This window comes from Streptomyces sp. SD31, from assembly GCF_052068475.1.
GTDB lineage: Bacteria > Actinomycetota > Actinomycetes > Streptomycetales > Streptomycetaceae > Streptomyces.
Genome location: NZ_JBQHCX010000022.1, coordinates 113,070 through 168,340 on the forward strand (window position 1 = coordinate 113,070; position 55,271 = coordinate 168,340).

Here is a 55,271-nt window from a genome sequence, read left to right on the forward strand (position 1 = left end):
CGTCACCTACATCGAGAGCACGCCCGAGAAGGTCTGGGACGCGCTCACCGACGCGGACCTGACCGCCGCCTACTGGGGCCACGGCAACATCTCGGACTGGCGGCCCGGATCCCGCTGGGAACACGTGCGTACGGACGGCTCCGGCATCGCCGACGTCGTCGGCACCGTCGTGGAGAGCGAGCGCCCGAGCCGCCTGGTCACCACCTGGGCGGCGCCGGACGAGGAGGGTCAGGAGGACAAGTACTCCCGGGTCACCTTCGACATCCAGCAGCACGCCGAGATCGTCCGCCTCACCGTGACCCACGAGGACCTCCCGGACGAGAGTGCCCGCGCCGATGTGTCGTCCGGCTGGCCTGCGGTGCTGTCCAACCTCAAGTCGCTCCTGGAGACCGGCCATGTGCTGCCGCAGGAGCCGTGGCTGATGCCGGCTCGTTGAACGAGGCCGGTTCCCGGGGGTGGGGGAGAGGGCGAGAGAAGGCCGGTCCGCGGGCGCGGACCGGCCGACATGGCGTCCTCTCCGGTGAGGCCTTACGGCCTCGTGGTGGTGCTCTTGGCCGCCGTACCGGCGCAGATCAGCCCCAGTATCACGGCCAGCGCGCCGATGATGATGTTGTTGACGACGACCCCTGCGTCCGGGCTGTCGCCGACGATCCACGGCGCGATGATCATCCAGGCGCCTATCGCGCTGCAGGCCCAGCTGAGGCCGTACATACGCTCCGGGGCCCGGGTGAACCCGAGGGCCAGCAGGCCGATCGCGATGCCCACGATCAGGTTGTGGGTCACGAGCGGAGGCTGGCTGGTCGTGTAGTGGAGTATCCAGGGGGACACCGCACAGTACAGACCGAGCAGGAACACCGGTCCGTCCACGAGCGCCACGTCACGACCGCCGAGCACGCGGTCGTAGCGTTCCCGCATTTCGGGTGCGTCGGGGTGGGTGGTTATGTCACCTCTGGTGGGCTGCACGTTGGCCATGACTCGTCTCCTTTGACTTGCAGGCCTGACCGCGTCTGGTGCGGTATGCGGTTAGCGCCGCCTAGTTCATTCTGCACTTATTTCTTCTTTATGTGTAGGGTTCGTCGGGTTCATGACGATGTGGGCGCGGTCGCCGTCCGCAAAACTCTCCGGTGCCGGCCTGCGGGGTGTCGATCCGAGGGCGGGCCGTTCGTGTAGGAGGTGAGAGAGCGCCGCAGAGGGATGCTCCGAGGTCAAGGAGGCCGTCATGAAGTACTACCTGCTCAGCGTGATGCAGCCCGTAGGTGACGAGCTGCCCCCGCCGGAGGTGCTCGCCGAGATCGGAAAGGACCTCGACGCCTTCCACCAAGAGCTGAGGCAGGTCGGCGCCTGGGTCTTCGCCGGGGGACTGCACGGACCGGAGTCGTCCACGGTGCTGCGGCCCCGCGACGGCGACGTCCTGATCACCGACGGACCGTACGCTGAGGGCAAGGAGATGCTCGGCGGGATCTGCCTGATCAAGGCGCCCGATCTGGACGCGGCCCTGGGGTGGGGGCGGAAGGCGGCGCTGGCGACCACGCTTCCCATCGAGGTGCGGCCGTTCATGGGCGAGGCCGAGGACTGATGACGGCCCCGGACATCGAGGACGTCTTCCGTGCCGAGTCCGGACGCCTTCACCACGGCCGTGCGGCGCTGGCCGCAGACCGGTGTACCGCCGAGCCCGGCCGGGTGGATCATCACGACCGCCCGGAACCGGGCGATCGACCGGCTGCGCCGCGAGGCCCGGCGGGACGAACGGCACGCCGAGGCCGCCCTGCTGCACGCCCCCGACGCACCGCCCGAGGAGGGCCCCGTGCGCGACGAACGGCTCCGGCTCATCTTCACCTGCTGCCACCCCGCCCTCGCCCCCCAGGCCCGGGTCGCCCTCACCCTGCGCCGCCTCGGGGGACTCACCACCGCCCGCATCGCCCGCGCCTTTCTGGTCCCCGAGGCGACCATGGCCCAGCGCCTGGTGCGCGCCAAGGCGAAGATCCGCGACGCGCGCATCCCGTATCGCGTGCCCCGTGACGCCGACCTCCCGGACCGGCTGAACGGCGTCCTCGCCGTCGTCTACCTGATCTTCAACGAGGGGTACGGCGGCTCGCCCGAGCTGTGCGCGGAAGCCGTACGCCTGGGCCGGCTGCTGTCCGAGCTGATGCCGGACGAGCCGGAGGTCACCGGCCTGCTCGCGCTGATGCTCCTCGTCGAGTCCCGTCGGGCCGCGCGGGAGGACGCCGACGGAGCGCTCGTGCCGCTGCCCGAACAGGACCGGGATCGCTGGGACCGGGACCTCGTCGCGGAGGGACAGGCCCTCGTACGGCGGTGCCTGCGCCGGAACCAGCCGGGGCCGTACCAGATCCAGGCCGCCATTCAGGCCGTGCACAGCGACGCGCCCGCCGCCGAGGCCACGGACTGGGGGCAGGTTCTCCAGCTGTACGACCAGCTGATGGCACGTGCCCCCAGTCCCGTCGTCGCCCTGAACCGGGCGGTGGCCGTTGCCGAGGTCGAGGGTGCGCGCGTGGCCCTCGACCTCGTGGACGGCCTCGACCTGCACGGCTACCACGTCTTCCACGCGGTCCGCGCCGACCTGCTCCGGCGCCTGGGCCGGGACACGGAGGCGGTGAGGGCGTACGACGCCGCGCTCACCCTCACCGGGAGCCCGGCAGAGCATGCCTGGCTCGAACGCAGACGCCGCGACCTCACACGCTGAGCGCCTCCCGCACCGCCACCTCTGCCCCCACGCCGCCCTCACCGGAGGACGTGACCCGCCCGGCCTCCAGGACGTAGTACCGCTGCGCCGCCCGCATCGCGAAACCGACGTGCTGCTCGACCAGCAGCACCGACAGCCCGCCCCGCATGGCCAGCGTGAGGATCGTCTCCTCGATCTCGGCGACCACCGACGGCTGGATGCCCTCGGTCGGCTCGTCGAGGAGCAGCAGCCGAGGATCCGTCACCAGGGCGCGGGCGATGGCGAGTTGCTGCCGCTGGCCGCCGGAGAGCAGACCCGCGCGGCGGTTGGACAGGGCCCGCAGCGCCGGGAACAGGTCCAGCGCCTCGGCGACCGCCTCCTTGCCCCGCCTGCGCCCGTCCGCGACGAGCTGGAGGTTCTCGGCGGTGGTCAGGTGCGGGAAGGACTGCTGGCCCTGCGGGACGTACGCCATCCCGCGCGCGACCCGTTCGTGCGGCTTGCGGCGGGTGATGTCCTCGCCGTCCAGGCGGATCGTGCCACTGGTCGGCGTGAGCAGTCCCACGGCGGCCCGCAGCAGCGTGCTCTTGCCCGCGCCGTTGTGCCCGAGCACGGCCGCCACGCCGTCCTTGGGCACCTCGACGGTGATGCCGTGCAGGACGGAGCTGCGGTGGTAGCCGACGCGTACGTCGTCGATCTGGAGCATCACGCCTCCTGTACGGCCACGTCGGCGGCGGCCTCGGCGGCCGCGTGCCCGAGGTACACCTCCTGCACCTTCGGATCCGCCTGCACTTCGGCGACGGTGCCCTCGCTGAGCACCTTGCCCGCGTGCAGCACGCTGACGCTGCGGGCGAAGGACCGCATGAAGTCCATGTCGTGCTCGATGACGACCACGGTCCGCTCCTCGCTGATGCGTTGCAGCAGTTCCCCGGTCGCCTGGCGCTCGTCGTGGCTCATCCCGGCCACCGGTTCGTCGAGCAGCAGCAGCCGCACGTCCTGCACGAGCAGCATGCCGATCTCCAGCCACTGCTTCTGACCGTGCGCGAGCGTCCCGGCGGGGGAGTCGGCGAGCTCGGTGAGCCCGACCGTCTCCAAGGCCCTCGCGACCGGCTCGGGGACGTCCTTGCGCCGCCGCAGCATGGTCCACAGGCTCCGGCCCGCGCCCGCCGCGATGTCCAGGTTCTGAAGGACCGTCAACTCTTCGAAGACGGTGGCGGTCTGGAACGTCCGCCCGATGCCCGACCGCGCGATCCTGTGCACGCTCCGCCCGAGCAGCTCCTCGCCGCCGAACCGCACCGAGCCCTCCGCCCGCACCAGTCCGGTCACGGCGTCGACGAGGGTCGTCTTGCCCGCGCCGTTGGGCCCGATGAGGAACCGCAGATCGCCCGGGCGGACATCGAGGTCCACTCCGTCGACGGCGGTGAACCCGTCGAAGGACACGCGCAGTCGGCGTATCTCCAGCCCGCTCATGCTGCCTCTCCTACGGGGATGACGGCCGCCTTCTTCTCCGCCGCGGCCCTGCGTCGCCGTACGGCCCCCGCCAGCGAGGCGAGGCCGCCGGGCAGGAAGGCGAGCGCCACGATGAACAGCAGCCCCTGGAAGTACGTCCAGGCCGCGGGGAACTCCTCCGACAGCGCGGTCTTCGCCCAGGCCACCGCGACCGCGCCGAGCACGGCCCCGACCAGGCTGGCGCGGCCGCCCACCGCCGCGCCGATGACGAACTCGATCGACGGCACGATGCCGATCAGCGCCGGCGAGATGATGCCGACCGCCGGCACGAACAGCGCGCCCGCGAGGCCCGCCATGCCGGCCGCCACCACGTACGCGACGAGCTTGACGTTCGCCGGGTCGTAGCCGAGGAAGCGCACCCGCTCCTCGGAGTCCCGTACGGCGACGAGGAGTTCGCCGTAGCGGCTGTGGATCAACTGGCGCGCCAGGGCGATGAGCAGCAGCAGGGCGGCGGCGATGATGAAGTACACCATCCGCTGGTTGACCGGGTCGTCGAGGTCGTAGCCGAAGAAGCCCTGGATGTCGGTGAGTCCGTTGGTGCCGCCGGTCGTGGCCTGCTGGCCGATCAGCCAGATGGCGAAGGCCGCTGCAAGGGCCTGGCTGAGGATCGCGAAGTACGCGCCCTTGACCCGGCGCCGGAAGATGAAGGAGCCGAGCAGCGCGGCCACGGTCATCGGCAGGAGCACGGTCGCCGCGAGGGCGAACAGCGGATTCGCGAACGGCTGCCACCACCAGGGGAGTGCGGTGGCGGTGCCGTACAGCTGCATGAAGTCGGGCAGGTTGCCGGGCCCCGCGTCGGCGATCTTCAGGTGCATCGCCATGGCGTAGCCGCCGAGCCCGAAGAACACGCCCTGGCCGAGCGTCAGCAGACCGCCGCGGCCCCAGGCCAGACAGACACCGACCGCGACCATCGCGATGCACAGGTACTTGGCGAGCAGCCCGAGGCGGAAGTCGGACAGCACCAGCGGGGCGAGGGCGAACAGCAGGAGGGCCGACCCGGCGAAACCGGCCGCGACCCGGGCCGAGGGGCCCTTGAGCAGGTTCAGCAGGTTCATACGAGACTCCTCGTACGCAGCGTGTACAGCCCCTGGGGCCGCCACTGGAGGAACGCGACGATGCCGACGAGCACCAGCACCTTGGCGACGCTGACGGTGGTGGAGTACTCCAGCACCGACTGGAGCACGCCCAGCACGAAGGCGACGATGACCGTGCCCTTGAGCTGTCCGATGCCGCCGACCACGATCACCAGGAAGGCGTCGATGATGACGTTGGTGCCCATCGTCGGCCCGATCGGACCGACCAGCGTCAGGGCGACCCCGGCCACGCCCGCGAGCCCGGAGCCGATGAAGAAGGCCGTACGGTCCACGGTCGAGGTCGAGATGCCGGACACCTCCGCGAGGTCGCGGTTCTGCACCACGGCCCGGATCCGGCGGCCCAGCGGCGTCAGCCGCAGAGTGAGGGAGAGGGCGACGACCGCCGCGACCGCCAACCCGAGAATGAACAGGCGGCTGTTGGCCACGGTGAGCGGGTCGTCGCCGCCGATGAGGGTGATGTTCCCAGTGAGGACGTCGGGCGCGCGGGTCTGCACGTTCGGCGCGCCGAAAATATCCCGGGCGAGTTGCTGGAGCATCAGGGAGACGCCCCAGGTGACGAGCAGTGTGTCAAGTGGCCGTAGATACAGGCGCCGTATCAGCAGCCATTCGAGAAGTGCGCCCAGGGCGCCCGAGACAAGAAATGCGATGGGAAGAGCGGCCAGAAGTGAAATTCCGGCGCTGGAAATGGACTTCTGCAGGACATACGTCGTGTAGGCGCCGGCCATGATGAACTCGCCGTGGGCCATGTTGATGACGTTCATCTGGCCGAAGGTGAGCGAGAGACCGAGGGCGATGAGCAGCAGAACGGCACCGATGCTGATGCCGGTGAAGGTCTGACCGAGGATCACGGTCATACGGCGGCTCCGGGGAGGCGGGGGAGCGGGGGCCCGGCGGGCGTGCCGGGCCCCGCGAGGCAGCGAGCGGTCAGGACAGGCCGGAGGCCCAGGAGTAGCCCTTGAGGTAGGGGTCCGGCTTGATGGGCTGGCCGGAGTCCCACACCTGCTCGATCAGACCGTCGGGGCCGACCTTGCCGATCCGGGCCGTCTTGTAGATGTGCTGCGAGGCACCGTCGATCGTGACCTTGCCCTCGGGCGCGTCGAAGGTGATGCCGTCCGAGGCCGCCTTCACCTTCTCCGGGTCGAAGGACTTCGCCTTCTCGACCATCGCCTTCCACAGGTAGACCGAGACGTACGCGGCCTCCATCGGGTCACTGGTCGGCTTGTCCTGGCCGTACTTGGCCTTGTACGCCTTCACGAACTTCTCGTTCGCGGCGCCCGGCGTGGTCTGGTAGTAGTTCCAGGCCGTCAGCTGCCCGTTCAGGTACTGCGTGCCGATCGACTTGACCTCCTCCTCGGCGATCGACACCGAGACGACCGGCATGCTCTTCGCGGTCAGGCCCGCCGACTTGTACTCCTTGAAGAAGGCCACGTTCGAGTCGCCGTTGAGGGTGTTGAAGACCGCGTCCGCCTTGGACGCCTTCACCTTGTTGGCGATCGTGCTGAACTCCGTCGACCCCAGCGGCGCGTAGTCCTCGCCGAGGATCGTCATGCCGTTGGCCTTGGCGTACGCCCGGATCTCCTTGTTGGCGGTGCGCGGGAAGACGTAGTCGCTGCCGACCAGGTAGAGCTTCTTCAGGCCCTGGCTCTTGAGGTAGTCGAGGGCCGGGACGATCTGCTGGTTGGTGGTCGCGCCCGTGTAGAAGATGTACGGCGACTCCTCCAGGCCCTCGTACTGCACCGGGTAGAAGAGCAGCGACTTGTTCTTCTCGAACACCGGCTTGACGGCCTTGCGGCTGGCGGAGGTCCAGCAGCCGAAGGTGGCCGCGACGCCGTCCTCCTTGATGAGCTTGGTCGCCTTCTCGGCGAACGTCGGCCAGTCGGAGGCGCCGTCCTCGCTGATCGGCTTGATCTTCTTGCCGAGCACACCGCCGGAGGCGTTGATCTCGTCGATGGCGAGCGTCAGCGAATTGCGTACGGTGACCTCGCTGATCGCCATCGTGCCGGACAGCGAGTTGAGCAGACCGACCTTGACCGTGTCACCGCTGACGTCGATCTTCGCGGCCTTGTCGGACGAACCCGCCGCGTCGGTCTTCGCGCCGCACGCCGAGAGCGCGACGACGGCGGCGAGCGCCGCGGTGCCGGCCAGGAACCGGCGCCGGTGTGTGTGGGGAAGGCTGGACAATTGAACCTCCTTGTCCCCATGACGAGGACACCTGAAAAGCAAGGAAGGAATCAGCAGCCCTTCAGGGTCCCTGAAGTGCGGTCCACAGCCTCAAGTCACCCTGTTTCCACGGTGTTTCGAGTTACTTTCCCGGCTGTATCTTCCGGCTCGCCGCAGGCAACGAAACGGGAAACAAAAAAGCCTCGGGACGAATTCCACAACGGAATTCACACTTCGCCCGAGGCATTCTAGATACTTCCTGCGGGAAGTATCTGGGCGTGGTGAGGTGCATGTCAAGAGTGGGCGCAGTCACGAGTGAGCGCAGTCAAGGGTGTGCGCCGTCGAGGGTGAGCTGGGTGAGCACGTCGAAGTCCACGCCGTCCGCCTGCGCGAGGTAGATGCGCTGCTTGACATGGCTGTCCCTGAGTCGCAGCAAGCCGCGCGGTCCTTCGTACGACACCGACTCGGCGCTCGCGCCGATCGCCGTCACGTCCAGCGTCCCGGCCCGGGCGATGAGCGCGGCGAGCAACAGCACGCCCTCGTAACACGATTCACCGAGACTCCCGGGTGCCGGCGCCTCGATGCCGTACCGCCCGGCGTAGCGGCCGTGGAAGTCCAGGGTGTCCTGGTTGGCGAGCGAGGCGAAGAAGCCGGCGGTGCTGTAGAGACCGGCGGTCGCCGTGGGACCGCTGGCCATCAGCATGTTCTCGTCCATGAGCGTGCTCAGCCGCAGGCACCGTTGGTCGAGGCCGGCCGCGGCGAACGCCCGGTTGAAGCGGACGGCGTCGTTGCCCACCAGGAGCATCAGCACGGCGTCCGCCTCGGACCGCTCGATCCGGCGCAGCACTCTGTCGAAGTCATGGGTGCCGAGCGGCAGATACGCCTGCCCGCAGATGCCGCCCCCCGACTCGTGCGCATACGCCCGCGCCGCCTGTGCGGTGCGGCGCGGCCACACATAGTCGTTGCCGACGACGAACCATCGCCGCACCTTGCGCTCGCCCGCCAACAGGCGCATCGCGGGCCGCAGTTGGTCGTCCGGTGTCTCGCTGGTAAGGAAGACACCCGTGGTGTGCTCCCCGCCCTCGTACAGCGCCGTGTACACATACGGCACCCGGTGCGCGATGCGCGGGGCCAGTGCCTGGCGCACCGAGGAGATGTGCCAGCCGGTGACACCCTGAACGACGCCCAGGTCCACCAGCGCCTCGATGCGGTCGGCGATCTCATGGGGGTCGGCGCCGCCGTCCACCGGCAGCAGCCGCAGCTCCTTGCCGAGCACGCCGCCCGCCTGGTTGACCTCCTCGGCGGCGAGCTGGGCGCACAGTTCGCAGGTCGGGCCGAAGATGCCGGCGGCGCCCTGCATGGGGAACACGAGAGCGACGCTGAGCACGGAGGCGTCGACGGTGAACCAGTCGAGCGGATGGGGGTCGAGCTGGAACATGCGGTCATGATTCCGGGTCCGCACGGTGAACTCCAGTCCGTCTCGTGGGCCGGTCGGTGGGGAAGTGGTGGGTAGCCGACGACGGTCTGTGGAGACCTGGACGACGCGGCCGACCCATGGGGGTGAAGCGGCACTTGTACGATTGACGGCACCCCGGGACCCAGGGAGCAGGATGCCTACCCCACCTCCGCGTCAGCCGCAGGATCTGACGCAGTTGCTGACGCGCGCCGAACGACTGGCCGCGCGCCGGTTGCAGAGCGTGCTCGACGAGGACGGCTGCTCGCTCGACGCCTGGCGGGTGCTCTCCCTGCTCTCCGACGGCGCCGGCCACCACATGTCGGCGGTGGCCGAAGCGGCCTTCCTGCCGCCGGCGACGCTCACCAAGCTGGTCGACCACCTCGTCGACCAGAACCTCGTCTACCGCCGCGTCGACCCGCTGGACCGGCGCCGCATCCTCGCCCACCTCACCCCGCGCGGCGAGACCTACTGGCGGCGGCTCAGCCGCGAGGTCCGCGCGGGCCTGCCGGTGCTGAGCGAAGGTGACGAGGAGCTGCTGCGGGGCCTGCTCGCGCGGCTGGTCGAGACGCTGGAGCAAGCGGCGGTGGAGAGCCCGACCTGACCCGGCACATCAACTCTCTCGCACAGCTACCGGAGTTGGTTGGTCCGGACCATTGACTGGTTCATACCAAAGCGGTTGAGTGTGTCCCCACACCCCCCCACCACGGCCGCCCCCACGCCGTGGCCGACCTGGTCGGCGCGTGCGCGCAAGGCTCTGCTTCGCCCTGCCCTTGTCCGGGTGCGGCCGTGCTCCGCAAAGGAGTTGATCCTGTGTCGAGGCGCCGCATAACCGCACTGCTGTCCTCACTCGCCCTGGGAAGCGCCGCGCTGCTGCTCCAGCCGGCCCCGAGCGCGTCCGCCGCCGGGTTCGTCGTCAGCGAGTCGCAGTTCAACCAGATGTTCCCGAACCGGAATTCGTTCTACACGTACAGCGGCCTCACCGCCGCCCTCAGCGCCTACCCCGGCTTCGCCAACACCGGCAGCGACACGGTGAAGAAGCAGGAGGCGGCCGCCTTCCTCGCCAACGTCAACCACGAGACCGGCGGCCTGGTCCACATCGTCGAGCAGAACCAGGCCAACTACCCGCACTACTGCGACCGGAGCCGGCCGTACGGCTGCCCGGCAGGCCAGGCCGCCTACTACGGACGCGGCCCCATCCAGCTCAGCTGGAACTTCAACTACAAGGCCGCGGGCGACGCCCTCGGCATCGACCTGCTGGGCAACCCCTGGCGGGTGCAGAACGAGGCGGCCGTCGCCTGGAAGACCGGCCTGTGGTACTGGAACACCCAGAACGGCCCCGGCACCATGACCCCCCACAACGCCATGGTCAACCAGGCCGGCTTCGGCCAGACGATCCGCTCCATCAACGGCTCCCTGGAGTGCGACGGCAAGAACCCGGCGCAGGTACAGAGCCGCGTCAGCGCCTACCAGCGGTTCACACAGATCCTCGGGGTCTCCCCGGGCGGCAACCTGTACTGCTGACCCCCGGTGCCCAATTCGTGCCCGAGGCGTGTGCGAGACTCCGCCCATGACCTCCGAAACGATCATCGCGGATGCCGCGGGCACCTGGAAGCTCGGCGACCTGTCCGTGAGCCGCGTCGGCTTCGGCGCGATGCGGCTGACGGGCAGTGCCGCCTTCCATCACGGGACGCCGAGCGACCGGGAGCGCTCGATCGCCGTACTGCGCAAGGCGGTCGAGCTCGGCGTCACCCACATCGACACGGCCGCCTTCTACTTCTCCGCCCTCCGCTCGGCCAACGAACTGATCAACACCGCGCTGGCGCCGTACCCCGACGACCTGGTCATCGCCGCGAAGGTCGGCCCCTACCGCGACTACCACGGCGAGTGGGGCACCTCGGCCCGCCCCGACCAGCTGCGCGGCCACGTCGAGGAGAACCTGCGCCAGCTCGGCCGCGACCACCTGGACGTCGTATACCTGCGCCGCATGCGTCAGGACTCCATCGCCGAGCACTTCGGCGCGCTGTCCGAACTGCGCGACGCGGGCCTCGTACGGCACCTCGGCATCTCCGCCGTGGAGCCACGGCACCTCGCCGAGGCCCAGGCCATCGCGCCCGTGGTGAGCGTGCAGAACCGGTACGCGCTCGACCGGCCCGACCCCGAGGCCGACGAACTCCTGCGCCTGTGCGGCGAGCAGGGCATCGCCTTCGTGCCGTTCTACGCCGTGGCCGGCGACACCGGGGAGCGGGGCGCGACCGCCGCCCATGACGACGAGGTACTCGCCGTGGCGCGGGCGCACGGCGCGAGCCCCGCCCAGGTACGCATCGCCTGGACCCTGCACCAGGGCCCGCACGTCCTCGCCATCCCCGGCACCGGCAACCCCGACCACCTGGCCGAGAATGTGGCCGCGGGCGCGCTCCGACTCACCGACGACGAGCTGGCCCGGCTCAACTCCGCGCGGCAGCAGACCGGTTGAGCCGGAGCCATGGGGACACTGCTCGTCCGCTCAGCCCGCGTACCCGGTCACCGGATAGTGGTCCGAGAGGTTCGTGTACGTGTAGTCCGTACCCCAGCTCGTCACCGTCCAGGGCGCGCTCTGCTCCTTGACGACCTCGTTCTTCCAGACCGCGGGACGGGCGTGCCCCGCGCGGTGAAGGACGTAGTCCAGGTCCTCGCGCGGGTCGTCGGGGTAGCGGTCGCGGGCGATGGAGTTGTCCTGCGTGTCGAAGGAGTACGGGTGCCCGGTGCGCGCGTCGGCCCCGACCAGAGCGCCGTCGGCGAGCATGGAGGCGTACTCGGCGGTGCGCGAGTCGACGTTCAAGTCCCCGGCGACCAGGACCTGTTCACCCGCGGGGATGTTCTTGGCGTCCAGGAACGCGTCGATCGCCTTGAACTGCCGGCTGCGCATCGCGGCGGCCTCACCGGCCTCACAGCCCGGGTCGGTCGACTGGGCGTGCGTGCCCACGACGTGCACCTTGGCGCCGTTCACGTTCAACACCACATAAGCGAAGCCCTTGTTGGACCACCAGTCCGCCCCGCACGCGTCCTTGTACACGTACTGCTCCTTGCGCAGCACCGGCCACTTGCTGAGGATCGTGACCCCACCGTCCTCGGGCGTCGTCGCCGAGTACGCGCCGCCCGTCGCGTCCCAGCCGTCCTTGCTCCGCCCCACCACCGGCGTCTGGTACGGATACGCGCCCGCCACGGCGGACTTCAGCGCATCGGACGACGAGTTGTCGAAGGCCTCCTGCACCACCACGACGTCGTTCCCGCGGAAGAAGGACGCCTTCGCGATCTCCGCCGCCCGGTGGTCCTGGCCCCAGTTCGGGTAAAGGGTCCGACTGAAGAGGAAGGCGTTGTACGACAGCACCCGCAGCGCAGGGGTCTGGTCTGCGGCCGTCGCGGCGGGAGCGGCGCCCGCGAGCCCGGCGGTGGCGAGCGTGAGGGCGAGCACGGCTGCGCCCGGGGTGCGGCGCGGTGCGAAGAGCGTCACTGGATCTCCCTGAGGGTGAGGGGCTGAGTGGCGCCGCACATCAAACCACCGGCGATTACTCCCAGGTAACTCCCGTGCGTGAAAAGAATGTCGGACAGCGGTACGCCCGGCTCAGACCACCCACACCCCGTCCCGCATGAGATACCGTCCGCGCATCTCGTGCTCCCCGTTCCGCGCCTGCACCAGGCGCGGACGCACCCGGAAGTAGACGTACGCGGCCTCGTCCGCCCGGGGATCCCAGCCCGTCTTCGCGAGGAACGCCTCGGCCGCCGCGGCCGGCACCTCGTCGGCGGCGTGCAACTCCGCCTCGCCGTCGACGAGGACGACGTCCAAGGTGTCCCCGAGCGCCAGCCGGGCGCGCCCGCCGTCGCGCAGATTGCGTCCGGTCGGGGTGGCCGGCCGGGTCGCGAGCCACAGGGACTCGCCGTGCCACACGAACCAGAGCGGAACCAGGCACGGCAGCCCGTCGGGGCCGGCCGTGGCCACCCAGATGTCCATCTCCTTCTCCAGGCGGGCCAGGAGATCGCGCTTGCGCTGCTCGGGGGCACGGGGCGGCTTGGTGATCTTCATGGCCGGGACGGTACCGGGGGGAGGGGGCGATGCGGATCGGGCCCGGGGCCCGCCTCGATTCGGGCCTCGGTCCTAGGTCTCCGGGCCGGACGGAGGGACCGTCCCGCGGGTGACTGGCGTCCGCGACGTTTTACGTATAACCTCTCCCGTCAATCGCACCTCCCGGAAGGCCCCGATGAGACGCATCGCCCTGGTCACCCTCGTCGTCGACGACTACGACGAGGCGATCCGCCACTACACCGAAGCCCTCGGCTTCCGGCTCGTCGAGGACACCCCGCGCCCGGACGGCTCCCGCTGGGTCGTCGTCCAGCCCGGCGACGAGGGCACCTGTCTGCTGCTGGCCCGGGCCAAGGGGGACCAGCAGCGCGCCCGGATCGGTGACCAGACCGGTGGGCGAGTCGGGTTCTTCCTGCACACCGACGACTTCGCTCGCGACCACACCCGTATGCTCGCCGCGGGCGTGACCTTCCTGGAGGAGCCCCGGCACGAGCCGTACGGCTCCGTCGCCGTCTTCCGGGACCTCTACGGCAACCGCTGGGACCTGCTCCAGCCCGCCGACTGAACCGTCACCCTCTCCTCCCGCCGCTCCGAACCACCTCGCTGAAGCCCAAGGAAAGACCCGCCATGACTGCTACGCGCGTAGACGCCGAAGTGATCCGCCGCCTCCCCAAGGCCGTCCTGCACGACCACCTCGACGGCGGCCTGCGCCCCGCCACCGTGGTGGAGCTCGCGGAGACGGTCGGCCACACCCTGCCCACCACCGACCCGGACGAGCTCGCCGCCTGGTACTACGAGGCCGCGAACTCCGGCGACCTGGTCCGCTACATCGCCACCTTCGAGCACACCCTCGCCGTCATGCAGACCCGCGAGGGCCTGCTGCGCACCGCCGAGGAGTACGTCCTCGACCTGGCCGCCGACGGTGTCGTCTACGGCGAGGTGCGCTACGCCCCCGAGCTGAACACCAGGGGCGGGCTGACGATGAGCGAGGTCGTCGAGACTGTCCAGGAGGGCCTCGCCGCCGGTATGGCGAAGGCCGCGGCCGCGGGTACTCCGGTGCGGGTCGGCACGCTGCTGTGCGGGATGCGGATGTTCGACCGCGTGCGCGAGGCCGCCGACCTCGCCGTGGCCTTCCGTGACGCGGGCGTGGTGGGCTTCGACATCGCCGGTGCCGAGGACGGCTTCCCGCCCGCCGACCACCTCGCCGCCTTCGAGTACCTGCGCCGCGAGAGCGTCCCGTTCACCATCCACGCCGGCGAGGCGCACGGCCTGCCCAGCATCCACCAGGCCCTCCAGGTGTGCGGCGCCCAGCGCATCGGTCACGGCGTGCGCATCACCGACGACATGGTCGACGGCAAGCTCGGCCGCCTGGCCGGCTGGGTGCGCGACCGCCGTATCGCCCTGGAGATGTGCCCGACCTCCAACCTCCAGACCGGCGCCGCCACCTCCATCGCCGAGCACCCGATCACCGCGCTCAAGGACCTCGGCTTCCGCGTCACCCTCAACACCGACAACCGTCTGGTCTCGGGTACGACGATGACCCGCGAGATGTCCCTGCTGGTCGAGCAGGCCGGCTGGACCGTCGAGGACCTGCGCACGGTGACGGTGAACGCCCTGAAGAGCGCGTTCATCCCCTTCGACGAGCGCAAGGCCCTCATCGAGGACGTCGTCCTGCCGGGGTACGCGGCCGCGCTGTGAAGCGGCTCGCGGGCTATGGGCTCTTCAGCAGCCCGCGGACATAGGCGGCCTGTCCGACGTGCTGCAGATCGTCGGACAGGACGCTGACCAGCCGTACGCCCAGACTGACCGGCGGGTCCCAGCGCTCGTCCACGATGCGCTCCAGATCCTTGGCGGCCACCTCCCGCAGGGCCCCGAGGGTCTGGGCGTGCACGGCGTCGTAGTAGCGGGTCAGCAGGTCACCGGAGTCGACCCGCACCTTGGCGACCTTCGCGGGGGTGTGCCCGTAGCCGGTGTCATGGCGTGGCAGGTCGAGGCCGAACGTCTTCTGGAAGTCCTGGGTCAGCCACACCTGGTCGAGGTCGAAGGCATCGGCGATGTGGTCGTCCTGGACCCGGGTGAGATGCCAGATGAGCCAGGCGACGGAGTTGGCGTCGGCGGAGGGGCGGGCGTGGAGGTCGTCGGGGCCGAGGCCCTCGACGGCGGCGTGGACTTCTTCCTGGATGCGGTTGTATCCGTCGATGAGGATGTCCTTGGCATGCATGGCTCCACCATCGCGCACCCGTCCGTCACGCGCCTTCCGTCTCCAGCAGTGCCATCAGGGCCCGCGCCGCCGGGCTGGTGGCCTGCGGCGGCGGAAGCAGGGCGACCGTCTCGTAGACGTTCTCGTCGGCGACCTTCACGGGCAACGCGGTCAGTGACCGCCGCTTGTGCCGGAAGTGGCGCGGTACGACGGCCACGCCGAGGTCCTCGTCCACCAGGTCCAGGAGGCTGTGCACGTCGTTGACCTCCAGGGAGACGCTCCGCCGTACCCCGGCGGCGGCGAAGACCGCGTCGGTGGTGCGGCGCGGCCCCCAGTCCGGGTGGAAGTCGACGAAGACCTCCCCGCCCAGCTCCTCCGGAGTGACCGCCGCCCCGGCGGCCGCGAGCCGGTGGCTCGGATGGCACAGGACGGTCATCGGTTCGCCGGTCAGCGGTACGACCCGCAGCTGGTCGGTGTCCTCCTGCGCGGCCCGTACGGCGAAGGCCATGTCGAGGCGCCCGGCCGCGACCTCCTCCGCGAGTGCGCCCGAACCGGCCTGACGCAGACAGATCTCCACGTCCGGATGCTGCCGCCGGAAGGCCGCGAGCAGCCCCGCCACATGCACCCCGGCTATGCACTGCTCCGACCCGAGCGCCAGCATCCCGCGCAGCACGCCCTGCACCGCGGCCACCGCCTCATGGGCCGCCCGCACCTGCGCCAGGATCCGCTCCGCCTCGCCCAGCAGCGCCCGCCCGGCCGGGGTGAGCGTCACCCGGCGGGTCGTCCGCACGAACAGCGGCGTCTGCAACTCCCGTTCCAGTGCCCGGATCGATGCCGACAGGCCCGACTGGGACACCATCAGGCGTTCGGCCGCCCGGGTGAAGTGCTGGTCCTCGGCGACCGCCACGAAGTGCTGGAGATGGCGCAGTTCCATGATTGAGCAGCGTAACCGCTGAATCCCATCGGATTTACCTGTTGGACCACTGCCCGCAGGTCACGACAGAGTGGAGGGCGACTGGAATACCGGTCGAGCACCGGTTCTGCGGAACCGTCCACACGTGTGCCAACCCCTCTGGAGTCGCGTTGTACACCGCACACACCGACCGCTACGCGAACATGCCCTACCGGCGCACCGGGCGCAGCGGCCTCAAGCTCCCCGCGCTGTCCCTCGGACTGTGGCACAACTTCGGTCCGGACCGCCCCGTCGAGACCCAGCGAGCCATCCTGCGTCGCGCCTTCGACCTCGGCGTCACCCACTTCGACCTGGCCAACAACTACGGCCCGCCGCCCGGGGCCGCCGAGTCGGCGTTGGGCGAGGCGCTGAAGACGGACTTCGCGCCGTACCGGGACGAGCTGGTCATCTCGACCAAGGCCGGCTATCACATGTGGCCCGGCCCGTACGGCGAGTGGGGCTCGCGCAAGTACCTGCTGTCGTCGCTCGACCAGAGCCTGAAGCGGATGGGCCTGGACTACGTCGACATCTTCTACTCGCACCGCCCCGACCCGGACACTCCGCTGGAGGAGACGATGGGCGCCCTGCACTCGGCGGTGCAGCAGGGCAAGGCGCTGTACGCCGGCGTCTCCAACTACTCGCCCGAGCAGACCCGTGAGGCCGCCCGCATTCTCGACGAGCTGGGCACCCCGCTCCTCATCCACCAGCCGCGCTACTCGATGCTGGCCCGCGGCCCGGAGGAGTCGGGTCTGCTGGACACGCTGGACGAGCTCCAGGTCGGCTCCATCGTCTTCTCCCCGCTGGAGCAGGGCGTGCTGACCGCCCGCTACCTGGACGGCATCCCGGAGGACTCGCGGGCCGCGAGCGACAGCCCGTTCCTGAACTCGGACAGGCTCACCGAGGACCTGGTGGGTCAGCTGCGCGCCCTCGACGACATCGCCAAGTCCCGCGGCCAGACCCTGGCCCAGATGGCGCTGGCCTGGGTGCTGCGCGGCGGCCGGGTGACCTCGGCGCTCGTCGGCGCGAGCAGTGCGCAGCAGATCGAGGACAGCGTCGCCGCCGCCCGTAACCTCGACTTCGACGCGGAGGAGCTGGCCCGGATCGACGCGGTGATCAAGGGCTGAGCCGTTCCGTCAGGTGAACGGTCACCCGGTCGCCCTCCTGTTTCCCGATGGCCTTGCGTACGTCGGCCTTCACGGGGAGCTTGTGGGTGCCGTCTCCGAGAGCCATGAACGAACTCTGGAACGGATGTCCGTCGACGGTCCCGCGGATCTTGACCAGCCCGCGGGTACCGAAGAAGTCGGCGGACTCCGGCCAGACGACATAGGTCCAGCCGCCCTTGCTGGGGCTCTTGAGCAGGACGGCGGTGAATTCCGCGTCCAATTTCCCGCTCGTGGCCATGTTCCCGCTCGTGGTCATGGTGTCCTCCATCGCGGCGGTCTGTGACGTCCTCGTCCTTCACTGCTACTGGTCAGACCGCCGCGAGGCACGGAACTCATCGCTCACGTCTCATCGCTCACGTCCGAGCGGGCACCCGGTCGAGGAATCCCAGGACGGACATGATCCGTCCCTCGGCGTCCAGTGTGATCACATCGGACCCGGCCACCGGCGCCGACCCGTCGTCCTCCCGTACCAGCTCCCAGGAGAAGCGCGCCGTGTCGTGATGGCCGTCGACGGAGCCGGTGAGCCGGAAGACGAAGCCGGGGAAGCGTGCTTGCGCCGCCGCGACGACAGCCACGATCCCCTCGTGTCCGCGGACGTCGGCGAGGGGGTCGGTGTAGCCGCCCTGCGGGGTCCACGCGGTGGCGACCGCCCGGGCCCGCTCACTGGGCTCGCGGGCGTTCCATGCCTCGAAGTAGCGGGCCACGGCGATGTCGTAGCGGTCGGTGGACGCGGGCATGGCGATCAGCCTCCAACGAGGTCGTCCATGAGGTCGTCATTGCTGGTCGGAACCCGGATGCCGGTCACGGCGACCCGGTACCGCAACGATGCCCGCCCGGTGCGGAAAGCTCGATTACTCCCGAGGTAATGCCCGGTCGTTTCCCCGAGGTTGACGTGTACCCGCCGTATTTCGGCCAACACCGGCGGTGAATATGCCAGGAGACTGGCCGGAAAGTCGTGGTGACAGTGTTTCAGTAGTCAACATACTCGACTACGAGGGTTCCTCACATGGGGCGACGGCACCCTTACACACCGCTCACGAGCCGCACGGGAAGCGAGGTCCGCCGAGAGGCGAACACGGCAACACGGGGGAGGCTACGTGCACGACGAGTTCCTGTGCCATGTCACCGCATACGGCGTATGCGGCGGACGGCGCATCGGTGTACCCCTGGGGACCTACAGGGCGCCCACCCTGGCCCTCGCCCTGTGGTGGTTACGCGACCGGGCTTCCTGGATCGCCGAGCGATTAGACCCGCAGCCCGACGCCGAGCACTTCCCGCCGGGCGCGCTCGTCCCGGTCGGCGACACCGTGCCCGACGTGCCGGCCGTACTGCGCACCTGGTGCGGTGACGTCGGCCAACAGGAGCTGGTCGCCGACGAGTTGGCGGCCGGGCGACTGGTGAGGCTCGCGGTGAGCGACGACACCACCGAGTACGAACTGCTCGCCGAGTCGGTGGACGCGCTGCGCATGCAGCGGACCATCCCGGCGCTGTTCGTGTCCATCGCATGAAGCCGCACAGCGGCGATCCCCTTCTTGAGCACTGGGCCGGCGCGTGGCCCACCGTGCCCCACGACGGCGGCCCGCTCACCCGCACCGCCCCCACTCCGTCGAGCGGGCGTCACCCTTCCCGGCGCGCCGCGATCTCGCCCCGGTGCCGCACCCGCCGCGCCGACAGCCCGCCGACGAACCCGGCGACCAGCCCCCACAGCAGCGCCAGACCGAACGCGCTCCACACCTCGGGCCTCAGGACCAGCTCACCGCCCAGATCGCCGCCCAGGTCGCCGATGCCCAGGACCGACAGGCCGTAGTGCGCGGAGATCCGGCCGACGAGGCAGATCATCAGGACCGTCAGCGCGAGAGCGACCGCCATGTGGACGGCGTGCTGCCAGGCGCGCGTCCGGGCAGCTGAACGTCTCGCCATCACGAACGCGACGGCCGGCAGCAGGGCCGCGTCGACGGCGACGAGCCACCACACCCGGCTGTCGTACTCGGCGAGCGTGCCCAGATTGAGCGCGGCGTCGTCCCGCCCGCGCAGCACCTCGTCGAGGACATGCGGCATGGGCAGCCCGAACGGCCCCTCCACCCGGCCGTTCCATGTCGCGCCGAGCCCGATCGTGAGGGCGAGCCACATCAGGTTCGGCATCCCGAGCAGGATCACCGCGAGCGTCTCGACCGCGTGCCCGTGTGTCGCCGCGACGACCAGACCGACGACGACACCCAGCCCGACCCACGCCAGCAGCAGCACCACCATGGCGTACGCGGCCGGTCGTACCGACTCCTGGAAGCGCAGCAGCCGGCCCGGCAGCGGAGCCCCGCGCGCGACCAGCAGAGCCACTACCAGCACGCCCGCCAGCCACAGCAGACCGAAGAACACGGTCGCCGGGACGTCCGTGGTGAAGCCGACCTCCGGTGAGATGCCGAACAGGTCACCGAGGTCGCCCAGGACGTCTTCCCCGAGGTCGCCGAGGGAGAGGGAGAAGGTCTGGCGGGCGGCGTAGGCCAGCGCCACCAGCCCGGCCAGCCACAGTACGGCGATCCTGGCGGCCCATCCGGCCAGCTCCCCGGCGCCGGTGACCGCCCGGTGCCGCAGCGGCCGCAGGAAACCGGCGGCCAGGACGAGGGCTCCGACGAGCGTGACGGACAGTGGGATCATGGTCAGCCCGGCGTCGGACTCGGCCAGCCCACCGGCGTTCCCGGAGAGCTCGACCGTGCCGCCGACCGCAGTGACCACGGTCGCGGCGACGACCCGCGGGAAGGCGTTGTCCGGAAGCTCCGCGGCCCCGGCCGCCCACAGCCCCAGCGATGCGACCACCCCCATCGAGACGAGCCCGGCCAGCACCGTGGCGAGGGCCCGCACCCAGCCGTGGCCGGCCACGGCCGGACGAGTGGGGGTCGGCACGCTCACCCTGCCCACGCTAAGCAGCACCGCGGCGGCGCGCCCTCCGGGAGGTCCGTCCGCGTCGGCCTGCGGGACGAGTGGCTCTCCCGCCGGCGGAGCCCCCTCCGTCGCTGTGACGTACAGCGCCACCTGCAGGGAGACTGCGCGGCTCCGCACTGGGTACGAGGACTGGTGCAGCAGCGTCCGGCCAGTCCGGCTTCCGAGAGAGAAACGCATGATCGAGCACGTGGACGGGGCAGTGATTCCGACTGGTTTCGACGTGCCCGTGGAACCGCTTCGGCGGGCGGCGCACTACAGCGGTGAACCGGGATGCATCGCCGAGGCGCGGTCCTTCGCCGCGCGGTTCCTGGGCCGGCTCAGGACCGAGTGGTGCGCCACGATCGGCGAGCCCGCCCAGGACAAGGTGCTCCTGGTGGTCAGCGAACTGGTCACCAACGCCGACCGGCACAGCAACGGCCCGTACATCCTGGACCTGGAGGGCACGGACGACGCGGTGATGATCTGCGTGTACGACAGCAGCTCCGCCCTGCCCCGCCGCTACCCCAAGGACCCGGAACGGGTCGGCCGACACGGCCTGGAGATAGTGCACGCGCTCGCGGCGGAGGTCACCGTGGAAAAGGTGCCGGTCGGCAAGCGGGTGCGGGCACTGCTGCGACTGACCGACGAGTGACGGACCGGCCGAACACCGTCGCCGCAGGGGTGAGTTGGCCCTGCCCGGCCCCACCGTCCCCGCCCGGCGATTCTCCCCAGAGCAGAACGCTGATCCCTTCCCACGAGCGCCGGGGAATCTAGTCTGAACAGGTGAGCAACCAACCGCCGAACGAAGCCCGCGTCATCCCGCTGCGCCCGCCTGCCGCGCGCCCGGCCGCCGCTCCGTCACAGCAGGGGGAGGCCAAGGAACCCCTGTGGCGTGACCTGGTCGGCGATGTCCTGCGCCGCGAGCGCCTGACCCAGGAGCGCACACTCAAGGACGTGGCCGACGCGGCCCGGATCTCCATGCCGTATCTCTCGGAGGTGGAGCGGGGCCGCAAGGAGGCCTCCTCGGAGGTCCTCGCGGCCGCCGCCCACGCCCTCGGACTCGGCCTCGGCGACCTGCTGTCGCGTGCGCAGGGCGAACTCGTCCGGATCACCAGCCGCCGGGTGCCCACCGCCGGCCGCAGCAGGGCCGGTGCGCCGTACGACGGGATGTGCCTGGCGGCGTGAGGACGCGCCGGCGCCCTCAGACCCGCACGAGGCGCCGGCTCACCACCTCGTCTGCCAGCCCGTACGCCACCGCTTCCTGTGCGGTGAACACCTTGTCGCGGTCCATGTCCGCACGCAGCGTCGCGATGTCGTGGTGCGTGTGCCGGGCCAGCACCTCCTCGACCTGCGAGCGGATCCGGACCATCTCCTTGGCCTGCAGGGCGAGATCGGACACCACGCCCCGGCTGCCGCCGCTGGCGGGCTGACCGAGCAGCACGCGCGCGTGCTCCAGCACGAACCGCCGGCCCGGATCCCCTCCGGCCAGCAGTACGGCCGCCGTGGACGCCGCCTGGCCGACGCAGAACGTGGAGATCGGCGCCTGCACGTACGTCATCGTGTCGTAGATCGCCATGAGCGAAGTGAACGATCCGCCGGGGGAGTTGATGTAGATCGCGACCTCGCTCTCCGGCGACGCCGACTCCAGATGGAGCAGTTGCGCGATGACGACGTTGGCGACGCCGTCGTCGATCTCCGTGCCGAGGAAGATGATCCGCTCCGACAGCAGCCGGCTGAACACGTCGTAGGACCGCTCGCCCTGCGGGGTGCGCTCGACGACGTTCGGAATCGTGTAGGTCCCCATGTCACAGCCCCATCCGTCGTCGGGAGGAAGCCGGGCGGACGTCCGTGAGGGACTCCACCACCCGGTCCACCATGCCGTACTCCCTGGCCTCCTCGGCCGTGAACCAGCGGTCGCGGTCGCCGTCCCGGGAGATGGTCTCCGCGCTCTGGCCGGTGTGTTCCGCGGTGATCCGCTCGATGGTCTTCTTGGTGAACTCCAGGTTCTCCGCCTGGATCTCGATGTCCGCGGTCGTGCCGCCGATGCCCGCCGACGGCTGGTGCATCATGATCCGCGCGTTCGGCAGCGCGTAGCGCTTGCCTTCGGTGCCGACGCTCAGCAGGAACTGGCCCATGCTGGCCGCGAAGCCCATGGCGAGCGTCGAGACGTCGTTCGGGATCAGCCGCATCGTGTCGTAGATGGCGAGCCCCGCGTGCACCGAGCCGCCGGGGCTGTTGATGTACAGGGCGATGTCGGTGCGCGGGTCCTCCGCGGAGAGGATCAGCAACTGGGCGCAGATGCGGTTCGCGGAGACCTCGTCGACCTGGGTGCCCAGCAGGACGATGCGCTGCGCCAGCAGCTGGGACGCGAGCTGGTCGTCGAAGCGGGTGGGAGGGGTGTCGCCCTCCTCCGCCCGCGGAGCGAGTGTGGTGAGTGGTGTCATCGGTTCTCCTCGTCGTGGCGTGGATGCCGTCGACTCCACTGTTGACCGCGGACGAGGCCGGAACGAGGTTTCTCTGCCCGCGGCAGATTCGCCACGGGCAGAGCATGGGCAGAGCGCCGGGTCAGCCCTTCTCGCGCAACTGCCGGAAGAACGCCCGTACGTCGTCCACCAGCAGGTCGGGCTCCTCCATCGCCGCGAAGTGCCCGCCCCGGTCGAGCTCCGTCCAGCGCACGATGTTCTCCGTGCGCTCCGCCTTGTGGCGCAGCGGGATCTGCGGATCGCCGGGGAAGGAGGCCACCGCGGTCGGGGCGGTCGAGGGCTCGTGCGGAGCGGCGATCCGGTCGCCCGTGGCGTGGGCCCGCTCGTAGTAGACGCGGGCGGACGAACCGGCCGTACCCGTCAGCCAGTACAGCATCACGTTCGTGAGCATCAGATCCCGGTCGACGGCCTCCTCCGGCAGCTGCTCGGAGTCCGTCCACTCCTGGAACTTCTCCACGATCCAGGCGAGTTGACCGACCGGCGAGTCCGTGAGCGCGTACGACAGGGTCTGCGGCCGGGTGGACTGCTGATGGAAGTAGCCCGTGCCGTCGCGGAACCACTCGGCCCACCGGCGCCACGAGGTGAGCGTGCGCTCCCGCTCCCGCGGGCTGAGCGCCTCCAACTCCTCGGGCGTCGGCTCGGTGGCCGCCTGCGCGCCGGGCAGCAGGTTGAGATGGATGCCGATGGCCCGGTCGGGGTGGACGCGGCCCAGCTCGCGGGAGATGCCCGCGCCCCAGTCGCCGCCCTGGGCGCCGAACCGGTCGTAGCCGAGGCGGGTCATCAGCTCCACCCACGCGTCGGCGATCCGGCGCGCCTCCCAGCCGGTCTCCCGGGTGGGCCCGGAGAACCCGAAGCCGGGGATGCTCGGCAGCACGACGTGGAAGGCGTCGGCGGGGTCACCGCCGTGCGCGGCCGGGTTCGTCAATGGGCCGACGATGTCGAGGAACTCGACGATCGAGCCCGGCCAGCCGTGCGTGACGATCAGCGGGGTGGCATCGGGCTCGGGGGAGCGGACATGGGCGAAGTGCACATGCGCGCCGTCGATCTCGGTCGTGAACTGCGGCCACTCGTTCAGCCGTGCCTCTGCGGCCCTCCAGTCGTATGCGTGCCGCCAGTACCGCACCAGCTCGCGCAGATACTCCGACGGAACCCCGTACGCCCATCCCACCCCGGGAAGTTCGTCGGGCCATCGGGTGGCGTCGAGGCGGCGGTGGAGATCGTCCAGGTCGCTCTGCGGTATGGCGATACGGAAGGGATGGATGCCGCTGTCGGTGGGCGAAGACGTCATGAACGGGATGCTAGTGCCGAAGGGTGTAGCGGCCATCTGGATTAACCGGCCACGCGACCGATGAGTTCCGGCGCGAGGATCGGTCGACACAGATGACAGCGTCCCGCACGCCCAGGAGGTACTGATGGCAACCGACGGATTCACCACGTGTCTCTGGTTCGACGGCCAGGCCGAGGAGGCCGCCCATTTCTACGTCTCGGTCTTCAAGAACTCCAGCGTGGGCAAGGTCGCGTACTACCCCGAGGGAGCGATGCAGCCCGCGGGCAGCGTGATGACGGTCGAGTTCACGGCCAACGGCCACAAGTTCCTCGGGCTCAACGGCGGTCCTCAGTTCAAGTTCACCGAGGCGACCTCCTTCATGATCTTCTGCGAGAACCAGGAGGAGATCGACTACTACTGGGCCAAGCTCACCGAGAACGGCGGCGAGCCCGGCCCGTGCGGCTGGCTCAAGGACAGGTACGGCGTGTCCTGGCAGGTCGTCCCGGACCGGCTCCAGGAGATGATCACCGACCCGGACCCGGCGAAGACGGCCCGCGTGACCGAGGCGTTCATGGCGATGAGCAAGTTCGACATCGCCGCCCTGGACAAGGCATACGCGGGCGAGTGAGCCCGGGCCTACAGGTTCTCGCGGATCGCCCGAGTGATCGCCAGGGCGATCCGCAGGATCCCGGGGGAGCGGACCGGGCACGGCTTCGGTTTCGAGGTCGTGGGCGCCAGACAGAAGTGCAGGTAGTCGTCGTCGCGGTGCAGCGCCGTCCGGTCGCGGCCCGGCTGAGTGCAGTACTCGGCGTGTTCGCGCTCGTAGGCCGTGCACGGCAGGTACTGGACCCAGGAGTAGCGTGCCCCGGCCGCACTCACCGCCTTGCCCGCGTCGGCGACCAGGTCGCCCGAGGCGGCGGCCCGCTCCTCGTAGAGGGCGTTGACGCGCCGGACCCGGTCGGGGGTGATCGGGTCCGGGCCCTGCGCGACCCAGACGATCCGCGCGTCCCCGGCGGCCGCGATCTGGTCGGCGAGCCGCTTGATGTCGGCCGCGTACCGCTTGAAGTACTTCTCGGGGGAGGCGTCGTAGGTGATCCCGTCCATGCACGGTGTGTAGCCCCACGCGTTGCCCCAGAACTGAAGCACCACGAAGTCCGGCCGCAGCCTGCGTACCAGGGCGGCCGCCTTGTCCGCGACCGGGACGAGGGACCGCTTGCCCGTGCCCTCCACGTAGTCGCACACCGTGGTGCCCGAGTACGGGGCGCTCGTGTACGTCGCCCGCAGTTCGCGGCGCAGCTCCTGCCCGAGCACCTGCTGCGCCTCCATCGCGAGCGAGTCGCCCAGATACAGCACGGAGGGCGCCTTCGCGGCGGGCGCCGTGGCAGAGGTGCCGGGCGAGGCGGGCGCCCGCTGGTGGGTGGTGGCCGACGCCTGAGGCACCTCGGGCGGCGCGGCGGCCTCCGGCTCGGACGCCGGGTCCCCGCACGCCCCGAGGAGCACGGCGGCCAGCAGCACCCCGACGACCCACGGCTTGCGCATACGGCAACTCCCGCCCCGGACACCGAAAAACGGCTCCCCAGGCAAGCACAGCGGGGCCCACGGGGGAAGACCCGCGTCGGCCACGGAATGCCCATGACCGACGCGGTCCCGACGGTCGTTCAGAACCCCCGCTCAGAACCGTCGTTCAGATACGGTCCGCCGCGATCAGCAGGTACTGGAAACTGCCGTTCCTGTACGCGTCCAGGAACGTGTCCTCGATGCCCGTCACCAGGTGCTCGGCCTCGCGGCGCAGCTCCCAGTAGGGGATGGTCGCCTCGGTGAGGTCCTCCACATGGACCGGAACCAGCCGGTTGCGGGCCATGGCCCGGAAGTACGCCGAGCGTGGGTGGATGTCGCAGATGTAGTGGGCGTTGATGAGCGACACCTCGCGGGAGGCACGCCCGTAGGTGTCGTTGTAGCAGCCGGTGATCACCACATAGCGGCCGCCGCGGCGCAGCAGCCGGGCGTGCTCGGCGAACAGCAGGTCCAGCTCGACGTACATCGTGGACTCGTTGTTCCATGACGCCGCGAACGCCCCGGACGGCAGTCCGGTGTCGAGCATGTTGCGGCAGTGGTAGCGGACCCGGTCGTCGATGTCCCGCTTGCGGGCCTGCTCGTTCGCGAACTGGGCCTGCTTGGCGGAGAGCGTGACGCCGTCCGCCTGGCAGCCGTACCGCAGATGCGCCACCACACTGCCGCCGCCGCGTCCGCAGCCCGCGTCGAAGACACGGTCGGCGGGCGTCAGCGGGCCCAGGTGGGTGGCGAGCAGTTCGGCCTGGGCGTGTTCCAGCCGGTGCAGTTCGGCGGTGATGCGCTCGCGGCGCAGCCCCGGATCGGGTTCGTCGAGCACGGAGCGGTCGGCGGCGCCGATGCCGTAGTGGTGGTGGTACAGGTCGTCGATCTTTCCGAGTTCGAGGTTGACCGGGTTCTCCTCGGCGTTCCAGTAGTCCGCGACGCGGGTCTGGTACGTGGACTGGGACGGCACCGGGGCGGTGGTGGTGCCGGCTTCGGGGGCGATGGTCAACGGTGACTCCTCGTGCCGTTGTGTCTGACGTTCTGTCATGCGATCGCGCTCTACCAGTAGTTGGGCAGGTGATAGCGGTGGCTGTTGGTGGCGTGCCACTCGTGGTTGCCGGCCACCCAGTCGGACAGGCCTCGGGTGTAGCGCTCGACGAGGGGCGAGGTGGCGGACAGCAGGGCGGACTCCTCCTCGAAGGCCTCCATGATCCGGTTGTGGATCTCGACGGCCTTCAGATAGGCGGCCTTGAGCCCGCACCGCTCGTTGGCCGCGATGACCTGCGGCAGGTTGAGGTGGGTCGGGTCGCTCGCCAGCTCCTTGGTGAAGGAGTACAGGTCGTTGACGATCGTGGTCGCGTTGCAGGCGAGCGCCGTGATCCGCTGGATCTCGGGCCGGGCGTAGACCGCCTCGGGCAGTTCGTAGCCGTCCACGGCGTCCACGATCGACAGACACGGACGGAAGTTGTTGAACTGCCGCATGACCAGGTACTCCCAGACGCGCGGCACATACCGGGTCTCCGCCCAGGCGGCCTCGGCCAGATAGCCCAGGTGCAGTCGGGCGATGTCGTGCACGAAACGGTCGGTCTGGCTGGGCGTGGCGAAGCCGGCGTAGTCCGCGAGGGCGAAGTGGTACGAGCGCAGCGGACCGTCGGCCCGCACGCCCTCCCGCCACTCCTCCTCCAGCTCGGGAATGCCGTGGTACGGGTCGATCGCCGACTGGGCCATGATCAGCCGGCCCCCGAGGCCCCGGCGCGCCCCGCCCCGGCCCTCGTCCTCCTCGCAGTAGCAGGAGTCGACGACGTTCTCGGCGAGCAGCAGCTCACCGGCGACCGTCAGCCGTTCCAGATCGGCCGCCTCCGGATGCTGGAGCACCACGGCCCGCCCGAACTGGAACCCCGAGAAGTCCCCCTTCCACGCCTCGGGGAACAGGTCAAGCCGCCGAGCCCAGGCCTCCAGCCTGCGGTCGACCTCCGCGGCCTTCCCGGGGTCGGCGGGCGCGACCTGCCGGTACCGCAGCCCCGGAATCGCCCCGCCGCGGCGGGTGCGCAGCGTGCTCGCCACCTTCGGTGGGCCCGGCAGGGAGAAGGCGGACGTGCTCATGACGTGCTCCACGCGGTCACTCGGCCGTCCGGCCGATCTGGGCGTTCTCGAGGATTCCGACCGCGTCGGGCACGAGGATCGCCAGCGAGTAGTAGGCGGTGACGAGATAGCGGATGATCGAGTTGGTGCCGATTCCCATGAACCGCACGTTCAGACCGGGCTGGTACTCCTCGGGGATCCCGGTCTGGTACAGCCCGATGGCCCCCTGGTCACCCTCTCCGGTGCGCAGCGCGATGATGCTGCTGGTGTGCTGCGGGCTGATCGGGATCTTGTTGCAGGGGAAGATCGGGACACCGCGCCAGGCGGGGATCTCGTGGCCCTCGACGCTCGCCGTGCCGGGCACCAGGCCGCGCCGGTTGCACTGCCGGAAGAACGCCGCGATCGCCTTCGGATGGGCGATGAACAGCTTGGTCTTGCGGCGCATCGACAGCAGCTCGTCCATGTCGTCCGGGGTCGGCGGCCCGGTGAAGGTGCTGATGCGCTGCCCGTAGTCGGCGTTGTGCAGCAGCCCGAACTCCCGGTTGTTGACCAGCTCCCACTCCTGGCGCTCGCGGATCTCCTCGATGGTCAGCCTCAGCTGCTGCTCGGTCTGGTCCATCGGGTTGTTGTAGAGGTCGGCGACCCGGGTGTGGACGCGCAGCACGGTCTGGGTGAGGGACAACTCGTACTCGCGCGGGGCGAGTTCGTAGTCGACGTAGCCGCCGTTGATGGTCGGCTCACCGATGTGGCCGGCCTGCACCGGGACGTCTGCCTCGCCCTTGCGGTTCATCGGCAGCCGCTGCCGCTCGGCGAAGGCCTCCAGGTGCGCCGCGAGGGACGGCACCCGGTCGGTGAACTCCTCGACCACGGTCCAGGGGAGCACCAGCAGCACACCGGCGGTCTCCGCCCGCACCGAGCTCAGCCACAGCGGGTCGTGCCGGCCGATGGCCTCGTCGCCGATCTGGTCGCCGTCGGTGACGACGCCGAGGATCTCCTCCTCGCCGTACTTGCCTTCCGTGAAGCGGGTGAACCGGCCGTGCACGACGAGGTAGGCCTCCGTGACGGGTTGCCCGGCCTCGACGAGCACCTGGCCGGCGCGGACCTCGCGGACCCGGAAACGGGTGGCGACCTCCCTGAGGACGTCGGTGTCGGAGTAGCCGCGCAGTACCGGCAGTTCGGTGAGTGTCTCGGGGATGACCTTGATGTCGTCGGCACCGTTCTGCTCGAACTGCACCCGGCCGCGGCCGATGCGCAGCTGCAGACGCCGGTTGACCCGGTAGGTGCCGCCCTTGACGTCCACCCAGGGCAGCATCCGCAGCAGCCAGCGCGAGCTGATGGCCTGCATCTGGGGTTCGGACTTGGTGGTCGTGGCGAGCTGCCGGGCCGCCTGGGTACTGAGGCTGGTGAGCTGACCGTCGGACTGGGGTTCGGGATCGGGTTCGTCGATGACGGGACCGGTGGCGCTATCCGGTGTGGACACATTCCCTCCCGGGAGATGAGCGGGCTGGCCATGCGCGGTACCAGCCAACAGCCGGGGAGGCGGCCGGGTCAGGGCGTGAACGGGGCGACTTCAGGCCCTGGAGGTACAAACCTGCCGTACGAGGCAGTGGGCACACCGTGAGTGATCACGCTCCCCTCCCGTGCCCCCGCACGCGGCGACGGAACGCTCAGAGCAGGTCGTTCACCAGCACCGCCGCCCCGTCGAACCGCCCGGCCTTGAGATCCACGAGTGCCTGGTCGGCCCGCGACAGCGGATATGTGTGCGTCGTGGCGTGCACACCGTGCTCGGCGGCGAGCGCCAGGAACTCCCGGCCGTCCTGACGCGTGTTGGAGGTGACGCTGCGCAGCTGCTTCTCGTAGAAGAGCTCGCTCGTGTAGCGCAGCGCCGGGACGTCGCTGAGGTGGATGCCGGCGATCGCCAGCGTGCCGCCCCGGTCGAGGGCCCGCAGCGCGACGGGGACCAGGTCGCCGACCGGCGCGAACAGGATCGCGCTGTCCAGCGGCTCCGGCGGCATCTCGTACGCGTCGCGCGCCGTGGCGGCGCCCAGGTCGAGCGCCAGCTTGCGCGCGGCCGCGCCCCGCGTCAGCACGTGCACGGTGGCGCCCTCGGCCAGCGCCACCTGCGCGCACAGATGGGCGCTGCCTCCGAAGCCGTACAGCCCGAGCCGCCCGCCCGGAGGCAGGGCCGCCCGCCGCAGCGCGCGGTAGCCGATGATCCCGGCGCACAGCAGCGGTGCGGACGTCACATCGTCGAGGCCGCCGGGCAGCCGGTAGGCGTACGTGGCCGGTACGGTCGTGTACGGCGCGTAACCGCCGTCGGCGTCCCAGCCCGTGTACCGCGAGGCCGGGCACAGGTTCTCGGCGCCGCGCGCACAGTAGGCGCAGGTGCCGTCGGTGCGCCGCAGCCAGGCCACCCCCACCCGCTCCCCGACGTCGAAGCCACGCACCGCCGCCCCGGCCCCGGCCACCTTGCCGACCACCTCGTGCCCGGGCGTGACCCCCGGCCGGCGCACCGGCAGCTCCCCCTCCGCGACGTGCAGATCCGTACGGCACACCCCACTCGCGCGCACCCGCACGAGCAGCTCGTCGTCCTCCGGCACCGGCACCGGCTTCTCGACGAGCCGCAGGGACCCTTCCTCCACCGGCCCGGGCTCGATCACCGACCACGCGCGCATCGTCTCGTCGGCCATACCGTGCCCCCTTGGTCTCGCGGCGCCGTCTGCCCCCAGTCTGGAACGGAAGCCGCCATTCGGCGCGCGACCGGCCCCACGGGTGACTAGCGTGAGAATCCGGACAACTCACCGAGCCGGAAGAGGGCCGCAGCCATGGCCGTGCAACCTCAAGGGACCCCCTGTTGGGCCGACGCGATGTTCAGCGACGTCGAGGGAGCCAAGAACTTCTACGGCGACGTCCTCGGCTGGACCTTCGGCGAGGCGTCGTCGGAGTACGGCAACTACACCCAGGCCTACGCGAACGGCAAGGCCGCCGCCGCGGTGGTCCCGCCCATGCCGGGCCAGGAGGGCATGTCCCAGTGGTGCCTGTACTTCGCCTCCTCCGACGTCGCCGCGACCGCCGCCACGATCCGTGAGAACGGCGGCGAGATCCTGATGGAGCCGATGGCGGTCGGCGACTTCGGCAGCATGTGCCTGGCCCGCGACCCCGGCGGCGTCGTCTTCGGTGTCTGGCAGGCCGGCGCCCACGAGGGCTTCGAAACGGCGATGGACGAGGCCGGCGCCTTCTGCTGGGCGGAGGTCTTCACTCGCGAACCGGAGAAGTCCGACACCTTCTTCCCCGCCGTCTTCGGCTACGGGCAGCAGCAGATGGAGGACGACGCGATCGACTTCCGCCTCTACACCCTCGGCAAGGAGACCATGGCCCTGGGCCGGATGAAGATGACCGACGACTTCCCGCCCGAGGTCCCGCCCTACATCAACGTCTACTTCAACGTCCCCGACTGCGACGACGCCGTCGCCAAGGCCACCAAGCTCGGCGGCGTGCTGCGCTTCGGCCCGATGAGCAGCCCCTTCGGCCGGTTCGCGGCGCTGAGCGACCCGCAGGGCGCGAACTTCTCGGTGATCGACACCAGTACGACCGAGGGCGACATGCCCAAGCTCAGCGACGTCTCCTGAACGGCTCCGCGACCTGGCACCCGGCCCACCCATGGCATGATCGGCGCATGCGTGAACGAGTTGTGGCCGCGTGCGACGGGGCTTCGAAGGGAAACCCCGGGCCGGCGGGCTGGGCCTGGGTCGTCGCCGACGGCAAGGAGACCCCTACTCGGTGGGAGGCGGGCCCGCTCGGCAGGGCCACCAACAACGTCGCGGAACTCACCGCGCTGGAACGCCTGCTCACGGCGACCGACCCCGGCGTACCGCTGGAGATCCGGATGGACTCGCAGTACGCCATGAAGGCCGTCACCACCTGGCTGCCGGGCTGGAAGCGCAACGGCTGGAAGACGGCCGCCGGCAAGCCCGTCGCCAACCAGGACCTGGTCGTGCGCATCGACGAACTGCTCGACGGCCGCACCGTCGAGTTCCGCTACGTCCCCGCCCACCAGGTCGACGGCGACCCGCTGAACGACTTCGCCGACCGCGCCGCCAGCCAGGCGGCCACCGTCCAGGAACCCGCGGGCAGCGGCCTCGGCTCACCCGAGCCGCCGCCCTCCCCGGACACCCCGTCGGCCAAGGCCCCGCGCCGCAAGGCCGCCGCGACCCGTAAGAACGGCAGCTCCTCCCGCACCATCAAGGCCAAGTTCCCCGGCCGCTGCATCTGCGGCCGCGGCTACGCGGCGGGCGAGCCCATCGCCAAGAACCCCCAGGGCTGGGGCCACCCGGACTGCCGTACCGCCGAGGCCTGACGGCCGTCCGAACGAGCGGTCCGAACGGGCGCTCCCTACTGGCGGTCCCTACGGCGTCTCAGGCCGCGTCGAACGTGTAGTGCGCGGTGTGGTCCAGCAGGTCGGCGGGACGCACGTCGTTCCACGGCTTCATCGTGTCGCCCAGGTCGACCACGTTCGGCGTCCCGGCGGCCGGCAGATAGGCCGAGCCGGGGTGCCGCCGCTGCCACTCCGCCCACAGCTTGTCTATGTAGGCGTGGTGCAGCCAGAACACCGGGTCGTTGGGTGACACACCGGTCGCCATCTGCCCGCCGACCCAGACATGGACCCGGTTGTGCAGATTGACGCCGCGCCAGCCTTCGAGGTGGTTGCGGAAACCGTCCGACCCGCTGTTCCAGGGCGCCATGTCGTACGTCGCCATGGCGAGCACGGACTCCACCTCGGCCCGGGTCGGCAGCTCCCGCACGGCCGCGCCGAGCGAGCGGCGCAGAAACGTACGGCCGTCGACCCGCACGTTGATCGGCCAGTTGCCGGTGGACGCGGCGAACGGCCCGTCCATCACCTGTCCGTCCCGACTGCGCCCGGTGCCGCCGAGGAAGTCGGGCGCCCACAGCGAGGACCGTATCGAGCGGTCGGTGCTCCAGTCCCAGTACGGCAGCGCGACCGAGGCGTCGACTTCCTGCAACGCGCGCTCGAACTCCAGCAGGAATCTGCGGTGCCAGGGCAGGAAGGACGGTGAACGGTGGCCGACGCGCTCCCCGTTGTCGGTGTCACCGACGATGAAGGCGTTGTGGGTCGTGACGAACGCGTCGTAGCGGCCGTTGCGCTTCAGCTCCAGGAGGGCGGCGACGAACCGCCGCTTCTCGTCGGCGGTCAGCAGGGCCTGGTTCTTGCGGACAGTCATGAGGTGCGAGTGCTCCAAAGTCCGGGCAGGGCAGTTCAGTTGGCGGGCAGGGGGAGATCAGTTGGCGGGGAAGGGCAGGAGTGCGGCGCCCTGTAGTTCGTCCACGGCGGCGCGGGCCGCGGCGCGCGGGGTGGGCACCGGGTCGTAGTGGCTGACGACGCTGATCCAGCTGCCGTCGGCGTTGCGCATCACGTGCAGCTCCACCCCGTCGACGAACACGGAGTAGCCGGCGCCGTGATGCTGGTGGCCGCCCGTGGCCGGCCGGCCCTGTATCCGGCGGCCCTTGTAGACCTCGTCGAAGGACGACGGGGCATGGTGGTCGTGTCCGGCGGCGGACGCGGTGGGGGCGGTGAGCGTCTGGACACCGGCCGCTGTGGCGAGGGCGGCCGCGGCGGTGAGCGCACGGCGACGGCTGAGTTCCGGCATGCGGACCTCCTGGGTTGGTTCGGTTGGCGACTCCGCATACCTATCGGTCCGGACGAGAGCGGGAGAAATCGGTCGGGAGTGGTTGGCTCTGATCCGGACAAGTGTGCACATGTCGTACAGAGTTGAACGAAGATGATCTTCCTGTCGAGGGCGCCCCGGGGGTCCGGAAGCGGGAATTCCTTCTTCTGGGAATCGCGATCCGGGTGGTCCTTCGCGGGCGGGTGTGTCGCCAGTGGCCTGCCTCACCGGTCAAAACTGGCGCGATCCGGAATGTCCCGGCCGAACGCACCCGCCTTGCTACCCTGCAAAGTGATATGACCGTTTTAGACGACTTCTAGGGGTATGCGTGAAGGTCGACTGCGTCGGTGGCGGGCCCGCCGGCCTGTATCTCTCGATCCTGCTGAAGCTACGGGACCCGTCCCACGACATCACCGTCCACGAGCGCAACCCGGAGGGCTCCACCCACGGTGTGGGCGTCACGTACTGGCGCGGACTGCTCGACCAGCTGCACGAGCACGACCCCGTGACCGCTCGCGCCATCGAGGAGAGCTCGGTCCGCTGGAACGAGGGCGTCGCCCACGTCCGGGGCCGGACGACCCGCCGGTCCGGCGACACAGGGCACGGCATCGGCCGCCATCGGCTGCTGGAGATCCTCGCCGGACGCGCCCGCTCGCTGGGCGTACGGCTGGAGTTCGAGCACGAGATCATGCCGGAGAAACTGCCCGTCGCGGACCTGGTCGTGGCGGGCGACGGCGTCCACAGCACCCTGCGCACCCAGTACGCCGACCACTTCGGTACCCGGACCAGACGCGGCCGCAACCGCTACATCTGGCTCGGCACCAGCAAGGTCTTCGACGCCTTCACCTTCGCCTTCGTCGAGACCGGCCACGGCTGGATCTGGTGCTACGGCTACGGCTTCGGCCCCGAAGGCAGCACCTGTGTCATCGAATGCGCCCCCGAGACCTGGACCGGCCTCGGCCTCGACACCGCGAACGAGGACGACGGGGTGGCCCTGCTGGAGAGGATCTTCGCCGGCGTCCTCGACGGCCACCCCCTCGTCGGCCGCTCCGGCGCCGAGGGCGGCGACCGGTGGCGGACCTTCCGCACCCTCACCAACCGCACCTGGCACCGCGACAACCTCGTCCTCGTCGGCGATGCCGCCCACACCACCCACTACTCCATCGGCGCCGGCACCACCCTCGCCCTGGAGGACGCCATCGCCCTCGCCGGCGCCCTGCACGAGCACGCCGCCCTCCCGCAGGCCCTCGCCCGCTACGAACAGGAGCGCAAGCAAGCCCTGTTGTCCGTCCAGAGCGCGGCCCACTACAGCGCCGAGTGGTACGAGAACCTGCCCCGCTACATCCGCCTGCCCCCGCAGCAGATGTTCGCCCTGCTCGGCCAGCGCCACTCGCCCCTGCTGCCGTACCTGCCGCCCCAGCTGTACTACCGGATCGACCGGGCGGCCGGGCAGGTGGAGGCGTTGCGGCGCCTCAAGCGCCGGCTCGGTCCGAAGGTCGCGCGCACGGTGCAGGCCAGGGCGCTGGCCTCCGGTAAGTAGCCGCACCTCACCGGAGCAACCGGTCGAGAAGGGCGTTGCCGAACACGCCGTGCGGGTCGAGCCGGTCCAGCACTCCGGCCGCGTGCCCCCACACGTCCTCCCCGAAGGACCCGGGCACGACCGCGCCCAGCACCTCGCCGTCGCTCCAGGCGCTGTCCCTCGTATAGGCCCACCCCTTCGACCACTCGACGCGGGTCAGGGCGTACTCGCCGTCGAAGGTGCGCAGCAGGAACCGCTCGATCTGGCTCAGGAACGCCTCCGCGTAGGGCGTCCCCGGCAGCGTCAGGATGTTCAGCCACACGGCCGTGTCCCACTCGGGGCGGTCCTCGCGCGGCCTGAGCGCCGACAACAGCGGGGTGCGCGCCCCCTGCACGGCGACGTCCGCCGGATCGTCGAGGCCGGTGACCCGGATCTCCACCGAGCCGTTGACCGGGAATCGGCCCCGGTCGGCGTACGCCGTGAGTCGTTCCCGGTAGAAGGCGGTGAACTCGGCGACCACGCGCTGCACTTGGGCCCGGCTGGTGAGCACCGCGTACCCGTTCGTGGCTATCCTCAGCGTCGTCGGCCGCAGATACAGCAGCGTGTTCTTGGACGGCCCCCACAGGTCCGCCGACAGCGTCGCCACCAGCCCGAGCGCGGCCGCGTCGTACTGCGCGTTGCCGAGCAGCGGCGCCAGATACCAGGCCCCGTCCGACACCATGCGCCCGACCAGGTCCGCCACGGGGCGCGGGACGTTGTCGGAGAACGGGTAGTTGTACGGCGTCGTCACGTGCCGTGAGGTCAGCGGCCGGGTGGGGGAGACGCTCCACACCTTCAGCCACGGGAACTCGGTGAAGGCGAACCAGATCGCCTCGACGCGTCCCGCCTGGTCCAGGAAGCTCGCGAGAGTACGTCCCTCACTGCTGCCGGGCGCGGCGAAGAGCTCGCCGGCCGGGATGTCCGTACGGCTGACGCACCGCAGGTTCGTGTTCGCGCCCACGCGCAGCACCACCTCGGTGACCAGACAGCGGCCGAGATGGGTGAGCAGCGCGGCGCAGTCCGCCTCGTCGCGGTCGTACGTCCGCAGCACGTACGCGCCGCTGTCCTCGTCCCAGACGACGGCCGTCAGCGACAGCACGAGATTGCTCAGCGAGCCGTACGTGTGCCCGGGCAGCCGCTGTTCGCCCCGCGCCGGTACGGCCGTGCCGTGCGCGTCGATGGCCAAGGCGCCGCCCAGCGTGAGATTGCCGGGGGCGGGCGCGGCGGTGACGCCGAGGCCGCGCTCCTCCAGGTAGGTGAGCAGGGCCTCCAGGGTGACGCCGGTGCCGACGCGTACCGACGTCGGCGACTCCAGGGACAGGCCGGTGAGATGTGAGGCGGTGTCCACGAGGAGGACCGGCGCGTCCGACTCAGTGCCCTGCGTGATCGTCAGCGGTGACCAGCCGTGCGAGGAACCCCGGGCGCGGACTCGCCGGCCGTGCCGCCAGGCCCAGTTGACGACGCCCACCACCTGGTCAGGGCCGGCTGGTGCGCAGGCCCACAGCCCGTCAGCGGTGATCTCGCCGACCCAGTTGCGGTACGCGGAGCGGTACAGCGCCACATCCGCCGGGAAATCCGGCAACTCCTGTGCCGCGACGGCCGGATCCGCCGGGAGGAGAGTCGGTACGGCGGCCATGGCGGCGGTGCGGAGGAAGCCCCTGCGGCTGAAGTCTGCGTTCACGGCCTCACGCTAGGGATCGGCTTGACAGGTGCCGTCGGCCTGTCGAGCCGATTCACCCGTGTGAGTGACAGATTCACAGGTAGGTGTGCGGAGGGGGCCGCTCCGCGCACCCGCCTGACGGATGACACACTGACGCCATGGACGAGCGTGTAATCGGTAGGTCGGGTCAGCGGGCATCCGTCGTCGGTCTCGGTACGTGGCAGCTGGGCGCCGACTGGGGGGACGTCGACGACAAGGAAGCCCTGGCGGTGCTGGAGGCGGCGGTCGAGTCGGGGGTGACCTTCTTCGACACGGCCGACGTGTACGGCGACGGACGCAGCGAGCAGACCATCGCCGCCTTCCTGCGCGGCAGGCCCGAACTGGACATCTTCGTGGCGACCAAGATGGGCCGCCGCGTCGACCAGATCCCCGAGCACTACGTTCTCGACAACTTCCGCGCGTGGAACGACCGTTCCCGGCGCAACCTCGGGGTGGACCGCCTCGACCTGGTCCAGCTGCACTGCCCGCCGACGCCGGTCTACTCCACGGACGAGGTGTTCGACGCGCTGGACACCCTGGTCGCGGAGGAGCGCATCGCCCACTACGGCGTCAGCGTGGAGACCTGCGAGGAGGCGCTGACCGCGATCGCCCGCCCCGGCGTCGCGAGCGTGCAGATCATCCTCAACCCGTTCCGCATGAAGCCCCTGCGCGAGGTGCTGCCCGCCGCCGAGCGGGCGGGCGTCGGCATCATCGCCCGCGTCCCGCTGGCCTCCGGGCTGCTGTCGGGCAAGTACACCAAGGACACCGTCTTCCCGGCGAACGACCACCGCACCTACAACCGGCATGGCGAGTCCTTCGACCAGGGCGAGACCTTCTCCGGTGTTGACTACGAGTCGGGTGTGGAGGCGGCCGTCGAGTTCGCCGCCCTCGCCCCCGAGGGCTTCACCCCGGCCCAGTTGGCGCTGCGCTGGATCATCCAGCAGCCGGGCGTGACCACCGTGATTCCGGGCGCCCGTTCGCCCGAGCAGGCCCGCGCCAACGCGGCCGCGGCCGCACTGCCGGAGCTGTCCGGGGCGACGCTCGCCGCGATCGGGAACCTCTACGACCGGCGGATCAAGGAGCAGGTCGAGAACCGCTGGTAGACCCGTGCGGCTCCGGGGCGGCCGGCCCGCCGCTCCCGGGGCCTCGCCGTTTGAGGGTTCGGCGCCTGGGATACCCGGCCCGCATGACCGAGAAGGAAAGACGGACGGGACGCGACGAGACGGAGGACGAGCGGGCCGACCGTATGTGGGGCGAGCTCATCCAGGAGGTCCGGGTGGCCCAGATGGGCGTCCAGATCCTGTTCGGCTTCCTGCTCACGGTCGTCTTCACGCCGAAGTACGACACCCTCGACGACACGGACCAGACCATCTACATCGTGACGGTCGTGCTGGGCGCCGCCGCCACCGGCGCCCTGATCGGTCCCGTCTCCCTGCACCGCCTGGTGTCCGGGCGGCGCATCAAGCCGAAGGCCGTGGAGTGGGCGTCCCGGCTGACCTTCGTCGGCCTGATCCTGCTCCTCGCGACGACGGCGTGCTCGCTGCTGCTGATCCTGCGGGTCGCCACCCACGACGGCTATGTGCCCTACCTGGTCTCGGGAGTGGTCGTCTGGTACCTGGCGTGCTGGTTCGTGCTGCCGCTGTGGACACGCCACCGCTACACGGAGTGAGCGGTGGCGCGTCGACGGTATGAGGACGACTACTGCTGCGGCGCCGTGCCGCCTCCCTGCGCCCCGCGAAGTGCCGCGATGCAGCTGGAGATGGCCTGCTGGAGCTCCTCCAACTGCTGGACCATGTCGTCCTCGACGAACTCCTGCACATCGTCGAAGGTCAGCTCCTCGAAGACCTTCGTCGCCTTCTGCAGGCTGCTGTAGAACTTCGTCCGCCGCTCCTGCACCCGCAGCTCGGGGTCGGCCTCCACCGCCTCGGCGACGAGCGACTTCATCGTGCCGTAGGCCTCGGTGGCCCACTCGCCGGTGTCCTCGTCGTCCTCCAGCTCGTCGATCAGCGACAGGTGCCGCTCGGCCTCCTGGCGGAGGTCGACGGGCGCGTCGACGGTCTGCCCGGCCGGGGTCTTGATCTGGCCGGACTCGGCGATCTGGCGGACGTAGTCGATCCGGTCGGCCGCCCGGCTCTCACTGGCGACGGCCTTCTTCAGGTCGTCGGTGCGTACGACGTCCCGCGCCAACTCGGCCTGAAGCTCGGGGTCCTCGATGATCCGGTCGAGGAGTGCCTGGCGGGCCGCGCGGGCCGTCGACGGGTCGGCGAGGATCGCGGCGCGCAGCGCGGTCGGGTTCTCGGCGACTTCCAGGGCCTTCGTCGGGCGGATGCCTTCGGCCTCGGCGGCCTCGGCGATGGCGGTGCCGCGCTCGGAGGTGGCGCTGTTGCGGGAGACGTAGTAGCCGATCCACACGTCGGCGTCCGGCAGCTCCACCTCCTGGCCCGGCGCCAGCGCCTCGAAGTGCGGGACGAGACCGTCGTCGGCGGCCCGGTCCCAGGCCTTGTAGTAGCGCATGACCCGCTCGGGGGAGCACCCGGCGAGCTCGGCGAACTCCTTCGCGGACACCTTCGGTGTCTCGCCCGCGCTCTGCCCGCCGGGCCGCACGCTGCGCGCCACCATCAGGCCGAAGGCCCACCCTCCGGTCCGCGCGTAGACCCCGAACTCGCGCGCGTCGCGGGCGACGAGGTCGGACAGGGGCACGGGGGACGTCTCGGACGGGACGATCGCCAGGCTCACGGATGACTCTCCTGTACAGGCTGCTGGAAGGCGAAAATACAGACCAGCAGCCTATGGCACCCGCGGACGACGCTTCGGCCGCATCCGGCGCCGCCCCGTGCGGTGGGGTGGACGTGCGGTCAGCCGACAGCGTCCCGCAGCGCGGGCAGCAGCGTCTTCTCCGCCCAGTCGAGATACGGCAGCTGCGTCTCGCCCCCGATCTGTACCAGGGCGATCTCCGTGAACCCCGCCTCGGCGTACGGTCGCACGGCCTCCACGAAGGCGTCCGGGTCGTCGCCGCACGGGATCGAGTCGGCGACGTCGTCCTGGGTGACGAACTGGGTGGCCGCCTCGAAGGAGTCCGGGTGCGGCAGCTCCGAGTTGACCTTCCAGCCGCCGCCGAACCAGCGAAACTGGCTGTGGGCCCGCTTGATCGCGGTGTCCCGGTCGGGGTCGTAGCACACCGGCAGCTGTCCCACGCGCGGCTTGCCCTCGCCGCCGTGCCGGTCGAACGCCTCCAACAGGCCCGCCTTGGGCTCCGTGGCGATCACCAGGACGCCGAGCCTGCCCGCGAGCTTGCAGGACTGCTCCCCGGAAACCGCGATGCCGAGGGGCGGCGGCTGGTCCGGCAGATCCCACAGACGGGCCGACTCGACGTCGAAGTGCGTGCCGCGGTGGTTGACATGGCCGCCCTTGAAGAGCGCACGGATGATCTCCACCGCCTCCTCGAGCATCTCGTGCCGCACGTCGACGGACGGCCAACCGCCGCCCACGACATGCTCGTTGAGGTTCTCGCCCGAGCCGAGCCCCAGCCGGAACCGGCCCTCGGACAGCAGCTGCATCGTGGCCGCCTTCTGGGCCACCACCGCCGGGTGGTAGCGGACGGTCGGACACGTCACGTACGTCATCAGTGGAATCCGCGACGTGGCCTGGGCGGCCGCGCCCAGCACACTCCACGCGTACGGCGAGTGACCCTGTGAACGCAGCCACGGAAAGTAGTGGTCCGAGGTCACGGAGAAGTCGAAGCCCACCTCCTCGGCGCGGACCAGGTGGTCCACCAGCTCACGGGGGCCGGCCTGCTCGGTCATCATCGTGTATCCGATCTGCACCATAGGGGCCGAGTCCCCGGACACTGGTGTGGAAAACGGGACGGACGGGGCAGGACTCCGGCGGACCGCAGGAGGCGGGTGAACGTCCGGGTGAAAAACGTCTCGGAGAGGTGCCCGGGTATCGGGAGAGGATGCCCGTATGTCTGCCCGCCCGCTGCCCTCGAGCTCCCCCGCCGCCCAAGGCGTCGACGCCTCCGGTGTCCTCGCCTTCCTCGACGCCCTCGACACCGCCCCCGACATCGAGCCGCACAGCCTGATGATCCTGCGGCACGGCCACCTCGTGGCCTCCGGCTGGTGGGCGCCGTACACCCCCGAACGCCCGCATCTCCTCTACTCGATCAGCAAGAGCTTCACCGCGACCGCCGCCGGGATCGCCGCGGGCGAGGGGCTGATACGGCTCGACGACCCGGTGATCTCGTACTTCCCCGAGTTCGAGGCCGACATCACCGATCCGCGCAGTCGTGCGATGCTCGTGCGGCACGTGGCGTCCATGGCCAGCGGGCACGAGACCGACACGATCTTCGCGGCGCGTGACCTCGACCGCGAGGACCTCGTCCGCGGGTTCCTGCTGGTGCCCCCGTCCCGCGACCCGGGGACCGTCTTCGCCTACAACCAGCCCGCCACCTTCACGCTCGCCGCCGTCGTCCGGCGGGCGAGCGGCCAGTCGCTGACCGAGTACCTCCGGCCGCGGCTGCTCGACCCGCTCGGCATCGGCGAGATCGGGTGGCTGTGTGACCGCAGCGGCCGGGAGCTCGGCTTCAGCGGGCTGCACGCCACCACGGACGCGATCGCCCGGCTCGGCCAGCTGTATCTGCGGGGCGGAGTGTGGGAGGGCGAGCGGCTGCTGCCCGAGTGGTGGGTGGCCGAGGCGACGCGTCGGCAGATCGCGAACGCCGGTGTCATGCCCGGGGACGACTGGCAACGGGGCTATGGCTTCAAGTTCTGGATGTCCCGGCACGGCTATCGCGGTGGCGGCATGTTCGGTCAGTTCTGTGTGGTGCTGCCCGAGCAGGACGCCGTGATCGCGACGACCGCGGACACCTGGGACATGCCGGGACTGCTGAACCTGGTCTGGGAGCATCTGCTGCCGGCGTTCCGGTCCGCGCCCCTGACCGGCGGCGAGGCGGCGGACGCGGCCCTGGCGCAGCGGCTGGCGGGCCTCGCGCTGCCGCCCGCCGGCGGTAAGCCCGCACCGCCCGAGCGGGCCGAGGCCTGGTCCGCCGCCGCGTTCACGCCGGACGCCGGTGTCCGCGGGCACCTGCCCAAGCTGACCGCGATCGACCTGACGCCCGGCGCGGACGGCTGGACCCTGACGCTCACCGAGGACGGCCACCCTCTTCGGCTGCGGCTCGGGGACGCCGGCTGGACCGTCGCCGAGGAGCCGGTGCCCACTGCGGTCAGCGGCGGCTGGACCGACGCGGACACCCTCGTCGTGGACATCGCCTTCCTGGAGACCCCGCACCACCTGGACGTGACGTGCTCGCTCAAGGACCGGACGTTCACGGCGCGTTGGCGCACCGATCCGCTGCACCGCCTGCCCCTGCGGGCGATGCGCGCGCCTCGCGCGTCGGCCTGATCAGTCCTCGGGTACCCGGAAGGTCCGCAGGAAGACATCCAGGGCCTGCTGGTTGGCCGGGTCGTCCCAGTCGGCCTCCGGGGTCGTCCAGCGCAGTGAGTAGCCCCGGTGCTCATCGATGAGGAAACCGCGGCCGAAGGTACGGACACGGACGCCGTCCTCGTCCGAGAGCCACTCCATGTCGGCGGCCTCGTATCCCTGGTACGTGGTCGCCTCGATCTCGCCGATCCGCTGGAACCCGCTCCGCTCCTCCAGGCCGGGTTCGACGTCGTCGCGCCAGATGGCGACGGGGTCCGAGCCCAGAGCCTCGCTGTAGGTGATCGCCAGTTTGCGCTCATCGCCGTCGGCGCTGAAGAAGACGCGGTACGCCAGGTCCGAGGCACGCTTGGTGCGCAGCGGCTGCCAGCCCTCGGGCAGGGCGACGGAGAAGCCGTCCGGTGACTTGTACGTCGTGAAGCCGGGGGGCAGGGCTGCCGTGTCCGAGGGGGAGGCGGTGGGCGTCCCCGGCTCCGTCGTCTCCTGTGTAGGGGACGAACTCGGCGACGGGGTGGGCGTGGCAGTGGGTGACGGGGCGGTGGGCGCCCCGGTGGAGGTGGACGGGCCGGGTGTCGTATCCGCCGCCGACGGACCCGAGTCGTCCGGCCGGCCGCTGGTCACCACCAGGACGGCGGCCGCGACGGTGACCACGGCGAGGGCGGTGCCGGCGACCATGGCACGTCTGCCCCAGCCCGGTCCCCCGGTGTACATGCCGCGCAGACGAGGGCGCGGCTCCGCCCGCAGGGCGGCCTCGGGGTCCTCGTTGAGGACCCGGACGAACGCCTCACGCACCACCGGCCGGCTCAGCCGCTCCCGGGAGTCCTTGCGCAGCAGCCCCTGCACCGCCTGGGTGAGCGGCCCGGCCCGCACCGGGGCGCGCAGCGGAAGCCGGTCCACGCCCTTCAACGTGGCCTCGGGCCGGTCCCGTTCGCGATACGGCGGGCGCCCCTCGACCATCGTGTAGAGGATCGCGCCGAGCGCCCACAGATCCGACGCAGGCCCGATGCGCTCGTCACGGGCCTGTTCCGGGGACGCGTACGACGGCGCGGCGACCCGGGGCGCGAGGGTCGCGCCGGCCAGCCCGAAGCCGGTGACGACGACGGAGCCCTCGTCGCGCACGAAGACCTGGCCCGGGCTCAGCTCGCCGTGGGTGATGCCCGCGACGTGCGCGGCCTCCAGCACGTCGAGCAGTTCGAGGCCGATGCGCGCGGCCCGTACATAGTTGAACGTGCGCTGTTGTGTGAGGAGTTCACCGAGGGGCGTGCCATTGATCCACTCGGTGGCGATCCACAGGCTGCCGGACTCCTCGACGACGTCCAGGACGGTCGCGACCCGCCCCGGGCGCAGCAGCCCCATTCGCTCGGAAGTCCGCAGGATTCGCGAGGTGGCCCGGCGCCCCTCCTCGGGGCACGGATCGTCGGGGAGCCCGATCTGGGTGAGAAGGCACGGGTGTTCGGTCTCCATGTCCTCGCCGTAGTAACTGACGCGGTTCGTCTCGCGATGGACGACATCGACGAGCCGGTACCTTCCGGCGACCAACTCGGCTGTGGAGACGCGCGCCTTGACCATGGCCATCCCTCGCTGAACCCCTGACTCCTATTTCTCACAGGAGTACGACAGGGACGACGGGATGTGTTCAACGAAATCCTCAACCAAACGGCCTCTCTTTTCTTTTGATGCTTACGCGCGAGTAAGAATCCGAAAAACCACGGGAATTGAGCCAGCGGGTGTCAGTGAAGACCGAAATCCTTCGCCCAGCGCAGCACATCCCCGGTCGTCGCGTTGCCCCCGCACACGACCAGCCCGAGCCGGACGCCGCCCCCGACCCGCTCCACCACGCGCCGGGCCGCGGGCAGCAGACACCCGGCGGCCGGCTCCGCCCACACCTTGGCGTGCTCGGCGAGGTCGAGCACGCCCCGCACCGCCTCCCGGTCCGAGACCACGAGCACCTCGTCGACCAGGGCGGACACATGGTCGTACGTCAGTCGCGACACGGCCGGCGCGCTCAGCGTGGACACGATCGACGACAGGGCCACCGGCACCGGCGCGCCCGCCGTCAGCGCCTCGGACATGGCCTCGGCGCCCTCGGTCTCCACACCCCAGATCCGCACGTCCGGGCGGCGGGCCCGCAGTGCCACCGCGACGCCGGCGATGAGCCCGCCGCCCCCGACACTGACGAGCACGTCCGTGAGATCACCGGCGTCGTCGGCGAGCTCCAGCCCGACGGTGCCCTGGCCGGCGATCACCAAGGGGTCGTCGAAGGGATGGACGAGCGTCAGCCCCTCGTCCCGCAGCCGCGTGACGAGCGAGAACGCGCCGTCCATGTCGTCCGTCAGCCGCACCGACGCCCCGGCGTCCTCGACGAGCCCGATGGAGCGGGCCGGGGCCGTACGCGGCATCACCACGGTGGCCTTCACCTCGTGGACGGCGGCCGTCATCGCCAGGGCGATTCCGTGGTTGCCCCCGCTGACCGCCACCACCCCGGCGGCCCGCTGGGCGTCGCTCAGCGACAGCAGCTTCGCCGTCGCCCCGCGGGCCTTGAACGAGCCGGTGCGCTGGAGGAGTTCGAGTTTGGCCGTGACCGGAACGCCGAGGAGGGCCGACAGGCCGGGGCTGGGTACGGTCGGGGTGTGTACGACCTGTCCGGCGATGAGGTCGGCCGCGGCTTCGACGTCCGAGATCCCGATCAAGGCAGTCACCTTTCCGGCGTGGGGCGGTGATCCACGCTTTCACAGGTCGCGCCGCATGAGGAAGTCCAGCAGTGACCGCAGCTCCTCGGCGGCCCCCGCCTCCAGCGGTACGCCGGCCAGAGCCGCCTCGGCGGCGGTCACCTGGCGCCGTGCCTCGTCCAGCGTGGCCGTGCGGCCCCCCGACTCCTCGATCAGCGCGGCCACCTCACAGGGGTCGGCGGCCGACTCCAGCAGCGCGGAGAGACGACCGGCGGCGGGGGAGTCGAGTGCGGCCAGCACAGGGAACGTCTTCTTCCCCTCTCGCAGATCGCCGTACACCGGTTTGCCGGTCACCGCCGGGTCGCCCCAGATGCCCAGCAGATCGTCGACCATCTGGAAGGCGATCCCCAGATGCCGTCCCGCTCGGTCGAGGGCGGCGATGGTCGCGGGCGGCGCAGCGCCGAGCAGCGCGCCCAGCGCGGCCGCACAGCCCAGCAGGGCGCCGGTCTTGTGCTCGGCCATGGTCCGGTACGCGTCCGGCCGCACCCGCTCCGGCCCCGTCCAGGGACGCGTCGCGAACAGCAGGTCGTCCGCCTGCCCGCGCACCAGGTCCTGCAACGCCACCGACAGCAGCCGCACGGCCGGCGGGCCCGCCGGTTCCACGGCGAGCGTCTCGACCGCGAGCGCGAACAGCGCGTCCCCCGCGAGAACGGCGGGCCCGGTGCCGTACGCCTTCCACACGGTGGGGCGGCGGCGTCGGGCCGTGTCGCCGTCCATGATGTCGTCGTGCAGCAGGGAGAAGGCGTGCACCAACTCCACCGCGACCGCCCCGGGCACCGCGACCCGCCCGGGCGCACCGACCGCCTCGGCCCCGAGAACCGCCAGCGCCTGCCGTACGCCCTTCCCGCTGGACGCCGCGGCCGGCGCGCCGCCCACCTCGCACCAGCCGAAGGAGTACGCGGCCATCTCACCCACCCACGGATGCGTCCGCCCCACCGCCTCCCGCAGCGCGGGCCGCACCAGGGCGCGGCAGCGGGCGAGGACTTGGCGGGCGTCCGTCGGCGTCTGAACCGCGGAGGGGAGCGCCGTCACCGTGCGGCCACCGCCCCGGCGCCCGCCACAGCACCTTCCAGGGCGCAGAACTCCTCCTGCGCCCGCGCCACCATCTCCCGCGCGTGCCGCAGCCCGATCCGCTCCAGCACACCCGCCAGATCGGCCAGTTCGGCGGCGGTCTCGGCGCGGTCGCGCCCCAGCCGGGCCCGCGCCTTGGCCAGCCCCAGCCGGGACAGCGCCTCCCCGCGAGGCTCGCTCATGGCGCGGAACTCCGCGAGCGCCTGCTCGTACAGGTCCCGGGCCTCGGCGTAACGCCCGGCCCGGTAGAGGACGTTGCCGCGCATCTTGTGGTTGTAGGCCAGCGCGCTGGACAGCTTCATCGCGCGGCATGTCGTCTCCGCCTCGGACAGCAGGGCCAGCGCCCGCTCGGCGTCGCCGTCGCGCACGGACACGATGTCCGCGAGTCCGCGCAGCGCCCAGGCGTGGCCGCGCCGGTCGTCGGCGCGTGCGGCGATCTCGGCCGCCTCCTCGAACAGGGCGTAAGCGGTGTCGTACGAGCCGGTGTTGCGGTGGATCTGGGCTATGCCCTCCAGCGCCCACACCGTGTGCCGCGCCTCACCGCGCCGCCGGGCCTCCGCGAGCAGCTGCTCGTGCAGCCGGTGGACGGCCTCGTAGTCGCCCTGGATCCGGCCGGTCTCCGCCAGACCGGCCAGCGAGTAGCCGCGTACGACGATGTCGCCGCCGCGCTCGCCGAGGTCCGCTGCGAGCTGGAGCAGCCGCCGGGCCAGGGGGAACGCGCCGCGCTGCCGGGCCAGTGTGCCGCCGCTCCACAGCGCCCACGCCATCGCCGCGGTGTCCCCGGCCTCCCGGGCGGCGCGGTAGCTTGCCTTCCACGCCCGCTCCGCGTCCCCGACCTGTCCCAGCCGGCGGTGCGCCTCGGCGACCGCGAGCCCCGAGCGCGCGGCTTCGCCGTGCCGCCCGGCCCGCTCGGCTGCCCGCAACTGCTCGGTGCCGGCGGCCAGTACGTCGGTCAGTGAGGAGTTGACGGACAGGGTGGTCAGGGCGCCCTGGTACTCGGGGGCGAATGCCTTGCCGTACATCGATCCCTCTCGGTTCATATACACGCCATGTATACGCTCTGTGTATACGTCGTGTGTATAGAGCGTGGAAAGTGAGCCCTGGCTCAGGGGCCAGGGCGTCACCTGTTGCCGATCAAGACGCCGGCACGACCGAGTGGGTTGCCCGTGAGGCGCAGATCACTTCCCGAGGTGTCAGTGCTGCTGGGCCTTCGGCGGCGTCGCCTCGCTCGGCCGTACGACGACATGGCCCTGACCTTGCAGCATCAGCTGCACGGCCTCCCCGGACCCGCCGCGCAGCATCGAGCCGAGGGACTGCGAACGGTGCAGCGAGGTCCCCAGCCCGGCGGTCCAGCCGACCACCGCGTCCGTGTCGACGTACACCGGGTACTGCGGCGAGACCGGGATGACCAGGGGATTGCCCTCACACACCAGGCCCAGCCGGCCCTGCCCCGTGAAGACGCTGTTGAACAGGCCGCCGCCGGCGATGCCCGCGCCCTTTACCGTCGCTATCCGGTACGACAACGAGGCGTCGAAACACAGGACGTTGCGGCCGTTGACCGTGAACTCGTCGCCGGGGTCGACCTCGACGATGAAGCAGTTCTGCGCCTCGTGCGCGAACCAGGCCTCGCCCTGCCCGCGCACCGCCATCAGCGGCAGCCCCTCACCGGTCATGGCCCGCTTGAGCATGCCGCCCACGCCCTGGCCCTTGCGCTCGAACTGCAGATTGCCGCGGTAGGCGATCATCGCGCCCTGGCGGGCGTGCATCTCACCGTTCACCGCGTACTTGACGCATTTGGCGTTCTCGATCGTCATGCCCGGCGCCGAGGCGGGCTGGACCATGTGCTCACTGGAAAACAGGTCACCCTTCATGGGGGCATCCTGTCCCGGACGGTCCCGTTCCGACCAGATCGCGGCGTGTCGCTGTCCTTGGGCCGTCAGGCGCCGAAGAGCTGCGTCCAGTACGTCCCCGCCGGTCCGCCGCCCGCGAAGCCGATCCCTATGTGGGTGAAGTCCCGCTTGAGGATGTTGGCGCGGTGGCCCGGGCTGTTCATCCAGCCCTCCACGACCTCGGCGGGGGAGCGCTGGCCGCACGCGATGTTCTCGCCGATCGAACGCCGCGTGGAGCCCGCGGCGGCGGCCCGGTCCCAGGGCTGACTCCCCTCGGGCGAGGTGTGGGAGTAGAAGGCCCGGGCCACCATGTCGGCACTGTGCTCCTGCGCGGCGGAGGCGAGCACGGGGTCGACGGCCAAGGGGCGCAGCCCGGCCCCGGCCCGCTCCCGGTTGGTGAGCTCGACGACCTCGGCCGCGGTACGGGACAGGTCGCCCGGCGTGAGCGGTCTGGCCCACAGCGCCGTCCAGAACGTGTCGCCCGAGCGGCCGCCCCTGACGTACGCCAGGGCGGCATGGGTGAAGGCCGGGTCGTGCAGGGTGCGGCGGGCCGGTTCGGTGCGCAGGCAGTACGCGACGAACTCCGCGGGGGTGCGGGGGCCGGAGACCAGGTGCTCGCCGACGGTGAGATACGCGTACCCGGCGGCGGTGATGCGCTGGTACACGGAGACGCCGTCGCGGCCCTCGACGCCGAGCCGACCTGTCGCGGCCATGGCGGAGGCGTGGGCCTGGGCGGCGGAGGCGAGGCGGGCGTCGAGGGCTATCGGCGGTGAACCTCTCTCGGCGCGGGCCGAGTTGACCAGGCCCAGGAAACCGTCGCGATCGGGGAACGGGGCGTGCGGGGTGGTGACGGCGGAGAGGGTCCGCATCGTGGGGCGTGCGGTCGGCGCGGGCGGAGCGGAGGGCAGGGGAGGAGCGGTGGGTGTGGGTGCGGGTGGGGTGAGGGGCGACTGCGGGGCGGGCGCCGACGGGACCGGGGACGGCGTCGCGTCCTCGATGACGTCGACCCCGAAATCCCGCGCGAGCCCCGCCAGCCCGTCCGCGTACCCCTGCCCCAGGGCCCGCAGCTTCCAGCCGCCGCCACGGCGGTAGATCTCCGCGAGCAGCAGCACGGTCTCCTGCCGTGGGCGCGGCGGGGCGAACCGGGCGATCGGGTGGCCGCCCGGGCCGGTGACCTGGAGCGTGGGGGACGGCAGGCGGCCCAGGGGAGTGCCGGGGGCGGCGGGGCTGACGACCACCGTGACCCGGGTGGCCCCCGGGCGCAGTCGCGAGGGGTCGACGGTCAGGGTGTCGCCGTGGAGCCGGGCACCCGGAGCGGACGGCTGGTTGTAGAACACGAAGTCGGCGTCGCCCCGGACCTTGCCGCTGTCGTCGGTGACGAGCGCGGACACGTCGAAAGGGCCGGGCACCCGGACGCTCACGCTGCCGCCCGGGAGGGGCAGATTGCCCCCGGGAACCAACTCGCTCATCATGCCGTCCTGGTGGGTGGTTCGAGATCCGGTGGGGATGTCCGGAAAACGTCCACCGGATCTCGTGGGTTCCCGCCCGTCGGGACGACGGTGTGGGGCCGGGGGTGTCCTCAGCTCTGGTGCACGCCCAGCGGGACCCCCGGCGCGACGTCCTCGTGCCGTTCGACGGGCGCCGAACGACGCTGCGACTTCGCCGGCTTGCCGCAGAACGCGGACTCCAGCGTGCCCAGCATGGAGTTGAGGACCGTGCCGTTGTTGGAGGTGTTGGCGACCGCGGCGAGGCTGCGCCGGCCGTCCTTGGACGCGAACGCATACGTGTAGTAGCCCTGGACGGCGCCCGTGTGGCCGTAGACGGAGGTCCCGCAGGACAGGTCGCGGCGCCGCAGCCCGAGCCCGTACGCCTGCGAGGTGCCCGCCGGCACCCACCGCTGCATCTGGGCCAGCTGCGCACGGGAGGTCAGCCGGCCGCCGAGCAGCGCCGACAGGAAGGTGTTGAGGTCCCGCGTGCTGGAGATCATCGCGCCCGCGCTCTGCGCCCAGGACACCGTCTGCTCGGTGGAGTCGACGAGTGCCGCTCCGGCGGAGTCCGGGGTGAGATAGCCGCGGGCGTGCCGGCCGGGGATCCTCGTGCCGGGGTGTACGTAGAAGGTGTCGCGCAGCCTCAGCGGGTCGATGAGCCGGTTCTTGTACTCGGTCCGCACGGAGTGGCCGGTGAGCTTCTCGATGAGCATGCCGGCGACCACGAAGTTGGTGTTGGAGTAGGAGTACGCGCCGCCGGGCTCAGTGGTGCGCGGCCTGCTCAGGGACCGGTTCACCAGTTGCCGGTAGGTGAACACCTCGGAGCGGACCGCCTCGAAGCCGGGAACCGTCCGCGCGAACATCTCGTTGGTGTAGTCGTGCAGGCCGCTGCGGTGGCTCAGCACATGCCGCACGGTGATGCGGTCGTCCGGCAGCAGCCCCGGCAGATAGCGGTTGACCGGGGCGTCCAGCTTCAGCTTCTTCTCGTCGACCAGTTGCAGCAGGACGACGGCCGAGAAGACCTTGGTGACGCTGCCGATGCGGAACCGGTCGGCGTTGCTGATGGCTCGCCCGGACCTTCGGTCGGCGACACCGACGGCCGCCCAGCGGATCGTGTCCCCGTCGTCGAGGCGCGCCATCGCACCGGGTGCGCCCTGCCGTCGCACCGCGGTCAGGACGTTCCACACGCCCGCGACATCCGGTTCGGCCAGTGCGCCCGCCGAGGTGCCGGCCTTGGTGGTGCCGGGTTCCCGGGCGGCGGCGTGGGCGGGAACCGCCAGGAGTGACACGAGGGCCGCCGCTGCCGCCGTACCTCGGACCACCGTTACTGAGACCATCCGGCTTCCTCCCATTTTCTGTCGATGTGCTGCTGCTACGAGAACGATCACCTCGGCGCGGGGCAACGTTCCCGCACCCCGTCACATCGCCGCGGACGACGCACAGTTGGACAGCCATGGATCACCGGAAGGGAGCCCAGTCCCGCCCGCCGGGCCACCAGGCATCACCTATGCTCAGGAACTGGCCGATACGGTCGCCTCACCGCGCAGAACGCCGTGTACCTGCCACAAGCCGGCCCGAGCACAGGCTGGCTGGAGGAGTGGATGTCCCCCGACGACCTCGGTCACCCCGAAGTCCTTCGCCCGGTGCGGGCCGGACTCCTGCTCGCCGCCCTCCTGTTGACGGTCGCCGCCTGCCAGTCCGCTCCCGCGCCCGCCGAGACGACCGACGACACGAGTGGCGTCGTCACCTGGGCGGCGAGCGCCGACCGCATGGGCGACGGGGTCGCCGGGCGCAGCTACCGGCTCGTCGTGCACACCAGCGTCGGTGGGACCGCCCTGCGGATCCGGCTCTCCAACGCCTTCGGGGACCGGCCACTGACCTTCGACAGTGTCTACGCGGGCATCCGGCAACAGGGCGCCGAACTGCGGCCGGGCAGCAACCGGCGCCTGACCTTCGGCGGTGCGCGCACCGTCACCGTGCCGGCGGGCAGCACCGTGTGGAGCGACCCGCTGCCCGGCCGGCTGCCCGCCGCGACCGACCTCGTCGTCAGCCTGCACAGTCCGGACGCGGGAGGCCCGGCCAGCGGCCACTGGATGGCGCTGCAGTCGTCGTACGCGACCCAGGGCGACCACACCGCCGAGGAGAGCGGCGCCGCCTGGACCATCCCGACCGGCTCCTGGTTCTACCTCGACGCCGTCTCCGTACACGCCCCGGCGGACACCGGGGCGGTGGTCGCCCTCGGTGACTCCATCACCGACGGCTGGCAGTCCACCGCCGACCTGAACCGCCGCTGGCCCGACTACCTGGCCCGCCGCCTGCAACGCGCGGACACGGCGGTGAAAGGCGTGGCCAACGAGGGACTCGCCGGGAACAAGGTCCTCGCGGACATCCCCGGCCGGAGCGCCCTGAACCGGCTGGAGCGGGACGTGCTGTCCCAGCCGGGCGTACGGACCGTGTTCCTCTTCCAGGGCGTGAACGACATCAAGGCCCATCCGGGCGTCACGGCCGAGGACCTGATCGAGGGCTACCGCGAGATCGTCGAGCGGGCGCACGCGGCCGGCAAGTGCGTCGTCGCCGCGACCGTCGGGCCGTTCAAGGGCTGGCACGAATGGGACCCGGCCGGCGAGGCCGTACGCCAGGAGGTCAACGCGTTCATCCGCACCAGCGGCGAGTTCGACGCCGTCACCGACTTCGACCGCGTCCTGCGCAGCCCCCACGACCCGGCACGCATGCAGCCGGCCCTCGACGGCGGCGACCACATCCACCCCAACGACAAGGGGATGCGGGCGATGGCCGACGCCGTCGACCTGACCGCCCTCGACTGCCACACCACCGGCTGACGTGCACGACGGGGAGTCAGCCGACCGTCTCCTCGCGGGTGATCAAGCCCTCCCGATAGGCGATCGCCACCGCCTCCGTACGGCTCGCCGCGCCCAGCTTGGCGAGGATGTTGGAGACGTGCACGCTCGCCGTCTTACCGGTGATGTACAGCTCCTCGCCGATCTGCCGGTTGCTGCGGCCGAGCGCGAGGAGGAGCAGGACCTCCTGCTCGCGGGCCGTGAGCGGTGAGGAGCGGTCGCTGAGGGCTTCCGCGAGACGGCCCCGGCGGGTCAGGGCGTCCAGCCGTTCCAGCAGGAGCGTCGCGCCGAGCCGGGCCGCCGTCTCGCGCGCCGTCCGGGCCTCGGCCGCCGCCGCCTCGCGGTCGTCCGCGGCCAACAGGGCCTCGGCGTGCCGCAGTCGGCACCGCGCCCGCTCGTAGTCGTCGCCGTAGTCGGCAGCGGCCACCGCCTTCGCCCACGCCCGCACGTCCGGCCCGGACACCGCCCGCACCCACTCCGCCTCCGCACGGGCCAGCCAGGCCATCCCTTCCGGCCCCTGTGACGTGCCCTGCTCGCCGTGCACGGCAGTCGTCCGGGCCAGCTCGACCAGCTCGGTCGCCGTGTCCGCCCAGCGGCGCACCCCCGCCTCGTCGCCGGTCAGGCGCGACTGGGCGGCACGGTCGGCGACCGCGGCCAGCGCGAGGGCGGCGAGCCGGACCGTGGCATCGGGCAGCGTCCCCGCCTCGTCGGTCAGGGCCGCGACCGCGGACCGCATCCGCTCCACCGCGGCCTCCGCGTCACCGCGCAGCGCGGCGGCGTCCGTGAGCGCGATGCCCGCGACGAGCGTGCCCATCCAGTCGAAGGGCCCCTCCAGCAGGGCACGGGCCTGCTCGGCGGCCGAGAGGTCGCCGCGTGCGAGAGCGACGTACAGCGCCGGACCGGCCGCGTATCCGCCCGCCGCGGGCAGCACCTCGCTGTCGGCCGCGGCCGCGCTCAGGCACTCGTCCCAGTGGCCCAGCGTGTACAGCAACAGCAGCCGCAGATACCGCATCGCCAGCGGATACGACGAGGACAGCAACCCGGCACGCCGGGCCCGGTCAAGGCCCTCCGTCAGCCAGGACAGACACTCCTGGAGATCACCGGACTCGTAGCAGCCGATGGCGAGGTTGAACAGCGCGCGCATCTCCACCGGGGCGTTGCCCGCACGCCGCGCCAACTCCCGGGCTTCGCACAGCCGTTCACGGCCCTCCGGCGTGCTGCGGCTGCCTCCCTCGAGTCCGGCCAGGGAAATGAGCAGGTCGGCCCGGGCATCCGTCACCTGCAGCTGCTCGGCGGTGCGCAGGGCCTCGCGGCCGAGCCGCAGCGCGGTCTCGTTCTCTCCGACCTGGCGTGCCGCCATGACATGCGTGGCCGCCGCCCACGTCCACGTCCGCGACGGAGGCTCGGCGGGGATCAGCGCGAGCGCCTCGCTGCTGTAGGCGAAGGCCGCCGTCAGGCTGTCGACGCCGATCAGGTTGCCCGCAAGGGTGTAGCGGACCCGGGCGGCGAGTTCGGCGTCCGTGTCCTGGCCGACGCCCGCGAGCGCGGAGCGGGTGAGGGAGACCGCGCGGTGCGCCTCCCCGGCGTGCGCGGCCGCCGCCGACGCGCGCAGCGTGAGCGTCACCCGGTCGTGGCACTCGCCCGAGGGCCGTGCCGACGGCTCCACCGACGACCACAGGTCCAGGGCGGTCTCCAGATGCCGGAGTTCCTCGGCGGGAGCGCCGACACCGTGCGCGTGGCCGGCGGCCTCCAGCGACGCGGCCAGCGCCTCGGCCAGGTCGTGGCTCTCGCGGTAGTGGTGGGCGCGCTCCGCCGCCGTCTCGGCGGGACGGCCGCGTCCGGTGAGCAGCCGGGCGAACGCGCCGTGCAGCCGGGCCCGTTCACCGGGCAGCAGATCGGCGTACACCGCCTCACGCGCGAGCGCGTGCCGGAACGTGTACGTGTCGCCGTCGCCGGCCACGAGCAACTGCCGCCCGGTCGCCTCCCGCAGCGCCGCCTCCAGCTCCTCTTCCGGGATGCCCACGGCGCCCCGCAGGAGTTCGTGCTCGACGCGCCGCCCCGCGACGGCGGCCGTACGCAGCACCTGCTGGGCGGTGTCGGACAGCTGCTCGAACCGTATGAGGAGTACGTCGGCCAGCCCGCTGGGAACCCCGCCGGCCTCGGTGTCCGTGGCCGCGACCAGTTCCTCGGCGTAGAAGGCGTTGCCCTCGGCGCGCTCGACGATCCGCCGTACCGTGACGTCCGACAGCGGCCGCTCCTGCACGGCCCGCACCAGACGCGCCACCTCGACGTCCGCCAGCGGCCGCAGTTCGAGCCGCTCGACGGCGGGCAGTCGCACCAACTCGGCGAGCAGCGGCCGCAGCGGATGACGCCGATGCAGATCGTCCGCGCGGTACGACGCGAACACCGCCAGCCGGTGCCGGGGCACCCCACCCGCGGGCCGCTGCAGAATCCCGCGGCTGAGCAGGAACCGCAGCAGATCTCTCGACGACTGGTCGGCCCAGTGCAGGTCCTCCAGAACGAGCAGTACGGGCGCGACGTCCGCCAGATCGGCGAGCAGCCCCGCGATGCCCTCGAACAACCGCAGCCGGTCCCTCACGGCGTCCGCCCCGCCGCCCAGCAGCCCTTCGACCACAGGGTGCGCGGCGAGCACCTCCGCGAACCGCTCCTCACCGGCGACTACGCCCAGCACCTCGGTGAACGGCAGATACGGCAGCCCGACGTCGCCGAGATCGACGCAGTGACCGGTGAGCACGGTCATCCCGTCCGCAGCAGCGCGCCCCGCGACCTCGTCCAGTACCCGGGTCTTGCCGACCCCGGCATCACCGGCGATCAAGACGGCCCGGCTCTCACCACTCCGGGCACGCTTCAGCACACCGGAGAGCCGGTCGAGCTCGTCTTCCCGCCCGATCAACGGCGTGCTGAATGAGGTCTGCGACACGCATACATCCTGTCACTCACCACTGACAGCGCCTGTGCCGACCTGTTGGGGGGCGCGGGCTGTATCGATTTGCGGCTCCGCCGCGTGGGCGCGATCAACCACGGACAGCCCGCAGCCGCCAACGGACACAAGCCCCCGAGCTATTGGGCACGCAACGTCTTGGCCCAATCATCCGGCACCCGCCCCGCAGGCCCCGGCGCAGGCTGATCCGCAGGATGACTCACCGGCGGCGCCAACTCCGGCCCGGACTCGTACAACTCGTCCGTCCCGTAGTTCCAGTACCAGTCCTCACCCGGCTCGAAGCTCTGCACGAACGGATGCCCAGTGTCGCGAAAATGCTCCGTCGCAT

56 protein-coding genes (2 of these 56 cut by a window edge) are annotated in these 55,271 nt (G+C 71.0%); 20 read left to right on the plus strand and 36 right to left on the minus strand.

The genetic code is table 11. From position 1 onward, the window contains the following. Positions 1 to 436: the 3' portion of an ArsR/SmtB family transcription factor gene (locus ACTMVF_RS37190; RefSeq protein ID WP_441275573.1), read on the plus strand. 332 nt of this gene lie to the left of the window's left edge; only the last 436 of its 768 coding nucleotides appear in the window; its start codon lies beyond the left edge, outside the window; its stop codon occupies positions 434 to 436. A gap of 92 nt (positions 437 to 528) precedes the next feature. Here ACTMVF_RS37190 and ACTMVF_RS37195 read toward each other — a convergent pair whose 3' ends face one another. Continuing rightward, positions 529 to 972, minus strand: a complete 444-nt coding sequence (locus tag ACTMVF_RS37195) for an SPW repeat protein (protein WP_441275492.1) — start codon at positions 970 to 972, stop codon at positions 529 to 531. Positions 973 to 1,219: 247 nt separating this feature from the next. On the opposite strand from ACTMVF_RS37195, the gene ACTMVF_RS37200 reads away from it, so the two are divergent. Together ACTMVF_RS37200 and ACTMVF_RS37205 are read left to right on the plus strand one after the other, a co-directional pair. Then, the gene (locus ACTMVF_RS37200) at positions 1,220 to 1,576 is read left to right on the plus strand and encodes a YciI family protein (protein WP_441275493.1); all 357 of its coding nucleotides are present in this window, start codon (positions 1,220 to 1,222) and stop codon (positions 1,574 to 1,576) included. A gap of 30 nt (positions 1,577 to 1,606) precedes the next feature. Next, positions 1,607 to 2,701 (plus strand): RNA polymerase sigma factor, encoded by a 1,095-nt coding sequence (locus tag ACTMVF_RS37205; protein ID WP_441275494.1) that lies wholly within the window; start codon positions 1,607 to 1,609, stop codon positions 2,699 to 2,701. Here the strand turns inward: ACTMVF_RS37205 and urtE are convergent. The 6 genes from urtE to ACTMVF_RS37235 form a co-directional block, all read right to left on the minus strand. Next, positions 2,691 to 3,383 (minus strand): urea ABC transporter ATP-binding subunit UrtE, encoded by a 693-nt coding sequence (gene urtE / locus ACTMVF_RS37210; RefSeq protein WP_441275495.1) that lies wholly within the window; start codon positions 3,381 to 3,383, stop codon positions 2,691 to 2,693. The genes ACTMVF_RS37205 and urtE overlap by 11 nt on opposite strands. Then, positions 3,383 to 4,147, minus strand: a complete 765-nt coding sequence (gene urtD / locus ACTMVF_RS37215; RefSeq protein ID WP_441275496.1) for an urea ABC transporter ATP-binding protein UrtD — start codon at positions 4,145 to 4,147, stop codon at positions 3,383 to 3,385. The genes urtE and urtD overlap by 1 nt, the downstream gene beginning before the upstream one ends. Continuing rightward, positions 4,144 to 5,241 carry an urea ABC transporter permease subunit UrtC gene (urtC, locus tag ACTMVF_RS37220; RefSeq protein WP_441275497.1) on the minus strand — a complete coding sequence of 366 codons (1,098 nt, stop codon included), beginning with the start codon at positions 5,239 to 5,241 and terminating at the stop codon, positions 4,144 to 4,146. Before urtC ends, urtD begins: the two co-directional genes overlap by 4 nt. After that, positions 5,238 to 6,134 carry an urea ABC transporter permease subunit UrtB gene (urtB, locus tag ACTMVF_RS37225; protein ID WP_441275498.1) on the minus strand — a complete coding sequence of 299 codons (897 nt, stop codon included), beginning with the start codon at positions 6,132 to 6,134 and terminating at the stop codon, positions 5,238 to 5,240. Before urtB ends, urtC begins: the two co-directional genes overlap by 4 nt. A gap of 70 nt (positions 6,135 to 6,204) precedes the next feature. Beyond that, the gene (urtA, locus tag ACTMVF_RS37230) at positions 6,205 to 7,461 is read right to left on the minus strand and encodes an urea ABC transporter substrate-binding protein (protein ID WP_441275499.1); all 1,257 of its coding nucleotides are present in this window, start codon (positions 7,459 to 7,461) and stop codon (positions 6,205 to 6,207) included. A gap of 304 nt (positions 7,462 to 7,765) precedes the next feature. Beyond that, on the minus strand, positions 7,766 to 8,878 hold the full coding sequence (locus tag ACTMVF_RS37235) for a substrate-binding domain-containing protein (RefSeq protein WP_441275500.1): 1,113 nt from the start codon (positions 8,876 to 8,878) through the stop codon (positions 7,766 to 7,768). A 172-nt stretch (positions 8,879 to 9,050) separates the two neighbouring features. Between ACTMVF_RS37235 and ACTMVF_RS37240 the strand changes: the two genes are divergently transcribed. From ACTMVF_RS37240 to ACTMVF_RS37250, 3 genes are all read left to right on the plus strand, one after another. Continuing rightward, complete coding sequence (locus ACTMVF_RS37240) at positions 9,051 to 9,497, plus strand: MarR family winged helix-turn-helix transcriptional regulator (protein WP_441275501.1); 447 nt, start codon at positions 9,051 to 9,053, stop codon at positions 9,495 to 9,497. 209 nt (positions 9,498 to 9,706) lie between these two features. Then, positions 9,707 to 10,417, plus strand: a complete 711-nt coding sequence (locus ACTMVF_RS37245) for a chitinase (protein WP_441275502.1) — start codon at positions 9,707 to 9,709, stop codon at positions 10,415 to 10,417. Positions 10,418 to 10,463: 46 nt separating this feature from the next. Then, the gene (locus ACTMVF_RS37250) at positions 10,464 to 11,369 is read left to right on the plus strand and encodes an aldo/keto reductase (RefSeq protein ID WP_441275503.1); all 906 of its coding nucleotides are present in this window, start codon (positions 10,464 to 10,466) and stop codon (positions 11,367 to 11,369) included. Between the two features lie 30 nt (positions 11,370 to 11,399). Here the strand turns inward: ACTMVF_RS37250 and sph are convergent, their stop codons facing one another. After that, complete coding sequence (gene sph / locus ACTMVF_RS37255; protein WP_441275504.1) at positions 11,400 to 12,386, minus strand: sphingomyelin phosphodiesterase; 987 nt, start codon at positions 12,384 to 12,386, stop codon at positions 11,400 to 11,402. Between the two features lie 111 nt (positions 12,387 to 12,497). Further along, entirely contained in the window at positions 12,498 to 12,956 is a 459-nt protein-coding gene (locus ACTMVF_RS37260) for a pyridoxamine 5'-phosphate oxidase family protein (protein WP_441275505.1), read from the minus strand. Between the two features lie 175 nt (positions 12,957 to 13,131). On the opposite strand from ACTMVF_RS37260, the gene ACTMVF_RS37265 reads away from it, so the two are divergent. Next, the gene (locus tag ACTMVF_RS37265) at positions 13,132 to 13,518 is read left to right on the plus strand and encodes a VOC family protein (protein ID WP_441275506.1); all 387 of its coding nucleotides are present in this window, start codon (positions 13,132 to 13,134) and stop codon (positions 13,516 to 13,518) included. Positions 13,519 to 13,580: 62 nt separating this feature from the next. Beyond that, entirely contained in the window at positions 13,581 to 14,651 is a 1,071-nt protein-coding gene (locus ACTMVF_RS37270; protein WP_441275507.1) for an adenosine deaminase, read from the plus strand. Between the two features lie 13 nt (positions 14,652 to 14,664). Here the strand turns inward: ACTMVF_RS37270 and ACTMVF_RS37275 are convergent, their stop codons facing one another. Together ACTMVF_RS37275 and ACTMVF_RS37280 are read right to left on the minus strand one after the other, a co-directional pair. Beyond that, on the minus strand, positions 14,665 to 15,174 hold the full coding sequence (locus tag ACTMVF_RS37275; protein WP_441275508.1) for a mycothiol transferase: 510 nt from the start codon (positions 15,172 to 15,174) through the stop codon (positions 14,665 to 14,667). Positions 15,175 to 15,199: 25 nt separating this feature from the next. Further along, a complete protein-coding gene (locus ACTMVF_RS37280; protein ID WP_441275509.1) occupies positions 15,200 to 16,087 on the minus strand; it encodes a LysR substrate-binding domain-containing protein in 888 nt (295 codons plus the stop codon). Positions 16,088 to 16,236: 149 nt separating this feature from the next. Here ACTMVF_RS37280 and mgrA point away from each other — a divergent pair, with 149 nt between their 5' ends. Continuing rightward, positions 16,237 to 17,229: an L-glyceraldehyde 3-phosphate reductase gene (mgrA, locus tag ACTMVF_RS37285; protein ID WP_441275510.1), complete on the plus strand. Its 993-nt coding sequence runs from the start codon at positions 16,237 to 16,239 to the stop codon at positions 17,227 to 17,229. Here the strand turns inward: mgrA and ACTMVF_RS37290 are convergent. Together ACTMVF_RS37290 and ACTMVF_RS37295 are read right to left on the minus strand one after the other, a co-directional pair. Further along, positions 17,219 to 17,506 carry a DUF1905 domain-containing protein gene (locus tag ACTMVF_RS37290; protein WP_441275574.1) on the minus strand — a complete coding sequence of 96 codons (288 nt, stop codon included), beginning with the start codon at positions 17,504 to 17,506 and terminating at the stop codon, positions 17,219 to 17,221. The genes mgrA and ACTMVF_RS37290 overlap by 11 nt on opposite strands. 115 nt (positions 17,507 to 17,621) lie before the next feature. After that, a complete protein-coding gene (locus ACTMVF_RS37295) occupies positions 17,622 to 18,005 on the minus strand; it encodes a nuclear transport factor 2 family protein (protein WP_441275511.1) in 384 nt (127 codons plus the stop codon). 360 nt (positions 18,006 to 18,365) lie between these two features. Here ACTMVF_RS37295 and ACTMVF_RS37300 point away from each other — a divergent pair, with 360 nt between their 5' ends. Beyond that, positions 18,366 to 18,776, plus strand: a complete 411-nt coding sequence (locus tag ACTMVF_RS37300) for a hypothetical protein (RefSeq protein ID WP_441275512.1) — start codon at positions 18,366 to 18,368, stop codon at positions 18,774 to 18,776. A 109-nt stretch (positions 18,777 to 18,885) separates the two neighbouring features. Here the strand turns inward: ACTMVF_RS37300 and ACTMVF_RS37305 are convergent, their stop codons facing one another. Further along, on the minus strand, positions 18,886 to 20,172 hold the full coding sequence (locus ACTMVF_RS37305; protein WP_441275513.1) for a streptophobe family protein: 1,287 nt from the start codon (positions 20,170 to 20,172) through the stop codon (positions 18,886 to 18,888). A gap of 208 nt (positions 20,173 to 20,380) precedes the next feature. Between ACTMVF_RS37305 and ACTMVF_RS37310 the strand changes: the two genes are divergently transcribed. Both ACTMVF_RS37310 and ACTMVF_RS37315 read left to right on the plus strand, forming a co-directional pair. After that, positions 20,381 to 20,836 (plus strand): ATP-binding protein, encoded by a 456-nt coding sequence (locus tag ACTMVF_RS37310; RefSeq protein ID WP_441275514.1) that lies wholly within the window; start codon positions 20,381 to 20,383, stop codon positions 20,834 to 20,836. Between the two features lie 131 nt (positions 20,837 to 20,967). Further along, positions 20,968 to 21,369 (plus strand): helix-turn-helix domain-containing protein, encoded by a 402-nt coding sequence (locus ACTMVF_RS37315; RefSeq protein ID WP_441275515.1) that lies wholly within the window; start codon positions 20,968 to 20,970, stop codon positions 21,367 to 21,369. 16 nt (positions 21,370 to 21,385) lie between these two features. Here ACTMVF_RS37315 and ACTMVF_RS37320 read toward each other — a convergent pair whose 3' ends face one another. The 3 genes from ACTMVF_RS37320 to ACTMVF_RS37330 all read right to left on the minus strand — a co-directional run bounded on the left by ACTMVF_RS37320 (position 21,386) and on the right by ACTMVF_RS37330 (position 23,955). Then, the gene (locus ACTMVF_RS37320; protein WP_369166634.1) at positions 21,386 to 21,988 is read right to left on the minus strand and encodes a ClpP family protease; all 603 of its coding nucleotides are present in this window, start codon (positions 21,986 to 21,988) and stop codon (positions 21,386 to 21,388) included. Between the two features lies 1 nt (position 21,989). After that, entirely contained in the window at positions 21,990 to 22,628 is a 639-nt protein-coding gene (locus ACTMVF_RS37325) for an ATP-dependent Clp protease proteolytic subunit (protein ID WP_441275516.1), read from the minus strand. A 121-nt stretch (positions 22,629 to 22,749) separates the two neighbouring features. Continuing rightward, positions 22,750 to 23,955, minus strand: coding sequence for an epoxide hydrolase family protein (locus ACTMVF_RS37330; protein WP_441275517.1), 1,206 nt, complete (start codon positions 23,953 to 23,955; stop codon positions 22,750 to 22,752). A gap of 124 nt (positions 23,956 to 24,079) precedes the next feature. Between ACTMVF_RS37330 and ACTMVF_RS37335 the strand changes: the two genes are divergently transcribed. Beyond that, the gene (locus ACTMVF_RS37335) at positions 24,080 to 24,562 is read left to right on the plus strand and encodes a VOC family protein (RefSeq protein WP_441275518.1); all 483 of its coding nucleotides are present in this window, start codon (positions 24,080 to 24,082) and stop codon (positions 24,560 to 24,562) included. 8 nt (positions 24,563 to 24,570) lie between these two features. Here ACTMVF_RS37335 and ACTMVF_RS37340 read toward each other — a convergent pair whose 3' ends face one another. From ACTMVF_RS37340 to ACTMVF_RS37360, 5 genes are all read right to left on the minus strand, one after another. Beyond that, positions 24,571 to 25,473 carry an SGNH/GDSL hydrolase family protein gene (locus ACTMVF_RS37340; protein WP_441275519.1) on the minus strand — a complete coding sequence of 301 codons (903 nt, stop codon included), beginning with the start codon at positions 25,471 to 25,473 and terminating at the stop codon, positions 24,571 to 24,573. 145 nt (positions 25,474 to 25,618) lie between these two features. Continuing rightward, positions 25,619 to 26,497, minus strand: a complete 879-nt coding sequence (locus ACTMVF_RS37345) for a geranyl diphosphate 2-C-methyltransferase (RefSeq protein WP_441275520.1) — start codon at positions 26,495 to 26,497, stop codon at positions 25,619 to 25,621. A gap of 50 nt (positions 26,498 to 26,547) precedes the next feature. Next, positions 26,548 to 27,591 (minus strand): family 2 encapsulin nanocompartment cargo protein terpene cyclase, encoded by a 1,044-nt coding sequence (locus ACTMVF_RS37350; RefSeq protein WP_441275521.1) that lies wholly within the window; start codon positions 27,589 to 27,591, stop codon positions 26,548 to 26,550. Between the two features lie 16 nt (positions 27,592 to 27,607). Then, complete coding sequence (locus ACTMVF_RS37355; protein WP_441275522.1) at positions 27,608 to 29,050, minus strand: family 2B encapsulin nanocompartment shell protein; 1,443 nt, start codon at positions 29,048 to 29,050, stop codon at positions 27,608 to 27,610. Positions 29,051 to 29,237: 187 nt separating this feature from the next. Next, positions 29,238 to 30,245: a zinc-binding alcohol dehydrogenase family protein gene (locus tag ACTMVF_RS37360; protein ID WP_441275575.1), complete on the minus strand. Its 1,008-nt coding sequence runs from the start codon at positions 30,243 to 30,245 to the stop codon at positions 29,238 to 29,240. Positions 30,246 to 30,395: 150 nt separating this feature from the next. Here ACTMVF_RS37360 and ACTMVF_RS37365 point away from each other — a divergent pair, with 150 nt between their 5' ends. Further along, complete coding sequence (locus ACTMVF_RS37365) at positions 30,396 to 31,199, plus strand: VOC family protein (RefSeq protein ID WP_441275523.1); 804 nt, start codon at positions 30,396 to 30,398, stop codon at positions 31,197 to 31,199. Between the two features lie 47 nt (positions 31,200 to 31,246). Next, positions 31,247 to 31,927 carry a ribonuclease H family protein gene (locus ACTMVF_RS37370; RefSeq protein WP_441275524.1) on the plus strand — a complete coding sequence of 227 codons (681 nt, stop codon included), beginning with the start codon at positions 31,247 to 31,249 and terminating at the stop codon, positions 31,925 to 31,927. A 58-nt stretch (positions 31,928 to 31,985) separates the two neighbouring features. On the opposite strand, the gene melC2 is transcribed toward ACTMVF_RS37370, so the two are convergent. After that, complete coding sequence (gene melC2, locus ACTMVF_RS37375) at positions 31,986 to 32,810, minus strand: tyrosinase MelC2 (RefSeq protein ID WP_441275525.1); 825 nt, start codon at positions 32,808 to 32,810, stop codon at positions 31,986 to 31,988. Between the two features lie 57 nt (positions 32,811 to 32,867). Continuing rightward, positions 32,868 to 33,236 carry an apotyrosinase chaperone MelC1 gene (gene melC1 / locus ACTMVF_RS37380; protein WP_441275526.1) on the minus strand — a complete coding sequence of 123 codons (369 nt, stop codon included), beginning with the start codon at positions 33,234 to 33,236 and terminating at the stop codon, positions 32,868 to 32,870. A gap of 346 nt (positions 33,237 to 33,582) precedes the next feature. On the opposite strand from melC1, the gene ACTMVF_RS37385 reads away from it, so the two are divergent. Next, positions 33,583 to 34,794, plus strand: a complete 1,212-nt coding sequence (locus tag ACTMVF_RS37385) for an FAD-dependent monooxygenase (protein WP_441275527.1) — start codon at positions 33,583 to 33,585, stop codon at positions 34,792 to 34,794. Between the two features lie 7 nt (positions 34,795 to 34,801). On the opposite strand, the gene ACTMVF_RS37390 is transcribed toward ACTMVF_RS37385, so the two are convergent. Next, the gene (locus ACTMVF_RS37390; RefSeq protein ID WP_441275576.1) at positions 34,802 to 36,448 is read right to left on the minus strand and encodes a cholesterol oxidase substrate-binding domain-containing protein; all 1,647 of its coding nucleotides are present in this window, start codon (positions 36,446 to 36,448) and stop codon (positions 34,802 to 34,804) included. Positions 36,449 to 36,630: 182 nt separating this feature from the next. Between ACTMVF_RS37390 and ACTMVF_RS37395 the strand changes: the two genes are divergently transcribed. Beyond that, the gene (locus ACTMVF_RS37395) at positions 36,631 to 37,614 is read left to right on the plus strand and encodes an aldo/keto reductase (protein WP_441275528.1); all 984 of its coding nucleotides are present in this window, start codon (positions 36,631 to 36,633) and stop codon (positions 37,612 to 37,614) included. An 83-nt stretch (positions 37,615 to 37,697) separates the two neighbouring features. Further along, a complete protein-coding gene (locus ACTMVF_RS37400) occupies positions 37,698 to 38,180 on the plus strand; it encodes a DUF6328 family protein (RefSeq protein ID WP_441275529.1) in 483 nt (160 codons plus the stop codon). Between the two features lie 29 nt (positions 38,181 to 38,209). Here ACTMVF_RS37400 and ACTMVF_RS37405 read toward each other — a convergent pair whose 3' ends face one another. Then, complete coding sequence (locus tag ACTMVF_RS37405; protein WP_441275530.1) at positions 38,210 to 39,247, minus strand: hypothetical protein; 1,038 nt, start codon at positions 39,245 to 39,247, stop codon at positions 38,210 to 38,212. 119 nt (positions 39,248 to 39,366) lie between these two features. Continuing rightward, positions 39,367 to 40,338 carry an LLM class F420-dependent oxidoreductase gene (locus ACTMVF_RS37410; RefSeq protein WP_441275531.1) on the minus strand — a complete coding sequence of 324 codons (972 nt, stop codon included), beginning with the start codon at positions 40,336 to 40,338 and terminating at the stop codon, positions 39,367 to 39,369. Between the two features lie 136 nt (positions 40,339 to 40,474). Between ACTMVF_RS37410 and ACTMVF_RS37415 the strand changes: the two genes are divergently transcribed. Next, entirely contained in the window at positions 40,475 to 41,911 is a 1,437-nt protein-coding gene (locus ACTMVF_RS37415; RefSeq protein WP_441275532.1) for a serine hydrolase domain-containing protein, read from the plus strand. Here ACTMVF_RS37415 and ACTMVF_RS37420 read toward each other — a convergent pair whose 3' ends face one another. The 7 genes from ACTMVF_RS37420 to ACTMVF_RS37450 form a co-directional block, all read right to left on the minus strand. Then, entirely contained in the window at positions 41,912 to 43,522 is a 1,611-nt protein-coding gene (locus ACTMVF_RS37420) for a serine/threonine protein kinase (RefSeq protein WP_441275533.1), read from the minus strand. A 155-nt stretch (positions 43,523 to 43,677) separates the two neighbouring features. After that, positions 43,678 to 44,637 (minus strand): threonine/serine dehydratase, encoded by a 960-nt coding sequence (locus ACTMVF_RS37425; protein ID WP_441275534.1) that lies wholly within the window; start codon positions 44,635 to 44,637, stop codon positions 43,678 to 43,680. A 39-nt stretch (positions 44,638 to 44,676) separates the two neighbouring features. Then, a complete protein-coding gene (locus tag ACTMVF_RS37430) occupies positions 44,677 to 45,708 on the minus strand; it encodes a polyprenyl synthetase family protein (RefSeq protein WP_441275535.1) in 1,032 nt (343 codons plus the stop codon). Continuing rightward, positions 45,705 to 46,769, minus strand: a complete 1,065-nt coding sequence (locus ACTMVF_RS37435; RefSeq protein WP_441275577.1) for a tetratricopeptide repeat protein — start codon at positions 46,767 to 46,769, stop codon at positions 45,705 to 45,707. The genes ACTMVF_RS37430 and ACTMVF_RS37435 overlap by 4 nt, the downstream gene beginning before the upstream one ends. A gap of 171 nt (positions 46,770 to 46,940) precedes the next feature. Then, entirely contained in the window at positions 46,941 to 47,618 is a 678-nt protein-coding gene (locus ACTMVF_RS37440; protein ID WP_441275536.1) for an AIM24 family protein, read from the minus strand. Between the two features lie 65 nt (positions 47,619 to 47,683). Then, complete coding sequence (locus ACTMVF_RS37445) at positions 47,684 to 49,105, minus strand: CAP domain-containing protein (RefSeq protein ID WP_441275537.1); 1,422 nt, start codon at positions 49,103 to 49,105, stop codon at positions 47,684 to 47,686. A gap of 110 nt (positions 49,106 to 49,215) precedes the next feature. Beyond that, positions 49,216 to 50,460: a serine hydrolase domain-containing protein gene (locus ACTMVF_RS37450; protein WP_441275538.1), complete on the minus strand. Its 1,245-nt coding sequence runs from the start codon at positions 50,458 to 50,460 to the stop codon at positions 49,216 to 49,218. Between the two features lie 264 nt (positions 50,461 to 50,724). Here ACTMVF_RS37450 and ACTMVF_RS37455 point away from each other — a divergent pair, with 264 nt between their 5' ends. Continuing rightward, positions 50,725 to 51,963: an SGNH/GDSL hydrolase family protein gene (locus ACTMVF_RS37455; protein ID WP_441275539.1), complete on the plus strand. Its 1,239-nt coding sequence runs from the start codon at positions 50,725 to 50,727 to the stop codon at positions 51,961 to 51,963. A gap of 16 nt (positions 51,964 to 51,979) precedes the next feature. Here ACTMVF_RS37455 and ACTMVF_RS37460 read toward each other — a convergent pair whose 3' ends face one another. After that, positions 51,980 to 54,922, minus strand: coding sequence for a helix-turn-helix transcriptional regulator (locus ACTMVF_RS37460; protein ID WP_441275540.1), 2,943 nt, complete (start codon positions 54,920 to 54,922; stop codon positions 51,980 to 51,982). A gap of 140 nt (positions 54,923 to 55,062) precedes the next feature. Further along, on the minus strand, positions 55,063 to 55,271 hold the 3' portion of the coding sequence (locus ACTMVF_RS37465) for a UBP-type zinc finger domain-containing protein (RefSeq protein ID WP_441275541.1). It continues 148 nt past the right edge of the window; only the last 209 of its 357 coding nucleotides appear in the window; the start codon falls outside the window, past its right edge — the gene reads right to left on this strand; the stop codon is at positions 55,063 to 55,065.

Coding starts and splice junctions, on each gene's coding strand:
- ACTMVF_RS37400 (WP_441275529.1), top strand. CDS start 37,698: ATGACCGAGAAGGAAAGACGGACGGGACGCGACGAGACGGAGGACGAG.
- ACTMVF_RS37440 (WP_441275536.1), bottom strand. CDS start 47,618: ATGAAGGGTGACCTGTTTTCCAGTGAGCACATGGTCCAGCCCGCCTCG.
- urtC (WP_441275497.1), bottom strand. CDS start 5,241: ATGAACCTGCTGAACCTGCTCAAGGGCCCCTCGGCCCGGGTCGCGGCC.
- ACTMVF_RS37250 (WP_441275503.1), top strand. CDS start 10,464: ATGACCTCCGAAACGATCATCGCGGATGCCGCGGGCACCTGGAAGCTC.
- ACTMVF_RS37295 (WP_441275511.1), bottom strand. CDS start 18,005: ATGCCCGCGTCCACCGACCGCTACGACATCGCCGTGGCCCGCTACTTC.
- ACTMVF_RS37320 (WP_369166634.1), bottom strand. CDS start 21,988: ATGGGGACCTACACGATTCCGAACGTCGTCGAGCGCACCCCGCAGGGC.
- ACTMVF_RS37275 (WP_441275508.1), bottom strand. CDS start 15,174: ATGCATGCCAAGGACATCCTCATCGACGGATACAACCGCATCCAGGAA.
- ACTMVF_RS37340 (WP_441275519.1), bottom strand. CDS start 25,473: ATGCGCAAGCCGTGGGTCGTCGGGGTGCTGCTGGCCGCCGTGCTCCTC.
- ACTMVF_RS37335 (WP_441275518.1), top strand. CDS start 24,080: ATGGCAACCGACGGATTCACCACGTGTCTCTGGTTCGACGGCCAGGCC.
- ACTMVF_RS37445 (WP_441275537.1), bottom strand. CDS start 49,105: ATGAGCGAGTTGGTTCCCGGGGGCAATCTGCCCCTCCCGGGCGGCAGC.
- ACTMVF_RS37370 (WP_441275524.1), top strand. CDS start 31,247: ATGCGTGAACGAGTTGTGGCCGCGTGCGACGGGGCTTCGAAGGGAAAC.
- ACTMVF_RS37450 (WP_441275538.1), bottom strand. CDS start 50,460: ATGGTCTCAGTAACGGTGGTCCGAGGTACGGCGGCAGCGGCGGCCCTC.
- ACTMVF_RS37330 (WP_441275517.1), bottom strand. CDS start 23,955: ATGACGTCTTCGCCCACCGACAGCGGCATCCATCCCTTCCGTATCGCC.
- melC2 (WP_441275525.1), bottom strand. CDS start 32,810: ATGACTGTCCGCAAGAACCAGGCCCTGCTGACCGCCGACGAGAAGCGG.
- ACTMVF_RS37415 (WP_441275532.1), top strand. CDS start 40,475: ATGTCTGCCCGCCCGCTGCCCTCGAGCTCCCCCGCCGCCCAAGGCGTC.
- ACTMVF_RS37260 (WP_441275505.1), bottom strand. CDS start 12,956: ATGAAGATCACCAAGCCGCCCCGTGCCCCCGAGCAGCGCAAGCGCGAT.
- ACTMVF_RS37325 (WP_441275516.1), bottom strand. CDS start 22,628: ATGACACCACTCACCACACTCGCTCCGCGGGCGGAGGAGGGCGACACC.
- ACTMVF_RS37435 (WP_441275577.1), bottom strand. CDS start 46,769: ATGTACGGCAAGGCATTCGCCCCCGAGTACCAGGGCGCCCTGACCACC.
- ACTMVF_RS37395 (WP_441275528.1), top strand. CDS start 36,631: ATGGACGAGCGTGTAATCGGTAGGTCGGGTCAGCGGGCATCCGTCGTC.
- ACTMVF_RS37240 (WP_441275501.1), top strand. CDS start 9,051: ATGCCTACCCCACCTCCGCGTCAGCCGCAGGATCTGACGCAGTTGCTG.
- ACTMVF_RS37270 (WP_441275507.1), top strand. CDS start 13,581: ATGACTGCTACGCGCGTAGACGCCGAAGTGATCCGCCGCCTCCCCAAG.
- urtE (WP_441275495.1), bottom strand. CDS start 3,383: ATGCTCCAGATCGACGACGTACGCGTCGGCTACCACCGCAGCTCCGTC.
- ACTMVF_RS37365 (WP_441275523.1), top strand. CDS start 30,396: ATGGCCGTGCAACCTCAAGGGACCCCCTGTTGGGCCGACGCGATGTTC.
- ACTMVF_RS37455 (WP_441275539.1), top strand. CDS start 50,725: ATGTCCCCCGACGACCTCGGTCACCCCGAAGTCCTTCGCCCGGTGCGG.
- ACTMVF_RS37310 (WP_441275514.1), top strand. CDS start 20,381: ATGATCGAGCACGTGGACGGGGCAGTGATTCCGACTGGTTTCGACGTG.
- ACTMVF_RS37350 (WP_441275521.1), bottom strand. CDS start 27,591: ATGAGCACGTCCGCCTTCTCCCTGCCGGGCCCACCGAAGGTGGCGAGC.
- ACTMVF_RS37280 (WP_441275509.1), bottom strand. CDS start 16,087: ATGGAACTGCGCCATCTCCAGCACTTCGTGGCGGTCGCCGAGGACCAG.
- ACTMVF_RS37410 (WP_441275531.1), bottom strand. CDS start 40,338: ATGGTGCAGATCGGATACACGATGATGACCGAGCAGGCCGGCCCCCGT.
- ACTMVF_RS37360 (WP_441275575.1), bottom strand. CDS start 30,245: ATGCGCGCGTGGTCGGTGATCGAGCCCGGGCCGGTGGAGGAAGGGTCC.
- ACTMVF_RS37235 (WP_441275500.1), bottom strand. CDS start 8,878: ATGTTCCAGCTCGACCCCCATCCGCTCGACTGGTTCACCGTCGACGCC.
- ACTMVF_RS37290 (WP_441275574.1), bottom strand. CDS start 17,506: ATGGCCACGAGCGGGAAATTGGACGCGGAATTCACCGCCGTCCTGCTC.
- urtD (WP_441275496.1), bottom strand. CDS start 4,147: ATGAGCGGGCTGGAGATACGCCGACTGCGCGTGTCCTTCGACGGGTTC.
- melC1 (WP_441275526.1), bottom strand. CDS start 33,236: ATGCCGGAACTCAGCCGTCGCCGTGCGCTCACCGCCGCGGCCGCCCTC.
- ACTMVF_RS37200 (WP_441275493.1), top strand. CDS start 1,220: ATGAAGTACTACCTGCTCAGCGTGATGCAGCCCGTAGGTGACGAGCTG.
- urtB (WP_441275498.1), bottom strand. CDS start 6,134: ATGACCGTGATCCTCGGTCAGACCTTCACCGGCATCAGCATCGGTGCC.
- ACTMVF_RS37195 (WP_441275492.1), bottom strand. CDS start 972: ATGGCCAACGTGCAGCCCACCAGAGGTGACATAACCACCCACCCCGAC.
- ACTMVF_RS37265 (WP_441275506.1), top strand. CDS start 13,132: ATGAGACGCATCGCCCTGGTCACCCTCGTCGTCGACGACTACGACGAG.
- ACTMVF_RS37390 (WP_441275576.1), bottom strand. CDS start 36,448: ATGGCCGCCGTACCGACTCTCCTCCCGGCGGATCCGGCCGTCGCGGCA.
- ACTMVF_RS37420 (WP_441275533.1), bottom strand. CDS start 43,522: ATGGCCATGGTCAAGGCGCGCGTCTCCACAGCCGAGTTGGTCGCCGGA.